Consider the following 57,671-nt stretch of genomic DNA (forward strand, 5'->3'; position numbering starts at 1 on the left):
ACCTGCAGATGTGAAGGCGGTGAACAGGTTCATTAATTCACGCCGGGCGGTGGTGGAGCGGGTGATTGCTCAGGTGAAGGCCTGGCGTATTTTGCACACGGGTTTCCGGCGACCGTTGGGCTCGTATTCGCGGGTGTTTTCGGTGGTGCGGGGGTTGGTGTTTTTGGCTGCTGGTCACCCCTTATGAATAATCCTCAATATTTATTCTTCATATTTCTCACACCCTCTCGCAGATGACCACGTTTTTCTCGACAGTGACCACAGAACTCTCATAGTGGCCAGGAAACTCTCTCATTCACCCCGGTTCTGCATCGTTTGTGAGAGTTTTCTGGTCACATCGAAATAAAACTGGTAACAGCTGGGGTCTTAGTCGTTTTTACTACAGAGTGAGACAACAGGACGCGGGCCGTTTCAGCCAGGTGCGCCCGGTTCGCAGCGTCCGCGTTATACATCAGAGCCGCCTACAAAGTTACGTATCAGAACCGCCCACGGACCCGGACTCGTTTTACCGACTACCCTTTTATCTGAACGCAAGCCGCCGAGATCCTGATTAATCGACGAAATCCTGTTATAAATCAGGATTTCGTCGATTAATCAGGATCTCGGCACAGTGAAGTGCGGCGTTACCCCGCCGCCGCCCAGGCAAACCCCACCATCAGCATCCGGTTAAACAAAAAATCAGCCCCACATGGGACTAATTACTTTGTGCGCGATACTGGGATCGAACCAGTGACCTCCACCGTGTCAAGGTGGCGCGCTACCGCTGCGCCAATCGCGCATACACTTGGCTTTTTCAAGAAGTGTTGCGAGCGGTTGACGAGACTTGAACTCGCGACATCCACCTTGGCAAGGTGGTGCTCTACCAACTGAGCTACAACCGCATATCAGTGACTCGAAGAAGTTTTTCACTTCGTCGGGCTGACAGGTAAATACTATACACAGGTTTACAGGCATTGCCAAATCGACGCCAATGACCTGTTTTTCCTTGTAAGTTCAGGGTTTCAAGCAGAGAACGGAGCTTTTCGAGGAATAAAATTTTTTAGATCTTTTGATAGATGTGGGTCACGATTTCTCTGGCGCGACCCACATCAGTTGGCTCGGCTGTTCGCCGGGGCTACTCGCCAAGTCCTTCGCGTGCGAGCGCGGTGAGGCGAGAGACCGCTCGGAAGTATTTCTTTTGGTACCCGCCTGCCATCATCTCTTCGGTGAAGACCTGATCGAAGGGTACGCCGGAGGAAATAATAGGTAGATCTTTGTCGTAAAGACGGTCTGCAAGCACCACAAAACGCAGGGCAACAGACTGTTCGGTAATGGTGGTGACGTCTTTCCACGCGATGGCGTCAAGGCCCTGCACTAGCTGACGGTAACGAGATGGATGCACCTGTGAGAGGTGGTTGATGAGGTCTGAGAAATTATCAACTGAGACAGTGCCTAAACCGCCGAAGCGGGATTCAACAGCGGCCTCAAGTTGAGCATTATCTACGGGAGCCGGTGCAGCGGGTAGTCCGCGGTGACGGAAGTCCTCACCGTCGACGCGAAGTACTTCAAACTGGTCTGCAAGTACCTGGATTTCTCGTTTGAAGTCTGCTGCAGCAAAGCGCCCCTCACCGAGCGAGCCGGGCAAGGTGTTTGATGTTGCGGCTAGCTTGACGCCGGCGTCCGATAGCTCACGCATCAGACGCGACATGAGGACGGTATCACCGGGGTCATCTAGTTCGAATTCGTCGATGCACACCAGCTTGTAGGAGCTAAGAGCCTCGACTGTTTTATGGAAGCTCATGGCGCCCACGAAATTGGTGTATTCCACGAAGGTTCCAAAGGCTTTGGGACCTTCTACCATGTGCCACAGGGATGCGAGCAAGTGGGTTTTGCCCACGCCAAAGCCCCCGTCGAGGTAGATGCCGTTCTTTACAGCTGGAGCTGACGCTCCCCCGCCAAAGAGTTTGGAAAAGAACCCGCCACCTGAGCTGCGTCCTGAGCCGCTATTGATAGCGGTACCGAAATTTTTGAGAGCATCTACAGCCTGCTGCTGTGAAGGCTGTGAGGGGTCTGGGCGGTAAGTATCGAATGACACCTCGCCAAAGCGCTCGGAGGGGCGGAAACCCGCCAGTAACTCATCCGCTGAAACGTTGGGACGTCGATCAACTAAGTGTTCGTAGGCAACCAAAGGTCTGTATTCTTTCGCTGGTGTGCTTCGCCGTTGAAGCGTAATCCACGGCGATTATTTCTTATCCAGTTTATCCCGTGAGTAACTTGACAGCGAATATGAAGCAGGGGTGAGAACCCGTCATAGTGTAAAGATGACCAGAATGCTTTTGGCAATCTCACAGCCGCATAGACTCGCTATGCGTGTACAAGTTTTTTAGTCTTGAACAGAGAATACACGCTACTTCAAGGAGTTTTTCGTGGGTAAAAAGAAGAAGGCAACAGCGTCTACAGCAGCTATCGCTTTGCTGACTGAAAAAGGGGTTCCTTTTGAAGTTCTCGAGTATGAGCATGAAGAAGGCAATAAGAATTTTGGTGTAGAAGCGGCTGAAAAGTTGGGTCGCAGTCCTGAGCAGGTGTATAAGACTCTCATGGTGAACCACGAAAAAGATTATGCGGTGGCGATTGTGCCGGTGGGCGGAAAGCTCAATGTGAAGGCTGCGGCAGCGGCTCTTGGCTGGAAGTCCGCTAAGCTCGCTGACCCTGCGGTAGCTCAAAAGCGCACCGGTTACGTCGTTGGTGGAATCTCGCCGCTGGGTCAAAAGACAGCACACCCCACGCTTTTAGATGCAGGTGCTCAGAATTTTGACACCGTGTTAGTTTCTGGCGGTAAGCGCGGATGCGACGTTGAACTTTCGCCCAATGATTTGCTTGCTCTAACCAACGGTAGCTACGCAGATATAGCTGCTGAGGCTTAGTAAGATTTCCCCTTGTGTGCAAAGTGCCGGTGAGCTGGTCAGTTCACCGGCACTTTGCAGTTTAAGCGGACTTTACGTTGCGGAGGTTTCAGCGTGAAATTGCTGAAGTTTTCCGGGCAACCATTCCGTGACAGCTGAATGCCATTTGTCGCTGTCGACGTTCCACTCTTTAGTGTGCGCACCGTCAGCGAATGTCACGATATCAACGGTGTTGCTCTTACGAGCAAGTTCTAGGGCGGGGGCAACAGGCACAAAATCATCTTTCACGCTGTGAAGGATTAAGGTGGGCACCTGCATCTCGTCCACTCGACGCGTCCATGACAAGCTTTCAAGTTCGATCGGTTCATCAAGGCCGGTAAATAGCCCCAGTGACGCCGATGAGATCATGTGGATACCCAGCTTACCGATGCCTAACGGCAACTTATTGAGCTCGGTGTGATATTCAATGAGCTTCAGCCAATCAACAGCCGGACCGTCCAGCACGAGGGCTGCAATAGCGTCCTTGTTGCGCGCTTTATCGGCGGCCTGCAAGCAAATTGAACCGCCCATTGACCATCCGAAAAGCACTACTTTCCGAGCACCGTGTTGTAGCGCGTAGTCGATTGCGGTTTCGACATCTTTCCACTCCGTAAAACCTAAGCCGTATCTGCCGTCGCTGGACGGTGGTGCCTCTTTGTCGTTGCGGTAGCTAATGTGCAAACTCGTGAGGTTAAGCTCTTGAGTGGTGGCTAAGGCTCGTAGGGTTTCGCTTCTTTGTACACCCATTCCGTGCACCATCACTGCCCAGGTATCTGAGTGGTCTTCATAGATGGTTTCTGGATTTTGGGGTCGCACAATCCATGCTGGGGCATCGCCCACTGTAAGCGGCAGGGTGATGTGTTCGGCTTTGTACCCTGCGTCTTCGGGGCTAGTTGCGATGACACCGCTCCAATGGCCTCGGTCTGCCCGCGACAAATCACCGTTATGGATTTCTAGAACTTCGCGGATAACGCTCTGGTCCACCGGTGTGAAGGCGATGATGTCTCCAATGACCGCGTGCGACTTTCCTCCGTTAAAAAATAATCCGTAGGTTCCTGGGACGCTGGTTTGCTCGGTGGCCGGTAGCGTAATGGAATTGGGTTCATCACCCGATGCGGGGTTAAAGGATGGGTATCCAACGCCTAAGATTTTGAGTTCTTCGACCATGTGTTTGGGCGGTACAACCATTTGACGCACAAAATAGGTTGCCACAGCGGCTGTTCCTACAGCCACTGTAGTGACCATACCTGCCCCAGCCACGGCGCCGGTTGCTAGTCCTTTGCGCCAATCTTTTGCGGTTGTTATCGGCAGTTTAATGCTCATCTTTTTGTTCCTCCCCACGACTTCTACCAAATGTTACTACTCAGTAAATAAATTATCAGCATTCTTTATTCCCCATTTAGGGTCACATTCGCCACGACCAGGCGTACAGTGAGAACATGAAATCGATGCTGGTTGCTACAGAGCAAATTCTTAACGAACAAGATATTCGCAATATTCAACACGTCGCGCAGTTCTCTACGCCACCCGTTGAAGCCATCCACCTGCTGATTCCCACAGAAGTTCATGAACCGCTACTTCTCAAAGTGCTGGATCAGCTAGCTCTTTTAGATTTCAATGCTGCCTCTCGAACAGCTTTCTCGGCAGAAAAAGGTGCGCTCACGCATCGGCAAGAAGCTCAGGAAATTTCACGCACCTCGCACCTGCTCCTCAAAGACGCTGGTTTTCAGGTGGAGATCACTATTGCCAACGGAGACCCTGTCGCAGTAATGCGCTCTATCGTTGAGGCCGACGATTCCGTGCAGGCAATCATCATCACGAACCCGCACCCGGTTCAAGATTCACTCAATCTCAACTGGACCAATAAAGCCCAGGATTCTTTGGGGATACCGGTTCTCCATCTGTTATCGGGCACAGAGCGAATTGAAGATTAAAACCGGAATCAAGGAATAACAGACACCATTACTAAGTTCTAGTTAGTATCCTAGTTCTACGCCCCAAACACAATGAAAGGTTTATCTATGAGCGACTTCAAACCCGGTGTGGGCAAAATCGTGAAAAAGTGGGAGGACGTCCTTTCTCCCGAAGAGTTCCATGTCCTCCGAAAAGGTGGCACCGAGCGTCCTCACGTTGGAGAATATACCAACACCACCACCGAGGGTGTGTATTCATGTCGTGCCTGTGGAACAGAGCTGTTCCGTTCGGACGAAAAATTTGATTCACATTGCGGTTGGCCATCGTTCTTCGCGCCGTTAGCAGAAGATTCAGTGCGCTACATTCAGGATCGCTCACTGGGCATGGTTCGCACCGAAGTCCGTTGCGCAGCGTGCGACTCGCATCTTGGACACGTTTTCGAAGGTGAGGGCTACTCAACGCCCACTGATTTACGTTATTGCATTAACTCAATCAGCCTTCGACTGGAAGAAAAAGAACAGTAATCACGTAGCTGCCTGTTGCCTCATCATCGCAACAGGCGCTTTTTATGTACCTCATCAATCCTGTGATGTTTTGCGGGACTCTTACATCGCAGACTACATACTCTCAACGCCCGCTACACTACGGACGCAACGAAGTGAACAACAGCCACTTGTGCATAGATTGCTCATAATCACCCTCTTAACCTTGCTGATATTCCCTACCGCGCCAGCATCAAAGCGTAATATTAAATGTTTGTGTGCGCTTTTATCTCAAAATGCACACGGGTCGGAGCACGAGAGAAGGTTTTACGAGTGACGGCACACGGTACTTCACCAGCTGAAACACCGCGCGATACAGTCGGCACGCAAAGTGCCGATTTTGGTCTGCCAGCACATCTCGCGATCCCTGAACTAGTGACACTGAACGAGCCATTTGAGGGGCTTCCCTCCATCATCACCACTGAAGGCGGGCTCAAACGAGCCGCTCAGAAAATCTCTGCCGCTCACGGTCCTGCCGCAATAGATACAGAACGCGCGTCCGGCATCAGATACGGTCAACGAGCATTTCTCGTGCAAATCAAACGCGGAGATACCGGAATTATTCTGATTGACCCCGAATGCTTTGACGATTTATCCATTATCAACTCTGCGCTTGCTGGCGTTGAATGGGTGCTTCACGCTTCAACCCAAGATTTACCTGCCTTGGTAGAGCTCGGGATGCGACCAGATTTCCTTTTCGACACCGAACTAGCCGCTCGCCTAGCTGGGTTAGAACGCGTCGGGTTAGGTCCAGTCGTCGAACAGCTGCTCGGCTACAAACTTGCTAAAGAACATTCAGCAGCTGATTGGTCAAAACGCCCGCTTCCCGCTGAATGGTTGAACTACGCAGCTTTGGACGTTGAAATACTCGTAGACTTGCGAGATGCGCTAGAAGATTTACTCGAGTCTCAGAACAAGCTGGAGTATGCTCGTCAAGAATTCGCCTATATTGTTGCGAACCCTACCCGCGAACCTAAAAAAGATCCTTGGCGTAAGACAAAAGGGATTCAGACGCTACGCAACCGCCGCCAGCTCACCGCTTTACGCAATCTATGGACTGAACGCGATCATTTAGCGCGCGCTAAAGACGTTGCTCCTAAAAGACTGCTACCCGATGCGTCACTGATCCAAGCAGCCTCCTCGATGCCTCGCAGCGTACCTGCCATTTTGCAGGTACCAGGTTTTCAGACGCGTGCGCTCAAGCGCGAAGCTCCACGCTGGGTTCGCGCTATTTCAGCTGCTCGCAACGAAGAGCATCCCGTTCCCTACACCACTCCGGCAGAGGGCCCTCCTCCGCTCAAAGCTTGGGAAAATAAGCGTCCCCAGTCGGCTGCGCTCATCGGTCCCTGCCGTGAAGCGGTTAACGCCCTCGGCGCTGAAATGAATATTCCCGCAGAGAATCTGATGGTGCCTGATACCTTGCGCAAGCTCTGCTGGGAGCCGCCGGCTGAGGCAGATGCAGAAACAATCGCTGATGCCTTGCGCCAACTAGGTGCGCGGCAATGGCAGATTGAAGCTGTTGTGCCGGTAATTCTCCCTATTTTCGAGGATATTCTGGGATAAACGTCCTTCGATAGCGGGTTGAGGGTTACAGTTGACAGTACGTGAAAGGAAGAAACTATGTCCGATATTTCTGAGTCCCCGATGACTCGCCGCGTTGCCCTTGGCGTAACGGGAGCAGCCTCAGCAGCCGTCATGAGCGGATGCGGCTCTTCTGAAGCGGGTGCCGGTGGCAACGTCAAGCAACCCGAAATCTCTAGCCCCATCGATATGGCAGCAACACAAGATGTACCTGTCGGTGGTGTTATCAAGGCTAACTCTGGCGATGTAACGGTGATGATTTCTCAGCCAGCCGAAGGTACTTTCAAAGCATTTTCTTCAGCGTGCACGCATCAAGGATGCACCGTTAACGCGCAGAACAATAACATCGTGTGCCCCTGCCACTCTTCTAATTTCACTATTGAGGACGGTAGTGTGACCGGCGGCCCTGCCGAAGAACCGCTCCCCCAATACCCGGTGAAGGTTGACGGCGGACGCATCATCGTGGGCTAACTCTACGAGTTCTAAGACAAAGGCTCCCCACCACATCTTGTGGTGGGGAGCCTTCATCTTTTTATGGATTAGATTCTTCTAAGGCTTTGAGGTCTTCTACTCCGTAGGCCTCTGAATCACCAAAGACGGGTGAAATTCCGAACTGGAATTTGATGTGTACACCTTGAAGTCTCTCTAGCTGATCAATCAGGGTGAACATGTCTTTGTTCGGCACGTACTTCTCTTTCATCGTGAAGTTGCCACATTCCGGGGATTCAAAGTGAAGCTCGTTATCTTCTTCATCCGCCCACACGTCAGTGATTTCACAGTACTTTTCATGGTGATAACGGGCGCCAACGTATGAACTGATAGCTACTGTCGAAGCTACCAGTAGTGCCATCAGCGCCGCGATGCCTTTGAGGAATCGCCCAAAATGTTTGGGGAGTTCTACTCGATAACCGGGGGTTGATGCCGGAGGAATGCCCGCACCCTTTACGATACCCCAATACTCGACGCGCAAAGGCTCAGCGTAAAGGCCTTTTTCAGGTGAAACCCCGGGAATCTGCGACAAGCCAAACACAAGACGTGCCGGATACTGCTCGATGCGCTCCACAAATTCTGCGGGCATCGATAAATCCGCCACAGCCCAGTTACGAATGCGCAGAAAATACGAGGTAGCGCCGCTCAGATTGTGAGGTTGGGTGGCTTGAGTTGGCTGCAGATACTGCTCTGCTCCTAACGCATCCTGCGGTACATACCCGATGTTTTGTTCAGTGACGTTGACCTTCAGTACGGTTCGCTCCGAAGCGAGAATCCATAAAAGCAAGAGCAATACACCGCATAAAAACGGGGTCATGAAGATGATGGTCGCAATATCTGTGGGCACTTTCCACACGAACAATAAAAGATTGACCGCGAAAGAAACCACGATAATCATTTCAAGCACAAATTTTGCAGCCGCGTATTGACTAGGAAACCTTCGAGGTTCCTTTTCAATGACGCAGTCTGCCCGGTCAATAATTTTTGGGGCTAGCTGAGGCATAGAATCGCTTTGGGTGTAAATGGTGTGTGTAAATGATGCCGGCGCGCATCATGATTGCGCACCGGCATGTGACGTGTTTACTGAGCCTCGGGATTAGAGTTTCGAGTCTGCTTTGGCTTTTCACCCTTGCCACGAGCATAGGGAACTTTCCGGCCTGAGAGCTGCGCCAGCAGATCTTCAGTAATGCGCTCTGCAGTAAGACCTACCTCTTCGAGGATTTCGTTGCGTGAGGCGTGCTTGATAAATTCTGCGGGCAAGCCAAGCTCGTTCAAGGCAGTGTCTACACCTGAGGCGCGCATTTCCTGGCGGATGCGAGAGCCCACGCCACCTGCACGTACGCCGTCTTCGAGGGACACCACGATGCGGTGCTGGGCTGCACTATCTACGATGCTGCTGGGTACCGGCATCACCCACCGGGGATCAACGACTGTGACGCTAACGTCTTCGCGTTCTAATCGAGCAGCTACGTCAAGTCCAAGCTGGGCAAAAGCACCGACAGTAACAATCAGCACATCGCGTTGACCTGACTCCGGATTGGGTTCCCCGGTCTGCGCGAGTACGTCCACGCCGTCGGCGTAGCGGGTCAGTGCAGGAATTTCCTCTCCTACGGAGCCTTTGGGGTAACGAACCACGGTGGGCGCGTCATTGATAGCAACGGCTTCGCGAAGTTCCTCACGCAAAGTTTTAGCGTCGCGAGGGGCTGCCATATGCAAGCCGGGGATGAACTGCAAGAGCGCTAAATCCCACATACCGTGGTGTGAAGCGCCATCGGGACCAGTCACGCCTGAGCGATCCAGCACAATGGTTACTCCCGCTTTGTGCAGAGCAACGTCCATCAGCAGCTGATCAAAGCCACGGTTCAAAAAGGTTGCATACAGCGCAACAACGGGATGCTGACCACCATAAGCTAGACCAGCGCTCATTGCGATGGCGTGCTGTTCTGCAATGCCCACGTCAATCACGCGTTCAGGGTGAGCCTCTGCCATGGGCTTAAGACCAACGGGGATCAGCATAGCTCCCGTGATACCCACGATGTCTTGGCGCTCATCAGAAATTTTCTTAATCTCATCGGCAAATACAGACGTCCACGACGTGGATGTAGACGTTGAAACGCCCTTACCGGTCTCGGGGTCAATCACGCCCACCGCGTGGAACATATCATCAGCATCGGCAACAGCCGGTGCGTATCCATGGCCCTTTTCAGTAATCGCATGGACGATCACAGGGCCAGCAAAATTCTTGGCGGCTGTCAGCGCAGACTCCACTGCCTCTTGATCGTGACCATCAATGGGGCCTACGTACTTCATACCTAAGTCTTCAAACAGGCCGTGCGGTACCATGACATCTTTGATACCGACCTTCATGCCGTGCAAACCGCGATAGAACGCATTGCCAGCCTTGCCGCCGGACTGCAGGCGTCGACGAATCGCGTCTAATGCCTTGTCGTAGCGGCGATCAAGACGAACCTTATCCAGCTGGTTCTGCAAATCGACTTTGAGATCAGCGAGGTGGTTAGCGAAACCACCAATCGTCGGCGCGTAGGAACGACCATTATCGTTGACGACAATCACCACGCGTCGGTTTTTATCAGCTGCAATATTGTTGAGCGCCTCCCAGGTCATGCCACCGGTCAAAGCGCCGTCGCCAATAACAACAACGGTGTAGCGATCGCCTTCACCGTTGATTTGGTGAGCACGAGAAATACCGTCAGCCCATGACAGAGATGAGGACGCGTGCGACGACTCCACGATATCGTGTTCAGATTCAGCGCGCTCCGGGTAGCCTGAGAGTCCACCGCGCTGGCGCAAAGAGTCAAAATTACGGCGCCCAGTGAGCAGCTTATGCACATAGGACTGATGCCCGGTGTCAAAAATAACGGAATCTCGCGGCGAATCAAACACCCGATGGATTCCCAGAGTCAGCTCGACAACACCAAGGTTAGGCCCAAGGTGACCACCGGTTTTAGCGACGTTACTGACGAGAAATTCACGAATTTCACGAGCCAGCTCTTCAAGCTGATTAGCAGTCAGATGGGCGAGATCGTTTGGTTGATTGATGCTTTCTAGAAGCCCCACTGTGCTTTTCCCTTCGATGATCTTGTCATTGCGATAAACCGGCGTTCGTTCTCAGAGTTGACGGTAAGACGACGCTGACTTAGACAACTATTGCAGTTAACTAACCTTACCGGTTTTGCGCTTGTTTTCACGTTTTAACGTTGTGATGATTCAACATCTTTTCTGACTTTTCAGAAGGTTCCATTTTTCTCTTCTTCACGATGCGCTCCAGTGAGATGGCTCTGCCCTCACGGTGAGGCAAATTAGTCGGGAAATATGCGCGGCGGTGGCAGCTATACAGATATTTTTCTTGATCGAGTGGCCCCGCCTACTATTTCGAAAAGCGTACCGTCACACCAAGTATGCGGGTGCGTTCAAAATCTATGCATCGCTCTTTGCCTTCGCCACCGTAGCAGCCTGCGGTTTCTTCCTTCCAGGTGTACAGGCTAACGGTATTGCAAGCGGTCTGCGGGGCGCATGGCCAGCGGTCCACCCGTGGGCAGCCGCTACGGGCGTCACCATTTTGCTTGCTTTCATTGTGGTCGGTGGCGTCAAGCGCATCGCTAACTTTGCATCGGTAGTAGTTCCCGTGATGACAATCGTTTATATTTTGGGCGCCATCGTTGTTGGCTTTGTCAATGCTGATCAGTTCTTCGATGTCCTTTCGCTGATTTTCTCCTCAGCCTTTGGTCTGAACGCCACCTTTGGTGCCATCGTTGGAACAGCGGTGGAATGGGGTGTTAAGCGCGGTATCTATTCGACCGAAGCCGGTAGGGCACAGGCCCGCACGCAGCTACAGCTGCCGAGGTCAAGCATCCTGCATCGCAGGGTTTTGTTCAGGCAATGGCGGTTTACATCGATACACTCTTTGTCTGCACTGCAACAGCATTTTTGATTCTTTCAACCGGCATGTACCGCGTCTATCAGGACGGCAGTGAAAGCAGCCCTGTGCTTGCCGAAGGGCCGGGAGGCCTACCGGCTGACGCTACCGTAGGACCTGTCTATACGCAGTCAGGATTCGATACTGTCTTCACCGGCTGAGGCACCGCCTTCATCGCAATTTCGCTGACTTTCTTCGCTTTTACCACCATCGTTGCCTACTACTACATGGCAGAAACCAATCTGCGTTATCTCACCCGCAATGTACGTAATCTCCTAGTAGTGAGCGGTTCATTGCGAGCTCTGCAGTTACTTATTTTGATTGCGACCGTCATGGGTTGCGTTAGCTCGGCAGGTGCAGCATGGACACTCGGTGATATCGGTGTGGGACTCATGGCTTGGTTGAACATCGTAGGTATTCTGGTCATCCAAAAACCTGCACTCAAAGCACTGAAAGACTACGAACGCCAGCAAAAGCAGGGTATTGACCCCACGTTCAATCCTCGCGAGCTAGGTATTGAAAACGCGGATTACTGACAGGTGCGTCATGATACTGGCGTCATGAGCCGGGTACCGCCTGCTCAACGCCACGAATAATTACGCGTAGCTGAAATAAGGACGCTGTTACTTCAGGTAGAGGTGACAGCGTCCTTTTTGTTCCACATTCACATTGTGGTGACGGTGTTAGTGTTAAGAACATGAGCACTAAGCATCCTTCCCCTTTTGGAGATTCCCGCCCCACCCGTGAAGATCTCAGCGACTTTATCAACGGGACTATTGATGACCGGCTACCAAGCCCCGGCACTCCCCTACGAATGCTGATCGTCGGCATCAACCCGGGACTTTGGACCGCAGCGGTCAATGCACCGTTTGCCTTTCCCGGCAACCGTTTTTGGCCCTCACTTGACCGAGCCGGCATTGTCTCGCCCAAGGTGGATGCTTCGCGCGGGCTAAGCGATGAGGTCGAAGAACAGTTGGAGAACCTGGGCATTGGCATCACTAATCTAGTGGACCGCGCCACCGCCCGTGCTGACGAGCTCAGCGCCGAAGAGCTCAAGAACAGCGTCCCGAGAATTATTGAGCTAACCCATATTTACCAGCCACAGGCAGTGGCTATCGCCGGAATTACGGCCTACCGCACAGCGTTTGGCGATAAAAAAGCTAAGCTTGGCCAACAAGACACCTCAGACATTGAAGACTGGAACCCAGCAACATCGCTCTGGGTTGTCCCGCAGCCCAGCGGGCTCAATGCACACGAAAACATAGATACGTTGGCAGATAAGTGGTTGGCTGTATGGAATACAACAAGCCCAGTGCATCAGCAATAACAAACATAAAAAAGCCGTGGCGTCCAACATTTCGTTGAATGCCACGGCTTTTCGCTAACTAGCTAGCTCATATATCGCAATTATGAACCGCGAACCAGGTTTCGCAGAACGTACTGCAGAATACCACCGTTACGGTAGTAGTCAGCTTCACCAGGTGTATCGATGCGCAGAACCGCGTCGAACTCGGTAACCTTGCCATCCTCTGAGGTTGCAGTAACCTTCAGAGTCTTGGGGGTAGTACCGTTATTCAGCTCGGTCACGCCCTTGATGTCAAAGGTTTCGGTGCCGGTCAGCTTCAACGAATCACGTGATTCGCCTGCGGGGAACTGCAAGGGCAGAACACCCATACCGATCAGGTTTGAACGGTGAATACGCTCGAATGACTCAGCGATAACTGCCTTAACACCCAGCAAAGTGGTGCCCTTAGCCGCCCAGTCACGTGATGAACCTGAACCATATTCCTTACCGCCCAGCACAACCAGCGGAACGCCAGCTGCCTTGTAGTTCTGAGCCGCATCGTATACGGTTGCCTGCTCGCCACCGTTGGTGAAGTCACGAGTAAAGCCACCCTCAACACCGTCAAGAAGCTCGTTCTTGATGCGGATGTTAGCGAAGGTACCGCGGATCATAACCTCGTGGTTACCACGACGTGAGCCGTAGGAGTTGAAGTCCTTGCGCTCTACACCGTTAGCAATCAGGTACTTACCGGCAGGGGTATCTGACTTGAATGAACCAGCGGGTGAAATGTGGTCGGTGGTGATTGAATCGCCCAGCTTGAGCAGTACGCGTGCGCCCTGGATATCCTCAACAGGAGTAATATCCATGGTCATGCCCTCGAAGTACGGGGGCTTGCGTACGTAGGTTGATTCTGAATCCCACTCGAAGGTTTCACCGGTGGGGGTATCAAGTGAACGCCAGCGCTCGTCACCATCGAAGATGGAGCCGTATTCCTTGTCGTACATTGCGGTATCGACAGCGGTATCGATGATGTTCTGAACTTCAGCGGGATCAGGCCAGATGTCCTTCAGGTAGACGTCGTTGCCGTCTGCATCCTGACCCAGCGCGTCCTTCTCGAAGTCGAAGTCCATGGTGCCCGCCAGTGAGTAGGCAATAACCAAGGGCGGTGAAGCCAAGTAGTTCATCTTGACGTCGGGTGAAATACGACCCTCGAAGTTACGGTTACCTGAGAGAACAGCGGTAACAGACAAATCGTTGTCCTGAATTGCCTCTGAAATCTCTTCTTCAAGCGGACCTGAGTTACCGATGCAGGTTGCGCAACCGTAACCCACCACGTAGAAACCGAGCTTCTCGAGATCGGGCAGCAGTCCTGCCTTCTCGTAGTAGTCAGTAACTACCTTTGAACCCGGCGCGATTGAGGTCTTAACCCAAGGCTTAGCGGTGAGACCCTTAGCCGCTGCGTTACGTGCGAGGACGCCAGCTGCGAGCATTACTGAGGGGTTTGAGGTATTGGTGCATGAGGTGATTGATGCGATTGAAACCGCACCGTTCTTGAGTTCAAACTCGCGTCCATCAGCCATTGAAACGTGTGCTGACTTGTCGTCTTCACCCTTAGCTGCGTAGTTCTTGATGTCCGAGCTGAACTGCTTCTTTGCATCGGTAAGCTCAATGCGGTCCTGAGGACGCTTGGGGCCAGCGATTGAAGGCACAACGGTTGAGAGATCGAGTTCGAGGTACTCTGAGTACTTAACTTCCTTCGAAGGATCGTGCCACAGGCCCTGTTCCTTGGTGTAAGCCTCAACCAGTGCAACCTGCTCTTCTGAACGACCGGTCAGGCGCAGGTATTCAAGGGTCTTCTCGTCAATCGGGAAGATTGCGGCGGTGGAACCGAACTCGGGGCTCATGTTACCAATGGTTGCACGGTTAGCCAGGGGAACCTCACCAACACCTTCGCCGTAGAACTCAACGAACTTGCCAACCACGCCCTGCTTACGCAGCATCTCGGTGATGGTCAGAACAACGTCGGTTGCGGTAGCGCCTGCGGGAATTGAGCCGGTGAGCTTGAAGCCGACAACCTTAGGAATCAGCATTGAGACGGGCTGGCCGAGCATTGCTGCCTCTGCCTCAATACCGCCGACGCCCCAGCCGAGAACGCCAAGACCGTTCACCATGGTGGTGTGTGAGTCAGTACCAACAACGGTATCGGGGTAAGCACGCAGTACGCCGTCTACCTCACGCGCCATAATGGTACGTGCCAAGTACTCAATGTTGACCTGGTGCACGATACCCATGCCCGGGGGGACAACCTTGAAGTCGTTGAATGCGGTCTGACCCCAACGCAGGAACTTGTAGCGTTCACCGTTGCGCTGGTATTCGATATCCATATTGCGAGCAATCGCATCTGAAGTACCGAAAGCATCAATCTGAACAGAGTGGTCAATAACCAGCTCAGCCGGTGCCAAGGGGTTAATCTTTGAAGGATCGCCACCGAGTTCCTTCACAGCCTCACGCATGGTTGCCAAGTCAACAACACAGGGAACGCCGGTGAAGTCCTGCATGATAACGCGTGCAGGGGTGAACTGAATTTCAGTGCTGGGTTCAGCTTTGGGATCCCAGCTTGCAAGAGCATTAATGTGCTCTTCGGTAATGTTCGCGCCATCTTCGGTGCGAAGCAGGTTCTCCAGAAGAACCTTCAGTGAGTAAGGAAGCTTGTCGTAGCCCTTAACTGACTTAAGTCGGTAAATTTCATATTCGGTACCGTTGACGTCCAAGACGCCCTTTGAACCGAAGCTGTCCACAGTGCTCATTTGCGTGGGACTCCTCTCGACACTGTTATTTGCCAAGCAGTGCCCGGTGTTCTCATGGGGACGCCGTGCGTTTTATACGGACACAGCGGTGTGATGCTAAATCCTACTTAGAGACACCCTGACACTAAGCTTTCCTATCCAGTGTACTCTGAGTCACCACAAGAAAGCATTCTTGAATGTTTGATGCGTGAAACAAAGCGTCTTAATTGACGCGTCTCTTCCTCATATCAAACAACCCGATGCTGCACCTGATAGTCGATACGGCATCGGGTTATTCGTAACATTCTTTAGACAGCGCCAACAACGGGATGCGGTACGTACAGCTCCTGCAGATACTGGATATCTTCTTCGGTGAGGGAAACGTTTAGCGCGGCAACCGCGTCATCAAAGTATTTAGCTTTAGTTGCACCAATAATCGGCGAAGTAACTCCGACAGCCCACTGCCAGGCCAGTGCAATTTGTGACATTGAAACACCGTATTTAGTCGCAAGCTCATGCACTCGAGCGACCACCTTTGAATCAGCCTCTTGGGTGCTGTCGTACTTTGCTTGCGCGACCTTATCGGTCTTGCTCCGCAAAGTATCAGTGCTCCATTCAAGGCGGCTCAAGCGTCCGGCTGTCAAAGGACTATAAGGCATCAATGAGACATCAAACTACTGGCACACGGGAATGAGATCGCGTTCATCTTCTCTATTGGGCAGATTGTAGTGATTCTCCATGGCGCTAAACGCAGTCCAACCGTTATCACGAGCCGCAATCTGCATATTGTGGAACTGATAGCCGTACATGGCGGACGCACCCAAAGCACGAACCTTGCCCGCCTTGACCAGACCGTCCAAGGCTTCCATGGTCTCTTCAACGGGCGTGTTGTAATCAAAACGGTGAATGATATATAAATCCAGGTAGTCAGTTCCCAGACGATTCAAGGTTCCCTCAATCTCACGATTGATAGCTTTCTTGCTCAGCCCACCTTCGTTGAAATACACCTTGAACGCAATCACGAGATCCTCACGTCTAGCATGCTTTTCAGCGAGCGCCCTAGGTACTCCTCGCTCGTTCCGGCTGAGTACACGTTTGCGGTATCAAAGAAATTGATACCCAAATCTAAGGCGTACTTTATCAGCTCATCACTGGCTGACTCATCCAGCGTCCAATCGTGCATTGTTCCGGCTTCACCGAAACTCATGCACCCTACACAGAGTTTTGAGACTTCAAGTTCACTCGTTCCCAGTTTTGCGTATTTCATGGCAGTTCTTTCGCGTGTAGTTATAGGATCCGCCAGAAATGTATCGCTGTGAAACACTACATGACGCTCTAGGACCTAAGTTACTCCGGGTGAGCGAAGAGTGCCACCGTTTCAACATGGTGGGTGTTGGGGTACATGTCGAAGGCTTGGACATCTTTGAGCTCCCAGCCGTGTTCGCGCAAATAACCGGTATCGCGTCCCAAAGCTGCGGGGTCACACGCAACGTACACTATGCGCTTCGGTGCTAACGCGGTAAGACTTTCGATAACTTTCTTACCTACACCCTCGCGGGAAGGATCCATAATGACGGCATCCGGGGCAGGGGACTTTCCCGCTTGCACCTGAGATACTAGCTTGTGAAGATGCGCGCCAACATCAGATTTCACAACATCGATAACCGTATCTTTGCTATCAGCTAGGCGGGCGCGTCCGGACACAAAATTATCGCGAGCATTCGCACTGGTCAAAGGTGAGCCTTCTACCGATAGTACGCGTCCTTTACCGCCAACCTCAGCAGCCGCAACAGCCGTGAACAATCCAGTACCAGCGTAGAGATCGTACACGGTCTCCCCCGCGTTGAGATCAGCCATCTCAGCGACAGCTGCTGTCAGCGCTTCCGGTGCTGAACGGTGGATCTGCCAAAAACCGCCGGCAGAAACGTTCCATTCCAGACTCTCATCGCCCACAGAAAGTTCTTCGGTGAGTTCGGTAAACCCAGCACCGCGAACCGCAGATTCAGGGCGTTCTCCACGACGGCGCCCGCCCTTACGTTCGGCAGCAAAAACCAGCGAAATATTCTGCTTTTTCAGGTTGCCCCACAACTGTTCGCATTGCTTTTCAACATCATCAGCAACCTGACGCGGTGTAGCAGGTGCAACAACAGCAAAGCTCACCAGCACCTGCCCGGTAGACGATACCGCCACATCTACACGCTTGATGTTTTCAAGGTTGAGACGGTGAAGCTGCAAGCTATTAATGCGGGAATCAGCAAGAGGAAAATCCTGAACCTGTACGCGCTCCGACGAAGAATGACGGAACATACTAATTTTTCCATCGGCAACATTGAAGTAAACCCGAGTACGCCAGCCAAGATCCGAAGGCTCTAGCGCTTCAACGCGAAGCAACTTGAGCAAAGCTGAGTTTTCAGAGACTTTACCCAAGCGAACCAGCTGTTCCCGGATAACCTGTGCTTTAAGCTCCCGCTGATACTGAGGGGTGAGGTGGCCAAATTCCATACCGCCCACCGGATTTTCGTGCAGACCAGCATCCGCTAACGGCCACGGATGCTCTCGACGGTGTTCACTCGGGGTTTTTACCCCGATAGCATCTGCAAAAAAGAAACGTTTCTTAGGTCCGGTACCGGTGATTTTAGCTAAAACAGTCTCACCAATTGCCGTATGACGGACAAAAAATACTCGCCCACCGGCTCGAGCCACAAACGATCCACCGTGCGCGACCGCATCCGGTGTTAGCTCGAGGGTATCGCCCACCTCAAACTCGGTTACTTCGTGAGTTTCAGTCATTTCAACAATCCTTAGTGTTCAGCGGTGTACGTAGAAGTTTCAACGTGTGCCTCAACGGTGTGCTGACCCGGCGCACTGGTTCCTTCAAGTTGCCAGGGAACCGAGGCAATGACGATACCCTGTTCATAGCGGAGCTTGGCTTTCAGTCGATGCACAATACGACGGTGCAACAGTCTCTCCCACCAGTGCGGTACAACATACTCGGGCAGGTAAACCACGATTACATCGCGTGGAGTTTCTTCCCGTCGACGCTGAACATACTCGATAAACGGTTGAACAGCATCGCGAAATGGAGCATCCAGCACTACAAGCGGTACCGGAATCTCCAATGAACGCCACTGCTTCTGAGCTTCTTTAGCGCGCTTGGGATCCTGGTTAATGAGCACAGCTTCAATGGTCGAAGGACGCGTGGCTCGCGCATACGAAATAGCGCGCATCAGCGGCTTTCGAACGCGCGGCACGTAAACCACCGCGTGGACGCGAGAGGGCAAAGCACGTTGCTGTGCAAGCTCCGGCGCGTTGGCAGAAAGCTCAAGTTCCCGGTTGATGTCGTTGTAATGTTTACGCACTGCAAGCATTCCCTTCGAAAGCACCGCAATCACAATGAGTGTAATCCACGCACCGTGCGTGAGCTTGGTCAGTAGAACCACCCAAAACACGATGAACGTTGCAACAAAGCCCACTAAAGTGATGGCGAGTTGCCTAATGAGCGGGCGTCGTTTGTAGCGGTCGACGGTGAATTTAAAATCTCGCCAACGATACTTGATAATCGCTGCCTGTGTGAGCGTCATCGAGAGAAACACACCCACAATGTACAGCTGAATCAGCGTGTTCAGGTCTGCACCTAAAAGCGCCACCAACACCATCGAGCTGACACCGAGTATCAGGACGCTGTTGGCATGAAGGTGCGGTGATGTTTTAGTACGCAGGTGAACCGGCAGGTATCCTTTTTCGGCAATAGCGTTGGTGAGCTGTGGAAAGCCTGTAAAAGCGGTGATGATAGCAACCAAAAGCATAGCTACGGTGACAGCCACTAAAATCACCGGCATGACTGCTGAGGCGTAAACAGCCTCAGCCATCTGAATAAGAACAGGTACCTGGTAGAGACCGTCGCCCACGCTCATACCGTGAATTCTCAATTGAGAGGTATCGAGTACCGCCACCGCACCTGTAGCACGCACCATATACAGCACGCCGATGAGGAGTAACGCTGAGATACCGCCCATCATCATCATGGTGGCAGCAGCATTAGAAGCTTTAGGTTTTTTGAAAAAACGAACAGAATTACTCACGGTACTCACACCGGTCAGCGCTACTGCACCCGAGGAAAAAGTACGCATCATCAGAACAAACAGCGCAATACCATTCATCGCTGAACTAACGCCATCAGCCGGCACGACCTCCCACGAGCTAGTCGCCGCTTTTTCAAGTGTTCCGTTCAAATCCTGAAAATATCCGTACACCAGCGTGATGCTGATGATCAGCAAAAACGCATAGAGCGGCACAAAAGCAATGCGCCCTAAAAACCGTAAGCCGCGCAAACACAGAAGCATCATGACAGCAATCATTGCGATGGTCAGCGCACGCTCATGCCCGCGTAAATCGGGCACCACCGAGAGCACATAGCCCGATGCCGCCGATGCTGATACCGCCACGGTGAGCATAAAATCGACCATCAACGACGCGCCAGTTGCAACACCGGCAACTTTCCCCAATCGCTGCTGCACCAGCTCATAGTCACCGCCGGTAGCAATGGTTTTCAGGTTGTAACGGTAGGTTCCAACAACAATCAGAAGCACCAACGCGATAGCGAACCCCACCCACGGAGATGTCACCAGCGATGCACTGCCCGCAACAGCAAGCGTCATCACAATTTCATCGGGGGCATAAGATACCGATGAAACCCCGTCAGACCCGAAGAGCGGCAGGGCACGACGTTTGGGTAGCGCAACGGAAGCCACCTGACGATTGTCTACAGGGGTGCCCAGAAAAACCCGTCTTAAACGCTCTTGAACTCGTGCCACAGATACAAAGGTAGCCGGTTTTCAGAAAGTTGGCTAAGACCACGCCGACTCAATGCTCAGCGGTGATGAAACTAGCACGCTCAGGAACACGCATCGCCTTCCACCGGGTAGCAATCGCCTCAGATATACCAGCACGGTCTCAAGGACGGCGTTAAGGTAAGTACACTAGGTACTGCACAGAACATTTTCGTTTGCAAGGGGATACCGTTTTGCCACACTTCGTGATCATGGGCGCCGGACGCGTGGGCGTCATGCTTGCACACACGCTAGAAGATTCCGGACACACCGTCGCTATCATTGACCGCGACGAACGCGCTTTTCGACGTCTGCGAAGCGATTTCAGCGGCAAGAAGGTAACAGGCATCGGGTTTGACCGTGAAACCCTCAAAAGAGCCGGCATCGAAGACGCCTACGCTTTTGCAGCGGTTTCTTCTGGAGACAACTCAAACATTCTGTCCTCACGTGTAGCCCGCGAAACCTTCCGGGTGCCCCACGTTGTTGCCCGTATCTACGACCCCAACCGCGCGGAGTTCTTTCAACGACTCGGCATTCCCACCGTGGCAGCAGTGCGTTGGAGTACCGACCAAGTACTGCGACGCATCCTCCCCGAACAGGCAATGACAGGCGACTTCCGCGAAGCATCCGGACGCCTCATGCTAGCGGAGCTACAGTTACACGAAGACTGGACTGGCCACGCGCTGACCGATATCGAAGAAGCTGCGGGCGTCCGCATCGCCTATATCACCAGATTCGGCGAAGGTATTTTGCCCACCTCAGATACCAGCTACCAGCAGGGCGATATCATCCACGCAATGCTCCGCACCGACGATGTCAATGAAGTCTCTCGCATCCTAGCAACCGCGCCGGATGACGAAGAAGAAAACGTACGATAGGAGCTTTATCCATGCAGGTTATTATTATCGGCTCTGGCTCCGTTGGCTCTTCTATCGCCCGCGAATTACTGTCGCACGGACACCAGGTCACTATTATCGATGAAAAGCCCGAGGTCATTGGGCGCTCCCCCGATATTAAAAATGCTCACTGGCTGATTGGCGATGCGTGCGAGCTTTCAGTGCTCAAACAGTCACACCCAGAAACCTGTGACGTTATTGTTGCTGCGACCGGTGATGACAAATCAAACCTTGTGGTTTCTCTGATGGCGCGCAGCGAGTTCGGTGTTCCTCGCACCGTAGCGCGCGTCAATAACCCCAAGAATGAGTGGTTATTTGATGACTCGTGGGGTGTTGATGTTGCGGTATCTACCCCGCGACTTATGACAGCCCTAGTCGAAGAAGCTGTTGAAGTGGGCGATGTGGTTCGCCTTCTCACCCTGCAGACCGGCGGTGCCATGCTGGTGGAGTACACCGTTCCCATGGATCACCCGATTATTGGACACACCGTTGATAACGTTCAGTGGCCGGCAGAAACCACACTCACCGCGATTTTGCGTGATGGTACTCCCATCACTCCCACTGGCGATGACGTGATTGAAGGAGAGGACGAGCTCTTCTTCATCACAACCCCGGAGGGCGAAGAAGATATCAGGTTGCTCTTTAGCTAATGAATAACGACAAGACCCCGTGAGGACTTCAAACCTTCACGGGGTCTTGTTGTGGGCGGCTGCTTTTTACCGCTTACTCTTGGGGGAAGTCATAACCCACGTCAGCCATAGCACCGCAGCGTAAAGTGGCGTGCCCATCACCAAACGCGCAGCACCGAGAGCACCCACATGATCTGCCCAGTACAGCGGAACCTGTACCAGCAAACGGGCAACAAACATTGCGATGAGAACGAGAGTTGCTAGGGTATACGCTTTAACGCGCGCTGGGTTAGAACGCCAGGTGTCCTGCTCACCACGGATAAAGCTGTAAACATACCCAACGACGGGTAGTTTGAAAAGCAAAAGCAGAATCAGGCCAACAGCGTAGGCGAGGTTAATCCACAGTCCGGTGACGTAAAAGTCGGCCGCCTCGCCGCTGCGCAAAGCAACAAAAGCACAAATTGCCACACCCAGCAGACCGGAAACCGACTGCATGAGCGAGCCTTTCTGCATCAATCTCACCACAGAAAAGACCAATGCAACAGCACCCGCGATAAGCACCGACAGCATCAAATCTTTGGAGATCAAAAATGCCGATAGAAACAGCAGTCCCGGTGCAATAGCCTCAACGATGCCGCGCACGCCTCCTACCGCGTACAGAACATCCACGTCGCCGCTTTGTGTACGACGAATGTTGGAGGGGGCCTTGAAACTGGGCTTCTCGGTTTCACTCATCTAGCGAATTCACTTTCTCGTTTATCGACGCGAGGGAATAATCTCATACCGCGGGTTGTACATAGTGGCGGGACGCATACGGGTGGAGAGCAGGCCATTACACCTAATCTCTGTGCCAGCAGCAATACCGGGAACACTGCGTTGACCATGCCAAATCAGCAATAACCTGCTTCCCTGCTTTAAGGGAGAGTACTCAGGAAGTTTGAGGGCGGACTTGGAAGACTCAGGATGCGGCGCACGCTCGTGAGCTACAGCAGTTTGGTCTTCATCGGCATCCGGTTCTTCCGAGAAATCACCGCTGGTCTCAATCGCGGGAAGCCCCGTCATGAGGGTACGAGTTTTAGACAGCGAGACAGGACGCGACTTTGTCACGATAAGCTCGGCTTCATACCTCAGCGGTTCTCCCGGCGCTGAAAATCGTACCTGGCTAACGCGTCCGGCAACGCGAGCGCGAAAACGTTCAGGGTATTTATCCAGCGCCTGAGGCTGTGTATGAACCATTATTTAGCGTACTTCAGCAATCTCGGGGCCGCGCTCGGGCATCTCTAAATCAGCGTTCTGAGGCGTTGCAGCTTCTGGTTGCGCTTGGGCAGGCATGGACAGTGGCAACAAATCTCGCGGGGGCATGGGATCTTCACCGCGGTGTACCACCATGGTCTTGAAAATCTTTTCCATCTCGGCGCGCGCTGATGTATCGGTGTGGGCGGTACCGGTGAAAACACCGCGTAGGAACCATCGGGGGCCATCAACGCCGACAAAGGTTGCCACACGTGCGCCCTTACGGCCATCCGGAGTGGTTACTGGAATCTGAGACTTCAGTTCTTTGCCCAAGGAACCGTCAACTTCTTCGATGTTGCCGCCCTGCGCACGAACAGATTCTGCAATTTCCGAACGAATCTCATCCCAAATGCCGCGGCTCTTGGGAGCTGCAAAAGCCTGCACCTGCAAAACAGCTTTATCCTTTTGCAAAGTTACTGCAATAACATTTTGGGTTTTATCTTCAACTTCCAATCGCAAAGCGACTTCAGGATGCGGCTTAATGAGCAAAGATCCAAGGTCAAGGTAACTATCGGTGCCCGACTTTTCATCGGTATCGTACGGGCCATTGGCACGGTCAAATTCGGTGCGCTCTTCAGCTACAGCTGTAGGGGCGGCAGTATCATCAGCGCGCATATCGGGATCATCGTTGATCTGCGCCTGTGCTTGCTCTACTGCAGTTTCTTGAACCTCAGCGTCCTCGTTTTTCTTCTTGCGTCCAAACCCAAACATACAACTCCTAAAGGGTCGGTCAGAGACTTTATCTTTATTCTGGCTCTAAGCTACACCGGTTGAGCCAAAACCGGTGGCTCCTCGCGGTGTTTCATCAAGTTCATCTACCGGCTCAAAAAGCACATATTCATATTTTTGAACCACGAGCTGAGCGATGCGGTCGCCTCGTTTAACCTCGAAAGGTTCGGTGAGGTCAGTATTCAAGAGAGTCACCATCAACTCGCCGCGGTAACCACTATCAACTGTTCCGGGTGCATTGACGATGGTAATGCCGTGCTTTGCAGCAAGCCCCGAACGCGGGTGCACCAACCCCACGTATCCCTCAGGCAGAGCAATAGCGACACCGGTGGGAATCAAGGCTCGTTCGCCGGGCTTGAGGGTAATATCCACGCGGGATCGTAAGTCAGCGCCCGCATCCCCGTGCTGTGCGTAGGCAGGTGCTGCCAACTCGGGGTCTAACATTTTGATGTGTACTGTCAGCTGTTTATTCACACCAGCCACTGTACTAAACGTTCATGAAGAAACACCATGTGTTAGTAGTGAACCTGAGGAATGAGGCACCAACCACAGCCATACTCGCATCTTTTTATCAGTCTCAGCGGTGCTATGTTCAACAGGTTAGAATTGAACTACACGCTCAAGATGCCGACTGAAGGCACATTCTGTAAGTTTCAAGTAATGATTGGTGTAGTACATGAGCACTTCGACGTCATCGGTTCTTTACCAAGAACGCCTCACGCCCAGCACAGGGCTATGGGTAGGTGTTCTCGGAGCTGGAGTCGCGAGCTTTTTAGTAGGTGCACCCATCAACATTATGGCCGGCGTCATCGCTGGTGTGATTGTAGCTGTACTGCTCGGGTTTATTCTCTATAGTTCCTCCCCCACCATCACCATTACCGATGATATTTTGCGGGTAGGACGCGCCGCTATTGAACGCGAGCACGTGGGTGTTGCCGAGGGCTTCCGCGGTGAAGCTTCTCGAGTTATCTCAGGCCCTGAACTCGATGGCCGCGCATTTATGTGTTTCCGCGGATGGATTGAGCCCAAAGTGAGGATCCAAATTACCGATAAGGCCGACCCCACGCCCTACTGGATTGCATCAACCCGCCATCCCGAACGCATCGTTGAAATTCTCAATGAGAACATCGGCAACAGCGAGCTAGAGCGGTATCAGCAAGAGATGCAACGCGAGCACGAACAGCGCATGCTACTCACCCACGAAGCTCGCTCGCAGGCTCAAGAATCATAATTATTAAAAAATAAATGCCGGTAGCTAACTACCGGCATTTTTTATATCTCAGGCTATCAATTAGCCCTCACACTCAACGCAGTACTTCAGTGCGCCTTCTTCACGTGCAATCTGTGAACGGTGGCGTACAAGGAAGCAAGACGCGCAAGTGAACTCATCTTCCTGAGCAGGAAGAACAACGACGTTCAGCTCTTCGTTAGAGAGATCTGCACCCGGAAGCTCAAAGCTTTCTGCCGCTGCGTTTTCGTCTTCATCAACCGCGCCGGACTGCATTTCTGAGCGGTGCGCATTCAGTTCTTCGATGGACTCTTCACTGTTTTCGTCCTGCTTACGAGGCGCATCGTAATCTGTTGCCAAGGTGTTTCACGCTTTCTTCAGTGTGAGGCCTGAATGTGCCAACCGGCAAATTCCAGGGCGGATCTTTGTAATCTGTGCGATGCCCCTTTTCAGCGGTGCAAACCACTGAAAAGTGTTGGGGTAACGCGTAGCATTTTTCACTATTAAATTAGTTTTGTCTAGTTGAGATTCTTGTTGATCTGATTGTTTCTTCACACAGCGAACATTGCGTGTTGAGACTGAGGTTCTTGGGCTCGTAGACGGATTGTCCGCCCGCCTACTAAGCATGGGTTACTTTTATGTTTTTTCTCTCCTACAGACTAGGGACTCCCTCACAAACAGTGGCGGGTCGGGGATTCCGGGTGTCGACATGGCTCAGGATGCGGTGGAACTAAGAACAGCGCAAGAGAGCAATATAAATGCACGCGCCGGTGCCCCTTAGTCAAATCTTTGAACCTTCACTTCAGATTTATTATTTTGAGGGCTTCAACGAAAGATTTAACATTAATGTTTGGCTGAACTATGCGCCGTACAAATAAAAGTACCCTTGCCCCCGGTAATCTTTTGTAAAGATATATCTCGCGACCACAAACACTTCAAAGGAGTCTTCATGCTCAACCTGCGCCTGGTGGGAATCCACGATGACGGAGAAAGTCTTGTTCTTGAAGCACAAGACGGCACTTCATATCGCCTACCCATCGACCAAAACCTGCGCACCAGCATCACCAAGGCTCGTCGCGCTCAGCCCGCACGCGCACTGGGTTCCAACGGAGTTTTTGGTCCGCGCGATATTCAGATTCGTTTTCGACAGGGTGCTTCGGTCGAAGAAATCGTTGCAGAATCAGGTTGGGAAGCCAACCGCGTCCGCCGCTATGAGTGGCCCATTCTTGCGGAGCGCTCCAACATCATCCAGTCTGCTCAGAACGTGGTAATTTCGGCAGCCACTGCCGGACGTCGATCAGCCGATCACACCGCTCGTCCCTTGCGCGAACACATTGCCCACGTAGCTGAAAACTATGGTTTCTCCCCGGACGACGCGCAGTGGACCACCTGGCAGCAGGAATCAGGTCAGTGGACTGTCAGTGTCGATTTTGAGTTTGCCTCAGAGGTTCGCGACGCTCTACCGCGCAACGCAGAATTCCCTGCCCGTTGGACGTACAACCCCGCCAACCAGAGTATCTACGCCTCCAACGAAGCAGCGTACTTCCTCATGGGACGCGACAACACCGGCGATGGCCCTCTGCCCGGCATTGGCGCACATGATGACAAGGACGCTCCGGTTCAGGTCGACGAGCCAAAAATTTCAGAGGTGCGAGTACCTCACAACCCCGCCCACAATGAGCTGTTGGACGAGCTAGCTGCCCGACGCGGCACTCCTCACGCTAACACCGTCGCTCGCCCGAATACCGACGAGTCAGAGACTCAGAAAACCTCCTCCACCTTCTTCTCGTCATCTTCACCTAAGCGCGGCACCCCCAACGAACGTAAATTGGCTGAGCTGCTCGAACGCGCCCGCCATTCCTCAACACGCACCGCACCTGCTCAAGCAGAGTCCGCACCTCACCACGAGATTCAGCCTGTTCCCGCGGTACTTAACCAGAACAAGAACGCTTCAGCAACTGACGATGCCGCCTTGTCCTCAAGCGATGAACAGGGGGAAAACCAGTCAGCACCTGCAGAAGAACAGGCCCTCAGTACTGAATCGGTGGATGTAGAACACCTTGACACTTCTCATGACGCGGCCAGTGAAGCTACAGACAAGAGCGAATCAACAGAAGAGTCATCACAGAATCAGCAATCAGAAACTTCAGCACCCGCTGCGGAAGAAGAAACCTCTGGTCAGAACACTAATACCCACAATTCATTAGACTCTTCTGTTACCGACTCGTTTACTTCACATGATTCAGATGATGCCGAAAGCACTGATTCCGGCGCAAACACTGAGGAATCTGAGGCAACAAATTCATTAGGTGACGCATCACAGAACAGTGTCGAAGAAACAAAAAAGGACGTAGACTTGGTAAATAAGTCTGCCGAAGAAGAGGCAGAGCCGAAGCTCAGCGCGCGTCCAAACCGCTCAAAGCGTACCTCAGTACCGAGCTGGGACGACATTATTTTCGGCAACCAGCGCCGCTAACATACGGCGCTTACAACAGTTTCATACACAGTCAGGCACACTAACTCTATGAATTCTTCACGCAACGCTACATCGGGTGATCACCACTTCGATGAACCTGCTGACCCCACGGTTCCTTTCGAATCACCGGCAGCAGGTCTTGAGGATTCTGAAGCAACTCAGCCCCTTGCCCCGCTGGCAGATGGCTACGAGTATGTTTCGGAGGACGGCACCGCTGAAGAAGCTGATTTTGCAACCGCCGAGGATGCGTCGTTAGGAATGGCGTTGCTGGCGCGCGGTGAGACGTATGAAAAACGCTCACTCCGCGAGAAGTTAGCCGATCAGGTAGAGGCTCGAGCCGCTGCCCAAGAAGCCAAGGAGCGAGATAAAGAAGAACGGAAGCGACGGGCTGCTATTGCTGCACCCGCAGCACCTGTCGCCGCGTCCTCGGTGGCTGCCTCGCGTCCTGCTCCTGGTTTGCCGCAGGGACCTTCATCCAGTGAGTATGAGAGCTCTCGCTCCAATAGAAAATATGCTCTGCTGGGAGCTCTCGGTGTTCTTGTAGTAGGTGCCGGTGCGGCTATAGGCATGATGCTGTCGCAAGATTCCAATGATCGCTCCGTGGCGGCACCTGCTTCGAGCAACTCAGCATCGCCCTCGCAAAAGTCTTCGCCCACGCGAACACCTCAGCCCGCATCAACCAGTAGCTTTGTGCCTGAGGTGACTGAGACGTATGTACCTCCGGTTGTTGAGGAACCCGTAGCGCCCGTTGAAGAGCAACCGGCTCCAGTGCAGGGAGCTCCCGTAGAACAAGCTCCTGTTCAACAGACACCTGCCCCGGTACAAACGGTTGCTCCGGCACCGACAACCGCCGCGCCGGTGCCTACCACCGAAGCTCCGGCTGAATCCTCAGCTCCCGCTTCTGCAGAACCCAGTGAGGCACCTGCACCCGCCACCACACAGGCGCCAGCGCCCACCACTGCTGAAGCTCCGGCTCAGACTCAGCCTGCCCAACAAGCCCCCAGCGCTCCTGCAGCAACTCAGCAAGAAGCACCCGCGGCTACCCAGAACGCGCCTGCCGCTGCTACTCAGGCAGTTCAAACTCCCGCTCAATAAGAGCATAAAAAATAGCCTTGAAAAGCTATCTCGCTTTTCAAGGCTATTTTTTTATGCCCCAGTCGGCAACACCAATAGGGGAACCTGCGTTTCGTTCTCGGTGAGTGATCCGTGTTGGCCCACCATTTTCAAAGCGTGCGGTTTGAAATGTCGCATATCGTACAGAGCGTAATCTTCACGGCAAGCGATGAGAATATCGCCGATGCGAGCGCGCGCCTGATCGCTCAGGTGCTCTCCGAAGAGACCTTCACGGTAGGCGTCCTCAGTATCGATGACCCACGCGATATCGCCGTAGGCGGCGTCCCATGCTTTAAGCGTTGCTTGTTTCGCTTGGGTTGATGAGTCTTTGAGGTAAAGCTGAACCATTCGAGGTTCACCTGCCGTGAGCTCAACGTTTTCCAACAGTTCGGTGCGATCTGAGTAGTCAATACGTTGCGGTTCTGGGATATCAACCATGCCGTGGTCTGCGGTCAACACCAGCAAGACGTGGGCTGGTAAGCGTTCTGCAAGCCGGCGCATATGCAGGTTGAGTTCTTCAACCTGTTCGATCCATTCCTGAGAGTCCACACCGTATCGGTGGCCAGCTTGGTCAATTTCACCCCAGTACATGTATACAAGCGAGGGCTTGCGGGCTGAAAGAATACTGTGTGCCATAGTGACGCGTGCACTGGCTGTTTGTGCATGGATAAAGCGTCCGCCGCGCAGTCCGGCTTCGCTCAAACCTGTCCCCTGATATTTTGAAAGCGATACGGTGGCGACGTCGCACTGATTTTCATAGCGCTCAAAAACTGTTGGGTAGGGTTGCCAGCTGTGCGGGTCAACGTTTTTATCCCAGCCAGAGAGCTGGTTCATGACCTGGTTATTATCCGGGTTGCGAACCTCATAGCCTGCAACGCCATGAGTTCCCGGCGCGAGTGAGGTGCCGAAGGAGGTTAAGGACGCTGCAGTGGTTGAAGGGATTGCTGAATGAAGCGGGCCTAACGAGGGAACTTTCTTCAGGTAGGGTGCATAAGATCCGTAGCGTCTGAGCAGGTTTTCGCCAAAACCGTCGACCATCACAACGCATACGCTTCGATAAGAATCCGGGTTCAGCCCTGCATCCTTCAAGCGCTGGTAAAGCTCGAGGGTATCGTGCTGACCTGCACCGAGAGTTGGGTGGTCTTGCGGGGTCAGGGAGCGCTGGGCAACGAGTGTTGCGGCAGATTCAAAGAGGTCAGCCACATTATTAGCTGCGTAATGCGGCGCAGTAGGGACGGGAGTTCCGCGAAAGTCTGTGAGCGTCATTATTTTGTTGCTTTCATGTGAGCTTTGCGAAGGGCGGAGGCGAATTTCTGGGCGCTTATAATTGCTGCGGCGCCGTCTGCACTGGCAGAAACACGCACCATGATGTCTTCTCTGACGGCTGATCCGGTGTACCCGTGTTCTGCAGCGCAGTGTGGGTCTGGGCAATCAGCTGGACCAGCATCGATGCGTTGGGAGCCTGTCCATGCAATCGAAAGTTGTAGCTCGCTGGCGCGCATACCGGGTGCGTAGTGCTGAGGTTGCAGGTAGGTCAGGTTTGAGGTGACGGTACCCAGTCGACGCAAGGGAACGATTTCTGAGTTGATATGGGCAGCTACGATAGAGCCCTCTTCATCCAGTTGCTGATCATCGAGATGCGCCACCAAAAGATGGGTATCGGTGAGAACTAAAACAGTGATGTGGCGGTGAACTTCTTCCCTGTCAATGTGGGTTTCAAGCTGCACCAGATGCGAGATGATTTCATCTGGCTCGAATACTGTAGCCACCTCGTCCAGCACCAATTCTGGGTAGAATCCAGCTCGCTTGATATCTTGTACCAGTTCTCGGATGGGCGGAACATTCTGACTCATCGGTCTCTTTCAGTTGCTGATGACGTGGTAATCTCACCTTATTTTACGCGGTGGCGCAAGCACCTGCCGTTTTGGGTTAGCTGCTCATTGTACGTCGGGCTGAATCGGTGCGCTGTTGCGGGTTTCCTAGTTTCATGTGGCACGCGACAACGGTGAGTTCTTCTGCGGCAACCATAATGGGGTTGAGTTCGAGGTGAGCGATTTCAGGGTGATTATCTTTGAGGGATGCTACCTTGGCGATGAGGTCTTGAAGTTTATCGACTCGCACGGCAGGTACTCCGCTGCTCCCCCACAGTTTGATGGCCGCCTTGGGGGTGCGCATCATGGTGTCGATGTCGTTAGACGTCAGTGGCGGAATACCGTGTGCCCAGTCATCCAGAAGGACGGTCGCATCCCCTGCCATGCCGAAGGAAACAACGGGACCCAGCAGAGGGTCTTCGAGTGCTCTCAGCACCGCAGTTTGACCGCCGGGTGCCTGTCGTTGCACCATCAAATCGAAGGTGCCAAAAGGGCTGAGCGAGCGATGCATCTGCTCAATTTCGCGCTCAAGCTCTTGGTCTGATTCGATGCCCAGACGTACGCCTCCGAGGTCGATGCGCCGCGCCATTTCAATATCTGTTGTTTTGAGGACGACGGGGTAACCTCCGAGCTCTTGCACGGCCAGCTGAGCTTCTTCAACAGTTTCAAATGCGATAGACCTTAGCAGGCTTATTCCGTAGCTTTCAAGGATGCGGGCAGTAGCTTCTTGGTCAATGTCGAGAAGTTCTTCACCAGCTACGGACGGCATTAGCTCATTGATGAGTCGTTGAGCGGTTGCGGGCGATGCACCGTCGGGAAGCTCTGGAGTTCCTGATTCGCTGGTGCGCCATTGGACGTAGTTCATGACCGATGCCATAGCGTGAACAGCCTGCCCTGCGGATTCGAAACAGGGCAACCCTAGGATACTCGTTGTATCGTTAGCTGTATTGTCAGGGTCTTCTTCATTATCTGCAACTAATTCATCGGTGTCAGTTGCAACAGATGCGTCCTTAAAGATTCCGCGTAGCACCTTGTGTTGCTCAGCGATTCCAGGGAACGAAGCCACCACAGGTTTGCCGCTGTCTTGAGAGCATTTGAGCAAAACCGTTGCAATCTCCTCGGCTGATACGGTGTGAGAGGGCATAAATGCCGCGAAAGCCGCGTCGATATCTGCGCCTTCTAGCGAACTCATAACAATGTCATACAGCACGTCCAAACCATCGTGTGCCAGGTCAATTTTTGCTTCCGAATTCTTGACTTCCACCCCGTAACGGGTAGCGCGCTCTGCAATGAGTTGTCCCAACGCATGAGCGTTAGACACCACAGCGACTCGGTTACCTTGAGGTAATGGCTGAGTCACAAGAATCTGACAGATATCAAGCATCTGGTCTACGGTGTCAGCGCGTATAACACCGGATTGCGCGAACATAGAGTCCAGCGCTTTTGCAGGAGCAATAGAAGTACGACCTGAATGCCCCGGTGGCAGCTGGCTACCTGTCACCTCATTAGTCGCAACCACTACTGGTTTAATGCGTGCAAGCCTGCGGGCAATTCGGCTAAATTTACGTGGGTTACCTATAGATTCTAGATAAAGTCCGCAGACCTCGGTAGCGTTATCGTCCTCCCAATACTGCATCAGATCGTTGCCCGAAACATCTGCACGGTTACCAGCAGATACCAGAGTAGACACACCAATGCCACGACGCACCGCCGAGTTAGACAGCAAGAGCCCCAGGGCTGACGACTGGGTGAAAATTCCGAGACTACCGGATACCGGGTCATGCTCGGTAAGCGTCAGGTCAAGTTTAATGTCGGTCGCCGTATTGATAACACCAAACGACGCCGGGCCAATCAGCCGCATCCCATAGGTACGCGCTACACGGACCAGTGTTTTTTGGCGAGTACGTCCGCGCGCACCATCGTCGGCGTAACCTGTAGTCATCACGACGGCACCGCGCACCCCGGCGCGTCCGCACTGTTCAACTAGACCTTGAACCCGGTCAATCGGCGCATCGATGACAGCGATATCCACGGTATCTTCTATAGTTTCGAAGGACGCGTGTACCGGATATTTCTGTTCTCTAATATCTCCCGGGCACACCGCAAATAGATCACCGGTAAAACCTTCGCTCGCGATGTTGTCCATCAGTTTCCCGGCCCCGGACTCCCACGTGCTGGGATCCCCCATAACCACTACCGTTTGCGGTGCCAATAGCTCAGCAATGGAGCGAGCCTCAGCACGGTGTTCACGAGCCTCCATCACCTGTCGAGACCTCTCCGTAGGATCAATTTCAAACTGAACGTTGACAAACCCGTCATCGAGCTCACGTTTAACCTCGTACCCGGCGTCTTTGAACACGTTGAGCATCTTACGGTTTTGAGGCAAAACTTCAGCTGAGAAACGGACAATCCCCCGTTCCTTAGCAGCCGCCGCTAAGTGCTCCAACAAAATTGATCCGATCCCGCGCCCCTGATGCGCATCGGAAATCATGAAGGCTACCTCAGCTTCCTCTGGCACATGACTGCGATCGTATCTTCCAATACCAATCATTTCGTCGCCTAGAAAAAGCACGAATGCCACACGGTCATTGTGGTCAACCGTCGTAAAACGGGTAAGTTCTTTATCGCTGAGTTTCGGCTTGTACCCAAAGAAACGCAGGTAAATCGTTTTCTCAGACTGCCCGGCATACATGGTTTCTAGCGCCTCGCGGTCTGTGGGCACCACCGGGCGCAAATGAGCCGTGGCGCCATCGCGCAAAACTACATCAGCTTCCCAATGCGCTGGGTAAATGAAAGGAATCTCTGCCGTTGTTGGGTTCTTGGGGCTCGAGGGCTTAGAGGTGCTCACGTTAGGACCTTTACTCAGGCTAATAGTAATAACCACCATCCTAGCAAGCTGTGGCGCATACCACATACTTTTTGCCGCTCGAGCCCCGGAATACGAAAGAGCCCCCTCTCGAATTCGAGAAGGGGCTCTGAAAATCCTAAAAATTAGGAGTTACGACGGCGACGTGAAGCCGCTACCGCGATCGCGCCGAGAGCAAGGATGCCAACGCCAGCTACAGCAACCTGAGTTGAGCTAAAGCCGGTGTAAGCAAGTGCACCGCGTGATGAAGTTGCAGGTGCCTGAGCCGCACTGTTTGAGGTGTGGCCCTGAACTGAGTAACCGGTGCTTGAGCCGTTACCGGTGTTACCGCCATCAGTGACAACCATGGAGGTTGCAGGTGAGGTGGTCTCTGCCACGGGTGCCTCAGGAGTTTCTTCAACAGAGGTCACAGTCGCGGGAGTCTCTGAGGGCGCAGGGGTCTGTGCCGGAGTCTCAACTGAAGTCTCTGAAGGAGTCTCAGAAGGCTTGGGGCTCTCAACTGCGGTTACAGTTGCGGGAGTCTCTGAAGGGGTTGCCGAAGGAGTATCGGAGGGTTCAGGAGTTTCTACCGGGGTCTCAGAAGGAGTCTCTGAGGGCGCAGGGGTCTGTGCCGGAGTCTCAACTGAAGTCTCTGAAGGAGTCTCAGAAGGCTTGGGGCTCTCAACTGCGGTTACAGTTGCGGGAGTCTCTGAAGGGGTTGCCGAAGGAGTATCGGAGGGTTCAGGAGTTTCTACCGGGGTCTCAGAAGGAGTCTCTGAGGGCGCAGGAGTTTCCAAAGGAGTAGGAGGCTCTACCGGAGTCTCAGAAGGAGTAGGAGTTTCTACCGGGGTCTCTGAAGGCACAGGAGTTTCTGAAGGGGTAGGCGGAGTCACTGAGGAATCAGTAGGAGACTCTGAAGGCACGGGAGGAAGAGCCTCGCCGTCGCCGGTGCCACTACCCTGGTAGGTCTTCACAGCTGCAGTGCCGCCGGTGATGCCTTCAAGTGAAGTCAGTGACCAGTCGTTGAGCGCCTCCGCGACACCCGCATTAGGGGTTGAGTCGATTTCAACGTGTACCAGCTGACCCGCGGGAACGTTACCCAGGTTTACAACTAGCTGACCGGTGGTGCAGTCGGTTGATACGGGTGAGAAAGGCTGCCATGACTTGGGGTAGCCGTTTTCCTGTGAACCGATGCGAATGTTCAGGGTATCGCACTTGAGGGCAACATTTTCGGGAGTATCGGTGAGAACAGCGTTGTTCTTTTCACCGGGAACTTCAATAGCCCACTTTGCAGAACCGGTAGCGGTGTTCCAGCCGTACTTTTCGGACTGAGTCTTTGCACCAACAACGGTGCCTGCACTGGGGGTGATCGCGGTTGCCTGACCGGTCCAGTTGAGAATGATGGGCTGACCGGGGGTTGCTGCCTGTGAAACACGTGCCTGAAGAGTCAGGGTGCCGTGAATGTTAACAGGGTGGGTAGCAACAAAATCTGAAAGGGTGACAACGATTTGACCGTTTGCAACGTTTGCTACAGCAACGACGTCGCCGGTTTCGTTGTAAAGGTTGAAGGTGGTTGCCATGGGGATCAGCTCGGCAGGCAAATCGAGGGTGAAGGTATCGCCAGGCTGTGAGTTATCGGGTACATGCCAGGTTGCGTCCAAGGTAAGGACGTCGCCAACCTTAATGTTCTGACCCTGAACGTTCACGTTCAGTACGGCGTTGGTGATTTCTTCTGCTCCAGCGGGCATTCCTACGAATGCTACGCCACCGAGTGCTGTGGTTGCTGCAATGAGGGCAGCTGTCTGCTTACGCATGTCTCTCCTTGTTGTATGTTCGCGGTGCGAATTCGGATTAACATCGGGGCATGTAGATCCTTGAATCTAACCGTCAGCGTTTTCTTCCAGGTGTTACTGACGATGAAATTTTCCCTTTTAATCCGCGACAGGTTGTCATCGCGTGATGTGGGGGATATATGCGGGGGACATTTTGAGCTTTCTTCCCAAAACTCAAACAGCACATTTAAAAGAATACATTTATATCTACCGCAAAATAAAGAAAACCACAGAAGTGTTTATTGGATTGTTTAAAAATGCGATTTATTACTAAAAATCCGCGAGATAACAAGGATTTTTGAGGGTTTTTTAGGGGACATTTGTAGACCTGTTGGCAATTCTTGTCCCCTTTCGCCACCTATAATTTAAATCAGCAACCTCTCCAAAAACCAATATTTCATACTCTTTTTCCTCCACTAGTTACGCACCGGTAAATATATTTCTAGACCACCTACAGCGACCAAACACTTCAATGGGACTTTATTTTTCATACTCGACGATAAAGGTGGCTTTCGTGCCATTTTTTAAAAAACTAATGCCTCACTAGGTCATATATCTCATGTATGGCATTCCACTCACGCAAGCACAGCTAGTCACCTCTACCCTGTAAACTAGAATCAAGCGTTCTCTACCCATAAGAGCACTTTTTCTATCCATGTTTTCTATCCACGCAAGCTGAAGGACGTTCATGGCACGGCGCTCATCTAAAAACGTTGTTGACAATTACCCCGAGGACATCGTTGAGAACATCGTTGATATCGACGTTTCAACCGAGATGGAATCCAGCTTCCTGGAGTACTCCTACTCGGTGATTTACTCGCGCGCACTGCCCGATGCCCGCGACGGCCTCAAACCCGTGCAGCGTCGCATCCTATATATGATGCAGCAGATGGGTTTGCGCCCCGATAAAGGCCATGTGAAATCTGCTCGCGTGGTGGGCGAGGTCATGGGTAAACTGCACCCGCACGGTGATGCCGCTATTTACGATGCGATGGTGCGCCTGGCGCAGCCCTTTGCGATGCGTCTGCCTCTCGTCGATGGTCATGGCAACTTTGGTTCGTTGGATGACGGCCCGGCGGCATCGCGCTACACCGAAGCTCGCATGGATTCCGCAGCTCTTGCGCTCACCAACAACTTGGACGAGAACGTCGTAGATTTTGTGCCCAACTACGACAACCAGTTCATGCAGCCCGCTGTTCTGCCCGCCGCGTTCCCTAATCTTTTGGTCAACGGTGCAACCGGTATTGCGGTTGGTATGGCTACTAATATGGCACCGCATAACCTGCGCGAGGTTATTGCTGGCACGCGTCATTTGCTGGAAAATCCCGAGGCAACTCTGCCTGAGATTATGAAGTTTATTCCCGGCCCTGATTTACCGTCGGGCGGCGTCATTGTGGGCACCAAGGGTATTAAGGATGCGTATGCCTCCGGACGCGGTATTTTCAAGACGCGCGCGAAGGTCAGCATTGAACAAGTGACCGCTCGCAAGCGTGGCATTGTGGTGACCGAATTGCCGTACATGGTTGGCCCTGAAAAGGTCATCGAGAAGATTAAAGACGGCGTTAATAATAAGAAGCTCGTGGGTATCTCTGATGTTCAGGATTTCACGGATCGCAAGCACGGGTTGCGCCTTGTTATTGAGGTAAAGAACGGTTTTGATCCCCACGCGGTGCTGGCTTCTTTGTATAAGTACACTCCGCTTGAAGATTCTTTCGGCATCAATAATGTGGCGCTGGTCGATGGTCAGCCGCAGACACTTGGCTTGCTGGATTTGTTGCGCGTCTACGCGAACCACCGCATTGAGGTAGTGCGTCGCCGTACTGAGCACCGTCTGGGCAAGCGCAAAGATCGCCTGCACCTGGTGAAAGGCTTGCTGGTGGCTATCGTCGATATCGACGAGGTTATTCAGATTATTCGCACTTCTGATGAAACTGCACAGGCTCGCGAGCGCCTGATGCAGATTTATGATCTGACCGAGGTACAGGCTAACCATATTCTTGAGTTGCGTTTGCGTCAGCTCACCAAGTATTCGCGCATTGAGCTTGAGGCTGAGCGTGATGAGCTGCAGGCTGATATTGCTGAGCTCGAGTCAATTCTTGCTTCAGAAACTAAGCTACGTGATCTGGTGTCTTCTGAGTTGCAGGACGTCGCTGATCTCTACGGTACGGATCGTCGCACCAAGATCACGAATAAGGACGATTTGGCTGAGGTTGCTGCGGCTGCCGGTGCTGAGCCTTCTAAGAAGAAGGGCTTGGGGCTGGCGCTTGAAATCGCTGACGATCCGAGCTGGGTTCTGCTGTCTACTTCAGGTTTGATTGGTCGTACCGTCGCGTCCAAGGGTGAGCTGACTCCGTTGAAGGAACCGGGCAAGCGCATTAAGCACGATGCGCTGGTGTCTGCTGTTGCAACGACGGCGCGCGGTGAGATTGGTGCCGTGACATCTGCCGGTCGCATGATTCGTGTCAACGTTATGGATTTGGCTCAGCTTGAAGATTCAGCGGGCACGCCCCTGCTCTCTTCCGGCGTAAAGGCTGCCGAGGTTGTTTCGCTGGCTAAGGGTGAGACTCTGATTGGCTTAGCACCCATCAATAAGGTTCTGGCACTGGCGACTGAGCGCGGTGTAGTAAAGCGCGTCAACCCCGAGTACCCGCTCAACCGTGATGATTGGGAAGTGATTAAGCTGAAGAAGGGCGACCGTGTGATCGGTGTTGCCGTGGCTGACGCTGGCGATGAGAACCTGACATTCGTGACTGAGCAGGCAAAACTGCTGACTTTCGATGCGTCTAAGGTTCGTCCGCAAGGACGCGCTGGTGGCGGCATGGCTGGTATTAAGGTTGCCGATGATGACAGGGTGATTGCCTTTGGTGTGACGGCTCCCGGTACTGACGCTCAGGTGGTCACAATTACCGATTCGAGTAGTGATTTTGATCCTTCGGCTAAGGTCACCGAGTTGTCTGAGTTCCCCGCGAAGGGACGCGCGACAGCTGGCGTGCGCGCCCATCGTTTTGTCACTGGCGAAAGCAAGTTAGAGCTTGCCTGGGTTGGTGTGGGTCCTGCCAAGGCAGTCTCTCCTGCCGGTGTTTCGCGTAAGCTGCCCAGTGAGTTCGGCGCACGCGATGGTTCCGGTGTTCCCCTGACTCAGGCTGTTGCGGCGATCGGTCCTGCCTATGCGGTCACTGAACCGCGCGTAGCCCCGGCTGCTGCGGCGGCGGCTTCATCAACCGTTGAGGACGCGGCGGGTCCCGCATCCGGCTCGGCTGAGGTTGAGACGCCCGTTGCTCTTGAACCCAGCGAGGACGCTCTCTTCTAATTTCGGTTCGTGAAGAACCGGGGACACACAGTGGATGTGCCCCGGTTCTTTTATTTAAATCGCGCCAAGGTGGTGCACTCGTAATCGCCAATAGGAATGAAACCGAGTGATGTGTAGAAGTCGATGACGTGCTGGTTGGCGGAGAAAGCATCGGTGGTGAGGTATGTTTGGCGTATTTTAGCGTTTTCGATAACTACGAGGAGTCGGCGCATCAACTCGCTGGCGATGCCTTGACGTTGATGGCTAGGCAGTACGAGTAGGTCTTGAATATAGGCAATCGTCAGTCCGTCGCTCACAACGCGCACCATCCCTACCAGTTGAGTTCCGTCGAGAGCAGCACATACATACCAACTGTTAGCCACCATGGGTGCAAGGTTTTCTGGTCTCTGAGTATAGGCAGTCCACCCCACGGCGTCGTAGAGAGAAAGCAACTTTTCACAATCTAGCTCCTGGACGACACTATACGTAATAGCCATGCGGTCTCCTTGAAGTGCTGCTTTGATGAGTATTCACAAGATACTACGGCTCGCTGGTTTCGAAGCACTGCTTTCTATGGGGTGCGCGCAGAAGTTTTCAATGTTGCTACGGCGTGTTCAGGATTTGGCGTAGAAACCGCGGTTCTAGCGCCATCGCGTGTTTCGATAACCACGTTGGGACCACCCGTTAGATAGCCGGTGGTGTTATTACCCATGATGCGTAACCCTGCACCGGTGCCAAGACGGGTGGGTTTGCCCACCCACGCGTCCTGAATATCTTCACGATTAATGGTTGTGGAGAAGATCCCGAAAGTTTTTACTGCGACATGATCCTCGGTAATGGTTAGTCTCGTGGTGGCGGCAAGGATGGAGAAGCACATCAGCAGAATCAGACCGGGCACTATCAGAGATAGCAAAACGCCGCCGTCATCGGCACCAGGAAATAAACGAACTAAAACCGCGATGCCAATTTGCATGATGACAATGCCGCCCATCAGAAACTGAAAAGGTCGAGCTAGTCTTGCGGTGGAGCTAAAAATCGGGGTACTCACCGGTTCTCCTACGATTGGTTCCATTTCATAGTGATTATATGGAATGCGTCACAAAAAGCCTAGGGGTATCATTCGTTGCCTTTGCTAGTGCGTCATCTATGTCTTCTTTTGAACTGACCGGGTGAAACTTCACTCAGCGACATACGAATTCACCTAGACTTGTAGTGTGTCTGCGCACGCCGGCATGTAGAGGTTTCTGAAGGGATTTTGTGTCTTCTTTGAATTATTCGCAGTTCATTTGGTCTGCTGCCGATATTTTGCGCGGTACCTATAAGCAGCATCAGTATGGTGAAGTGATTTTGCCGCTGACGGTGCTCTTCCGTTTGGACGCGACGCTAGCGCCTACTAAGCAGGAAGTTTTGAAAGCTGCTGAAGGCTTTGAGTTGGATGAGATTCCGACTGCAATGTTGCGAGCTAAAGCGGGCCATGAGTACAGCTTTTATAACCTGTCGCACCACACGCTGAGCACAATGCTGGGTGACCCGGATACCCTCGAGCAGAATCTGCGAAGTTATATCAACCGTTTCTCTGAGAACGTGCGCGATATTTTTGAGAAGTATAAGTTCGAAGACACGATTGCTGACCTCGCCTCGCAGAATCTGCTCTTTCAGGTAATGCAGCACTTCAATAAGGTGAATTTGCACCCTGATAACGTCAGCAACGAGCAGATGGGCAATATCTTTGAGGAGCTGATCCGTAAGTTTGCGGAGGCTTCTAATGAGACTGCCGGTGAGCACTTTACGCCGCGTGAGGTGATTGAGCTAATGGTGAGTCTGCTACTAGCTGATGACGAAGATTTGAACACCAAGCATATTGTGCGTGAGGTTTATGATCCGACGGCGGGCACCGGCGGCATGCTCTCTGTGGCTGATGAGAAGATCAAGAACCTGAACCCTACGATTGATGTAAACCTGCTGGGTCAAGAACTGAACCCCGAGTCGTATGCGATTTGTAAGGCTGACATGGTGGTGAAGGGGCAGGATGTTGAGAATATTGCTCTGGGCAATACCCTAACTAACCCGGCTTTTGAGAACCGCACTTTCCACTATGGTTTGAGCAATCCACCCTTTGGGGTTGATTGGAAGGGAGCCAAAGCGGTTGTCGAAGCTGAACACAAGAACCAGGGCTTCAACGGGCGATTTGGTGCGGGTCTACCCCGTGTTTCAGACGGCTCGCTACTCTTTTTGCAGCACTTGATTTCTAAGTTGCGTGAGCCCGGTGTTTCTCATGACGGTGTGGCTCAGGTGGGTGGCCGTGGCGCTATTGTTCTCAATGGTTCTCCCCTGTTTACCGGTGGTGCGGGTTCGGGTGAGTCCAATATTCGTAAGTGGGTACTGGACAACGATTATCTTGAGGCAATCATTGGTTTGCCGACTGACATGTTCTATAACACCGGCATTTCAACCTATGTGTGGGTGTTGAACAAGCAGAAGAAGTCGGAGCGCCGTGGCAAAGTTCAGTTGATTGATGCGACTGAGATGTTTGAGAAGATGCGCAAGTCGGTGGGTTCTAAGCGTAAACGTTTGAGCGCTGAGCATATTGCTGAGATTGTGCGTCTGTTTGAGGCATTTGATGAGGCGGATGATAAGCGGTCGAAAGTGTTTAAGCGTGAGGATTTTTTGTATCGCACGATTACTGTGGAGCGCCCGTTGCGTTTGACCTGGGGTTTTACGGCTGAGCGTGTTGAGCGGCTCTTGACTTCTAAGGAGTTTGGCAAGCTGAAGCTCTCTGATGAGCAAGTTGCGGCTGTTCGTGCTGGTTTAGATGCTTTGGTTGAAGCTAAGGCTGGTGTGCTGTCTACTTCTGCGGCTGAGCCTAAGGCTGATTTGTTGAAGGTTTTTGCGGACGCCGGTGTTGCGGTGAAGCCTGTAGCTTTGACCAAGTTGGTGGATGAGTTGGCTGAGCGTGATGAGTCTGCACCGGTTGTCGAGAAGAATAAGAAGCCGGTGGCTGACGCTACGTTGCGTGATACCGAGAATGTTCCGTGGGACGCGGATATTCATGAGTATATGGAGCGCGAGGTGAAGCCGTTTGTGCCGGATGCTTGGGTGGATGAGTCCAAGACCAAGGAGGGTGCAGAAATTCCTTTCACCCGTCATTTTTATGAGTATGTGCCGCCCCGCCCGCTAGAGGAGATTGACCGCGACCTGAACGAAGTACTGGGCCGCATCAAGAAGAGGCTGGAAGAGGGGATGGGGTAATGAGCGCGCCATTAGTAAAACTAAAGTATCTAGCTGATTTCAATCCTCCTGTTCCCGATTCTGTGAAGTTTTCGAAGGAAAAATTTCCTATCTATCCGATGGACAAAATTATTTCCTTCGGAGTTCTCAATAAAGATGTGGAGTTTAGAAATGCATCTGAGCTCACCACTGGATATACCTATCTTGAACCTACAGATGTTGCGTATGCGAAGGTAACTCCATGCTTCGAAAATGGTAAGGGAATTTTAGGTTCTTCACTCGATGGCCCCAGTTTCGCAACTACGGAGCTGACCGTTCTTCGACCTAAGCCAGGCGTAGATCAAAGATACTTGTCCTATCTGCTACGAACACCCGAATTTATGCAACCCGCTATTTCTTCGATGACTGGTGCAGGAGGTTTGAAGAGAGTTTCAGAGGAATATGTCAAGAACCTCAGGTTCCCTCTCCCAGAACTCAATGAGCAGGTTCGTATTGCGGACGAGTTGGATCGTGAGTTGGCGGAGATTGATGAGTTTATTGATGACCAGACCCGCTTGCTTGAGCTGACAACTGAAAAATTTAACGCCGAACTACGAAATTTGACCTATCCCCCCGGCGTTGAAACTGTACCGTTGAAACGTTTTGCTGATATTACGCTGGGCAAGATGATTACTCCTGCTGATAGGGGTGGGATGAAGCTTGCACCTTATATCCGGGCAGCTAATGTTCAACCGGGTGGAGTATTAACTTATGAAACAGATAAGAAAGAGATGTGGTTCTCGTCTTCTGAGCTGTCATATCTAGAACTTCGCAAGGATGATGTCTTGGTAGTTGAGGGTGGCGCTGGTTTTGGCCGGAGTGCTGTGCTCGAAGAGGACTTACCGGGCTGGGGTTTTCAGAACTCGATTAACAGAGTACGGGTGCGCCCAGGTCTAGCAGACCCGCATTTTATAGATTTCTGCATCAGATCGCAGTTGCTGTTTGGCGACCTCAATAATCTGACGAATCAGTCAACGATTCCCCACTTAACGACAGAAAAGCTCGAGATAACTAGAATCCCGTTACTCGAGGCCAGTCAACAAAAAAATATTTCGGATTTCATCCTTAATTCCAATCAATTATGGCAGAGCATCAAAATTGAAATTGATAAATCCATATTCCTTTTGAAAGAATTAAAATTTAACATGCAAATTTCAAGATTCCATGATTTATTAAATTGAAGTAATAATATTTAATAACAAAATAAAAAACAACAGACAAAGAGAAGAAATGACTGATATAATAACAGGAACCATATCTGGGTTAATAAGTTCTATAATTATGCTTTTCATAGATAAGCAGACAATTATTGGACTATTCAAAGATTCAAAAAATATAGAAAAAATTCAGAAAAGCGGCGTCCAACCAGCACCCTATTCTTATTTTCAATCCTCATATTCCTACTCCTCAAAAATTGAAATAACCAAAAAAAGTTCTTACACCAGCCCCACATCGAACGACGACGCACTTGCATATGTATTCCTACTACTCTTTCCCATAATTGCATTCATCGTTCTTTATGTCTCCTTCATTGGTAGCATAATAACCATCTTGTACTGGATTATCGGCACATCCATTTTCCTTACACTGTTTACCATAATAAGGTATATGAGGACCAAGAAAAATTTCTCAAATTACAGTATGGGATTTACATTTTTTTCGTTTATAATATCTGCAGTTTTGCCGGTTTTTTCTTTAGTTTATTTCTTAGCAGAATTCAAGTCCGTCAGCAAGAATGGCGTAACCATCCTCGACATCTCTAAAGAAGTAAACGAAAATACCGAATGGAATTTTACATCCTTTTCAGTAACTCTAAACACCTTTGTTGATAAATTTAATTTCCTAAGGGATAACTATATAGAATTTACCCCCATCTTCACCATCACCTTAGTTAGCATGCTGTTTGCCATTTTGCCAGTACCGATAGCTGCTCGTAATATACGTTCAATCAATTCCCTAATTTCAGCAAGTTTAAAATTAAATCCTAGCCAAAAAACTATCGACAATGCCGCTTTAGCCACTCCAAGGATATTTTGGATTGACACCCTGATAACGTCTATATCTATTGCAACCTCCTACCTTTTAATCTCCGGATTTGCGGAAAAGTTTTTTAATATCATAATAAATTGGGCAACTAACTAGATTATTTTCAATAATTAATATATGAATATATATCGAAATTTTTAAATATGGCGATATAGTTTTTTATTTGCCACATTTGCAAGATTTTCGGAAAATATATAAATTACTATCAGTAGTATAAGGAATATAAATCACATTATTCAAAACGCTCGCCCTTACTCGCGCTATATTTACGAGTACCCAAAAATAGGTGGAACCTTAGGCATAAATAACCAACTCGCCCCGTTATATCCTTAAGACAAAAATGGCCGGGATGTCGTCACGGTAGACGGGAATGGCTCACAAGCCACCGCCAATAGAAGTACGCTCTAAAGTCAATATAAAGCATGCATGAAATCACTAATCACCGTTTACTATTGTGCCACACCCCGTATGACTAAGATTCGAATACGGTGGCTTGGATTCTTTCACTGCATGGATCTAAACCGATTAGCGCCATAGCCGTCGATGACGAAAGACCCGCAACCGTTATATTACAGACCACCCATTTATATGAGCAGTACCAGAAGAGCGACCGTATTACATTGGCTTTGGAAATCGGTGACGTTCTACCCTTTGAGGATAGCTGTAGATCGATGAGGTAAGTTTTTGCCTTGCGCAAACTCACTACTACTTGCGGCAGATTACTGTGATGGTGATTCATTGCCCCAAGGAAGAACTCTAAGCTTGCTAACTACAGCATCAATGCAACCGTATGCACTCTATAAGGGATTGAGCCACCCTGTTGTTCTTCTGCTTCAAGGCTCTTCGAGTTTGTCGAACCACGACGGAGTTAGTTGGGTTAGAGTCGGTGAGATTTCTACAGCCTCGGGTCAAACGAGCAATACCGAGGGCTTAGTTTGCATCCAAAATTCACGAATCGTACGAGATATTCGAATATCATTAACTCAATCAATTAATTTTCTTGACAGGAGCCGCATCCAACGCCTTAATAAGGCTTGCTGAGTCCAAGATTAGTCCTTGCATTCCCAGCATGTGTCGGCTGAGATAGTTATTGAGGCTTATTCAAAAGTATGCACACACCTCACACCCACCAACTAGACAACGGCCCCACCATAGCGGCAACCTTGAGGATAAATAACCACAAATATTCTCAAACCGCACCAGGAAGAACCGTTGCACCACCAGCGTACAACCGGCCTTACCGCCACGCAATTTGCCACTCTACTGACAGCCCTGACCAACCAACTCATCTGGGGTAAACCAGGAGGAAGACCACCAGCCCTCACTCCAGCTCAGGCACTCAAAACCACTCTGCTCTACCACCGACACAATCTCACCGAAGAGCTACTTGCTGAAATCTTCACCGTCTCGCAACCTACCATCTCACGGACCATCAACACTATCGAAAAGGCGCTTGCAAAGGTCTTCAAACCTCTAGAACAGCCTTTGAAAATGAGCCTGGATGTACCAGGTTCTTTGGTTGTCGATGGAACTCTTGTACCCACCTGGAACTGGCGTTCAGTAGGAAAAACAAATTTTTCGGGCAAACATAAACGAACCGGTTTCAACCACCAAGTTATCTGCACCCTCGATGGCAGGCTCCTAGTCATCACTGACCCGCTACCCGGGGCAAGGCATGATGCTCATGCTTTCACAGCTCACGGGCTAGATCAGCTACTGGATTCCTCGACTCTGGCCGATAAGGGCTATATAGGCCTGGGGTTAGCAACCCCGACCAGGCGTAAGCCTGGTGTGAAAGTGCCTCAGGGTGTCAAGGATAATAATCGCATTATCAATAGATTACGGGCTGTGGTGGAGCGGGTTATCGCTCAAGTGAAGACCTGGCGGGTTCTTTATTCGGGGTTTAGGCGGCCGTTGAGTTTGTATCGGCGGGTGTTTTCTTCTGGTGCGGGGTTTGGTGTTTTATGCGGCTGGGAGGACTTTTGAATAAGCCTCATTACCTTCATCGCGGATTCTAGGGTCACGAGCGCGGCAAAATTTAGGTCGAAGCCTTTCTGGCAATGATTGAGACAGCTCATCCCAGAGATTTTGGGCTGTTTCTTCATACGGGTTGGTCATGAGAGGTCGCTTCCGGATTGTTTCCAGAACATCTTGTTGCGATTGTGGCTTGCGCGTTTCAGCGGCGTCTAGTTCTCTCTCTATTTTCTTTGATAAGGAGGAAGTATCTGGTAGCAGGGGTATTGTTATTCGTTGGACACTTGCGATAGCTTCTTTTCCAATTGCCAAAGAAATGCTACCTTCATCTTCAAATTGGTTGATATAGCGGTATATTCCCTCTGGCGTTAGGCCAAGTTCCGGAAGGGTCATATCACCCAAAATGCTCTTGGGCTCCTGGTTAACACCCGGAGTAACGATGCTGGTTTGATGTAAATTTACACGGTAAAGATAGTACTGTGTTTCCACTTGTCTTTGAGTATCTAGCTGTCGAAGCATATTCTCAATGGCTGCTTCGTAAGTACCAATGTGAAGTGCCTTGGATTTTTGTTTTGCTACCCAATTCTCGACGGCGTTAGGGTTACCGCTTTTTCTCATACCCTCTTTAGCCACAGTGCTCAGGCCAGCTTCTGGATCAAAATTTGGGTTAGGCCATACGGAGTGTGTTGTTGTGTGGTACCAATTCAGTTTTAAAACAGTCTGATCATCTGAGACAAGGTCCGAAAAGTCCCAGTCATAGACAGCACTTTCTGGGTTGTCCGATGTAATTCCACATTGGGGGCAACCCTCTTTACCCTGTTTCCAGCGTTCAATCCAGGTATGCTTAAATGTAGCCCTGTGTCCGCAACATCTGCATCGGAGTACCCGAGGCTTCGAGAAGTCAATTGGTCGTTCAATACCCATACACCAGATTATGCCAGCATTGTTTAAGGATGAAGCCAAGGTACACCGCTAGTTGTACATCACTCATGATTTCTGCTGAGAATTCACAGGCCAAAGATATTGCACATAAGTCAGATACAGATTCCTTAGTTGCCCCACAATTTTTAGTGGGTCAATTCAATGCTCACCCTCAATGCCCTACTAACGGCCGCAAATATCTCGCCCCGCGACGTCCTGGCCATTCGGCATACCTTCGTCGAACTCCACGACGACGGTAACCCCGGTCTGTCTCCGCACTCCACCGATGAAGACATTCTGAACTACACTGCAGGCCAGTCCTCAGACGCCCAGAAGTTTCCGCGCAACCTGCTCCGCTTCTGGGCAGTCTTCATCAAAAACTAAGGCAGAGCAGCCCGCTTTCATGCGATCTACCAAAGCCACGCCGTCCTCATCGATAATGGAGCCCTGCGCCACTTCAGCCTACACCCACCGAACTACTCGCCGACTACAAAAACCGGCTCGTCATTGACTGGGCAGCGCCCAACCGCTGGAATATCTCAGGTGAAAAGGCCTCAGAATACCGCATACTGGAAATCACTAAACAACAGCAACCAGCCTTCCAAGGCCTCTTCAACAGGGCTTTGCCCGCTGGCTTAGTTACTTTGTTTCGTTCGGGTGCCGGGTAAAAACCTGAGTTAGATACACCCGCTTTTGCTTCTCATCAACGCAAAACCAAATCCTCTCTGCTTGCTCATGCAATCGGTCGTTCCAAAGCTAGGCCATCTTCATCCACAACATACTCACCAGCTGCATAACCAGCAGCAACAGCCTCTGCTGTGTCTCGCCAAGCATTGATAGTGCCAACAATGAGGTTTGGCTGTCCAAGAGAAAAAACGGCCCGTGCATCGTTAATAATCTCATGCGCACAGCTCACCTGGTATTCTTCGGTCAATGCCAGCATCCACGAAAAATGACGGGTCATCTCAGCTACAAGCTCAGAATCATGAGCAGTAAACGTTGAAACCGCAACGATCTGCGCGGCGACGCCCAGCAAAGTTTGCTGTCGGTTCAGTTCTTCCTCAGTCATCAGAACCAAATTTTCACCATCTCGGCGGGTAATGCGCACAGGCTCATTAGTAGCCGCAGCAAAAACTTTCGACGCAGAACGGCTAAGGTCAGATGATGCGAATTGTGTTGAAAGAACAGTCATAACCTAATAGCAGTTCTGAATATATTCAGAAGTAAAGATGTTTTGGTCTACACCCCATCATTCCAAATCTCGTCTTCCCACAATACATAGACCTGTTTCAGGACATTTTCCCCGTTCTCACCATTAAACCGGGCTTCGCAAACTTACATTCTCTTTCTAGGTCTCACTAGACTTGACTGTAAGACCCATAGCCCATACCCCCGCAGGAGCTTCTCTTATGTCCCGTAGCCACCTTGAACGTCCCCTCCAGCAGGACATTTGCGTCTACCTTGTCGAACACGGGTGGCAACACTCCCCCAACGACGCCAGTTACGACCGTGCCCGTTCGCTCTACCCAGAAGATATCTTCACTTGGCTAGAAACTATAGACCCCGCCAACTACCGCTCACTCGTTACCCCAGACGCATCCGCGTCCACCCAAGCGGCTGCCAAAGAGCGTCTGCTCAACCGCATTGCCAGCAGACTCGACACTGAAGAAGGCAACGGTGGCGGCACCCTCAACCTGCTCCGCAAAGGTTTCAGCATTCCCGGTGCACGACGCACCTTCCCCATGCTCGCCTACCCACCCCAAGACAACCGCAACCCAGACCTCACAGCCCTCTATCAGAGCAACATTCTGCGCGTCGTCGAAGAAGTCCACTTTGACACCAAAGACCACAAACTACGCCTAGACCTCGTACTCTTTCTCAACGGCATACCCGTAGCCACCGTTGAACTCAAAAGCGAATACTCCCAGACGCTACAAGACGCAATCCGCCAATACCGCAACGAACGCAACCCCAAAACCTCGCCGCTACTACGGGAACACCGCGGTGCTCTCGTCCACTTTGCAATGACGCAAGACGAAATCGCCATGACCACCAAACTCGGCGGCAAAAGTACTGTTTTCCTCCCCTTCAACAAAGGCGCCAACGGTAGTGCAGGCAACCCGGTCATCGAAGGCAAACTAGCCACCAGCTACTTCTGGGAAGAAATCCTAAACCCTGACACCTTCATCACTATTCTCACCAAATTCATCTACACCAACCACCAAAAGAGCGTTGACCCGCTCACCGGCAAAACCAAACACATAGCGCAGGTACGTTTTCCGCGCTACCACCAGTGGCGCGCCGTCACCAAACTTGTAGAAGCAGCAAGAACAGAGGGCGCTGGGAACAAGTACCTTATTCAGCATTCAGCGGGCTCCGGTAAAACTGACTCCATTGCCTGGACTGCCCACTGCCTCTCCAACCTTCATACTCCCGCTGGCGAACGCGTTTTTGATTCCGTGATTGTTATTGCAGACCGCCAGGTGCTTGATAAGCAGTTGCAGGACGCGATTGAGCAGCTGGTTGATACCGCTGGGGTGTTCCAGCCCATTACCCGCGGGGCAAACGATTCTAAAGCGGCTCAGCTGGTAGAGGCACTGGCAACGGGTGTACCTATTATTGGTGTGACGCTGCAGACCTTCCCCTACGCGTTAGAGAAAATGACCAAAGAGGGCGGTGTGCTTGCCGGTAAGAATTTTGCGATTATTGCTGATGAGGCACACTCCTCTCAATCTGGTAAGGCAACGGATTCTATTAAGGCAATGTTGTCTTCTGACGTTGATGCAAACATCGAAGACGGTGATTCTGACGCTGATCAAGAAGCCTTGGTGCGTATGGCCCAGCGCGTCGTCGGCGCCGGTAACCATGTGAGCTTCTTTGCTTTCACCGCAACGCCTAAAGAAAAGACGCTACAGATATTCGGGCGACGCCCTGAAGCCGGTGGCGCGCCGCAACCTTTCGACCTTTACCCCATGAAGCAAGCCATCGAAGAGGGCTTCATTCTCGATGTGCTGAAGAACTACACCACCTATGAACTCGCCGCTAAAATTGCTGAGCGCAACCAAGATTCCGGTGAAGAAACCGAAATCGACGTTCGTAAAGGTACCCGCGCTTTCATTGATTTCGTGGAGCTGCACCCCACCAACGTGGCTTCTAAAGTCGGTGTTATCCTTGAGCACTTCGACGGCAAGGTCAAGCACGAGCTCGGCGGTAAGGCAAAAGCTATGGTAGTCACCAGCTCACGTGCAGCCGCCGTGCGCTACCAGCGTGCCTTCGAAAAAGCCATTGCAGAGCGCCAACTACCGCTGAAAACACTGGTGGCTTTCTCGGGGGAAGTACCCGACCCAGACGTCACGGCACTACCGGGTGCCGACGTCCCCACCGTCACCGAAGCGTCCATGAACCCCGGTATCAGAGGCCAAAACCTTGCAGATGCGTTTGCCCAAGATGGACAGCACCTCTTGATTGTCGCCAATAAGTACCAAACCGGTTTTGACCAGCCGCTACTTGTTGCTATGTACGTCGATAAAAAGCTCTCTGGTATCACCGCGGTGCAGACTCTCTCGCGTCTTAACCGACGTGCAGAAGGCAAAGAGAACACCTATGTTCTAGACTTCGTCAACGACCCCCAGACTATTCTGGATGCCTTCAGTACCTACTACGAAGACGCGCACATTGAAACAGAATCAGATCTAGATTTGGTAACCAAACAGGTCGATAAACTCGATGGCTCACGCATCTATAATCATGCCGATGTAGAACAGTTCTGGGAAAAGTGGAGTGCGCCCAACGCGCGACAAGCATCCTACGACTCTCTGCTCAGCATTCCCGTGGAGCGTTTCAAGAACCGCTGGTACGCAGCCCAAGAAGATGATAACGTTGCAGAGATTGAAGCCCTTCTCGAGTTCCGCTCCACCCTGGCGCAGTACGTGAAGTCATACGCGTTCTTCTCTCAAATCTTCAATTTTGGTAATCCCTACTATGAGAAGCTCTCATCATTTGCAGACCTATTGGGTCGCAAACTGCGTAAATTCACCAAAGATGAAGCAAACCCCGAGGTAGTAGATACCGATGACATCGTGCTCACCCACTACCGCCTGAAAAAGCTACAGGACGAAGAAAACCTGGCGCTGGCATCCGCGGAAACCGCAGGTCTGCGCGGCATGACAGAAGCCGGTATGGCAAGCATTCAGGAGCGCGAGCGCAAAGCTAGGTCACTACTTGTTGAGAAGGTCAACGAGTATTTTCACAGTCTGAACCTTTCAGATGAGTACCAAGTGGGTTTCGCAACAACGTTTGTTGCCGAAGCCGCCAAGGACGAGAGACTACGCAATACTGCACAAGCCAACTCTAAGGTTGATTTCGCCTACTCGCGTGCCGCACGCAATGGTCTAGCGACGATGATTTGGAACTATAACTCTGATACCAACGAGCTGCTGGACTTTGTACGGCGCATGCCCGATGACAAGTTCATGGAGTTCATGCTGGATATGGGACTTTACGAACGTCTGCGCGGAGAAACCGGTGATGAGAACCCCGGCGGTCTGACGGTAGTTCAGTAATCCGCACCCGGTTGCCCATTGACCTCAAAAGAACGGAGCAAAATTATGCTTACATTTGGCGATGTCCTTCGTGCAGAAGGTATTGACCCAAGCGAAATCCTAGCTATTCGACATACGTTTGTGGAGCTCCATGCGGATGGGCATGCCGGTTTGAACCGCAACTCTACCAACGCAGAGATTTTAGATTACACCGCCGAACAGTCTTCTCAGGCTCAGCTTTTCCCCCGCAATCCCCCTCGTTATTGGGTTGTGTTTATCAAAGATGGAGGCTCCAACGCTCGCTTGCATACCGTGTATGAGAATCACGGAGTTCTATCAGATGACGGCAACCGACGGCATTTTGATCTTCGCCCGGTGGAATTATTGGCCGAGTATAAAGACAAATTAGTTATTTCTTGGGCTGCGCCTATTAGGTGGCAAGTATCCGGAGCCAGCGTCGTAAAATACCGTATCCAAGAAATTGCCCAACAACGCCAGGTTGCATTCCCCGGGTTTTATAACTGTGTTTTAGATTTTCCGATGTTGCAAGCCGTAGTGAGCGAGCCACGCTATGAGCAATGGCGCACTGCACTGAGCGCTATCAGGGCTATTTACCTGATTGCCGATACTCGCGACGGGAAACTTTACGTAGGCAAAGCTGATGGAGGTGAAGGTCTGTTGCAACGTTGGGCGTCCTATGCTCCCACAGGTCACGGTGGAAACGTCGAGCTGCGACGCCGAAACCCTGCCACTTTCAGGTTTTCAATCTTGCAGGTTTTTGACCCCACAACCCCGCAATATCTCATCAATGAGGCTGAGACTCACTACAAAGCAGGCACTTCTGACACAGAAGTTCGGGCTGAACAGAAACTGATATTTCTGTGATCGGTAAGCTTCCCGGCAGTGCCCACAACTTTCCGTGGATTTGCGCTGTAAAACGCCGAAACTACAGCTTAAATCCAGGGAAAGTGGGAGGGCTACAGTTTTATCACCGCGTCGCATCGGGCGATGTCCTCGGCACGGTGAGAGACCACCACAACCGCCGGCGCGGTTTCGTCCCGATGAGATGCGCCCCGCGTACCCGCAGAAACCTCGTCCATGAGCGCCGTGGCGGACGGAGCATCCAAGTGAGCGGTCGGCTCATCCAACAGAAGTAGGGGCGAGCGCACTAGCAGAGTCCGGGCAATCGCAAGACGCTGACGTTGCCCGCCTGACAGGTAGCCACCGCTGGCACCCACCTGCGTCGCCAAACCCTCAGGCAAGGACGCGACGAACTCCCCCAAACCGACGCGGGTGAGGGCGCGCCTCATCTCGGCTTCGGTAGGTGCTTCATCTTTTGAACGCGCTAGGGCCAGGTTGCCGGCAATCGTTGACTCAAAGATGTGCGCTTCTTGCGGGCACCATGCCGCGTATCCACGTAGATCTGCAGAAAAAGCGGGGGTGCCGTTGATGCGAATAGCACCGGATTCCACCGGCAAAAATCCTAGAAGCGTGGCAAGAGCCGTCGTCTTGCCGGCACCGGATTCACCCGTAATGCCCAACCACTGTCCTGATTGCACGCGTCCGCTGACGTTCTCGAATACAGGCTGGTGCATCCCCTGCCAGCGGGTAGAAATCTGATCAATCTCAAGGTCCACCGGGCCGGATGCGGGAAGCTCTGCTGTCGCGGGAGATTCCAGCAGCTCGGAGGCAGAGTACGTTGCTCCGGTTGCTTTCAGCGCCGCAACGGTGGTGGCGAACCCACGCCATCCGCGGGCAGCCTCAACGTGCGCATTAGAAACTTCTATCATGGCGGTACACATCAAAATCACGATGGCAGCAATGGGTGTACGCAGCTCACCGGCGCGAACAGGCTCCCAGACCAGCGCGGTCACAGCCACCGCGCTGCCCCACCAGATGGCAGTGTTCAGGGCCGCGCCAAGTCCGGATGCTAAAGCGCCGCGTCCGGCAAGAGTGCTGGCACGTGCGTCTAACTCCGCTTGCGTTTTTACTGCGGTAGAGCTCAGCGCATTAGCCTTGAGATCGGTAGCAGCCAGGATGGCAGATACTCCGAAACGCAGCATCCGGGCTGTTGTCTGGCGTTCAGCTGATTCAGCGCGAGCATCAGCCGTCACCACTACCCACGGAACAAGCAAGGTAGAGCACACCGCAGCCACTGCGACAACCCACCATACGCCAGGTGTCAGCACCGCCGTAGTTGTTACTGCCAGAACCATGACAACCACCTGAGTTGCAACAGGCAACAGGACGCGCGGGGCGGCATCGCGTAGTTCGTCGGCATCTGTAATCAGCGAGTCGATGACCTTTTCACCGCGTAACAGCGAACGAGCGCTCAGGGCTACGGTGCTCAGTGCCCGCCAGGTTTTAGAGCGGACATTTACCGAGGCATCGAGCACCAGCCTGTGTGTTACCAAGCGTTCAAGGTAACGCCAGGTAGCGCGTCCTATGCCAAAGAAGCGCACACCCACTACGGCAAGGGTTAGGTACATCATCGCTGGCTGCTCGGCAGCGCGCACGATTAGCCAACCCGACAGCGCGGTCAAGGCGATACCAAAAATTGCAGTCAGAACAGAGAGGAGCACCGAAAGAGCAGCTCTGCCGGTGTGAAGTTCTGCCAGCGATAAAAAGTCGCGCAGGCTCTGTCGCATAGAGAACCGCTGCGCGCTGTCGGGAGACGGACTTTTATCCGCTTTTATCGGTGTCTGCTCAGCTACCGAGTTTTTCCTATCCGCCAGCATGAACGCTGGCTCTTCTGCACGGTTACGTACTCCCTGATTTTCAGTGAACATCCACTGGGCGGAGCTCACAGCGTTCAAACACCCATCGGCTCGTTGGGCCAGGTTTTCATCGTGAGTAACCATTATCAGGCACACCTGTGGCTGTGCGAGATGGCTCAAGGCGGCATCCATCAGCAGGGCTGCTTCAGCATCGAGATGGGCGGTGGGCTCGTCCACTAAAACCGTTGCAGGTTGTCCGCCCGCGGCATTCAGCCGGGCTAGAGCACGCGCGATAGCTAGACGTCGCTGTTGGCCCATGCTCAATGATTCGGGGGCAAGATGCGCCACATCGGTTAGCCCCACCGCGTCCAAAAACTGTGTAAAGGGTCGGTAATCAAGGTCGGCGTCATCCAACAAAGCATCAGCACCAGCACCTCCATAGAGAGCGACCTCGCCGATAGCGGTGGATGCGACAAAGCGCGGATTCTGAGGAACCCATACAATCTCCCCGACGCCGGTAATAGTTCCAGTCACCTGGACGGGGTGATGAGACCCTGTCGAAACCAAGCCGTCTGGGAGTAGTCCTGCAATCGCAGCGAGAATAGTTGATTTACCGCATCCTGACTCGCCGGTGACGGAAAGGGTAGAACCGCGTGACACTTTAAAGTTGACCGGCCCAATGGATGCTGAACGTCCCGGATACCTCACAGTGAGATCAGAAATTGTCAGCGCAGAACCCGGGGCACCGGAAATTTTCTGTTTATCAGCCTCAGAGGACGCTACGGGCAACGGTGCATCAATAATTTCTTGAGCGCTCCTCAGCGCCGCAATGCCGTCTTCGCTTTGATGGTAAGCCGAACCAACATCCCGCAGTGGTTGATAGCATTCCGGTGCCAGCAACAAAATCATCAGCGCGACGTCGAGTCCCATCTCACCGCGCACCAGACGCAAACCGATAAAAACTGCGACAATCGCCACTGAAATAGTGGTAATCAGTTCCAGCGCCAGCGATGACATAAAAGCGCTACGCAACGTCTGCATGGTTTTATCGCGATACCGAACGCCAAGGTCAGTCAGTGCCTTGCGCTGAGCCTCTGCCCTACCCAAACCGATGAGAACAGGTAGTCCCTTTGCCAGCTCAACAATATGGTCAGACAGCCGGTGTAAATCCCGTTGGGCATCGGCGGTGTCACGCTTGGTGGTTTTACCGATAAGCACCATAAACAGCGGAATCAGCGGAAGGGTGAGTGCAATAATCAGCGCTGAAAGGCGGTCGTACACCAGCACCACTAGCCAGACCGTCACAGGAATAACCGCCGTAGACACCACAGCAGTCAGCGTCTTGGTGTAGTAGCTATCCAGCGCACCTAGCCCCCTAGCGAGCAGCACGCCGGTTGCACCGGCACCAGCCGGTGTGTCGCGTCCGCCGGTGATCAGGATGCGTTCTAACAGTTGTGAGCGCAAGGTAGCTTTCGCGCCGACCGCCGCCCGCGCGGCGAACGCGGTAGTGGCCCAGTCGACGAGCGCTCGCATCAACACCGCCACTATACCGATAGCAAGCAAGATCCCGGGGGTTGTCAGGTTCTCAGCACCGGGTACGATCCCGGAGATCTGAGCCTGACCGAACCCCGCGAACTCTGCTTGTTGCCGCTCGTACTCAGTGGCGTACGTGGTGCCTTCAAAAAAGTGCGAGTAGGTAAACCGCGCCAGGTGAGCAACAGCCGTGCCGAGTGCTCCAGCGAATATCACGGTCGCAGCAACTTTTACACAGGCGATGACGCCCAAAATTGGCAGATTGCGACGTGCAGCTGGCCCTAGCGGCGGGCGGTTGCTCACGGCGACTCCTTGAACTGAGATGTTGAGCGGATGTTTGATTAGCGCGCGTTAGGTAATGTTGCCAGGTCAGCCGCGTCGTGCGCTTCGGGAATGCTATGCACGCTCAGACGCTTGCGGAAGACCCAGTAGGTCCAGCTCTGATAAATCAACAGAACCGGGATGCCGAAGCACGCAACGACGCTCATCAGACCCAGGGTGTAGGGTGAGCTGGACGCGTTAGCGACAGTCAGGTTGTTGGCCGCATCAAGCGTTGAGGGCAGCACGTTCGGGAACAGTGCTAAAAAGATGCTCAGCATGCCGAAGATGATGAACACCATCATGGATGCGAATGTCTTGCCTTCGCGGGCTGCTCGAGCAAACACCCAGGCAACTACGACTGCGACAACCGAGATAACGCTAGCCACCAGCGAGAGCACGGACGCACTTGTTATCTGCATGTAGATAATGGCAACGAGCAAGGGCAGAACACCAACAGGCAACAGACGCACCAGCGCCTTGCGAGCGCGCACGCGAATTTCACCGTCAGTTTTTAGCGCCACGAATGCCAGTGCATGAACGATTGCAAAACCTACGAACGCTAAACCACCGATGATGGCAGGAAGCGAAAGCCAGGAGAAGGCACCACCCACGCGGTCGCCGTTTGCGTTCAGCGGCAGGCCAGTGGCTGTAATCGCCAAGGCAGCGCCAATGAAAAAGGCAATCAAGAACGAGCCAATATTCATGGCAAGCGTCCACCCTTTGACCCAGCGCTCAGTATTTTTCTTGCCGCGGTATTCAATGGCAACAGCACGAAAGATCAGTGCTAACAAGGTGAACACCAAAGGCAGGTAGATGCCGGAGAACAGTCCCGCGTACCACATCGGGAATGCTGCAAACATTGACGCGCCGGCAGTCACCAGCCAGACTTCATTACCGTCCCAGACCGGGCCGATGGTGTTGAGCAGAAGCCTGCGCTCTTTTTCGTTACGCGCAAAGAGGCCACTCATGAGCATACCGACGCCTAAGTCAAAGCCGTCGAGAGCAATGTAGCCAATCCAGAAGAAACCAACCACCACAAACCAGACGGTGGGTAAGGTCGGTGCAGAACCAAAAAATTCCATGTCTCTTACCCCTTAGTAGGCGAACGCGAGAACGTCGCGGTCAGTGTGGTCTTCATCGTGGGTATGATTGTGCGGGTTCTCCACGAGTTCAGCCATTGCAGCCGGCACACCAGCCTTGACATATTTAGCCAGCAGATAGAGTTCTGCCACCATGAGCACGCCGTACACAGCAGTAAGCGCAATCAGTGAAAACAGGATTTCCCCGCCGCTCACACCTGGTGAAACAGCTGCCGCGGTGAACATCTTGATAGCGGGATTACCGTCGGGGTTCGGTGCAACAACGAATGGCTGACGTCCCATTTCGGTAAATACCCAGCCTGCAACGTTAGCGCCAAAGGGAGCAAGGATTCCCACAATCGCCAAGTTAGACAGCCATTTAATCTCAGGAACGGTCCCCTGTCCCTTCTTACGGGTCACCCACAGCACGTAGAAGTACGACAGCATAGCGATACCGCCCAGCGTAAACATTCCGCGGAATCCGTAGTAAGTTACTTCCATCAGCGGCAGGTAGTTAATTTCTTGACCGGCACGCTCACCGTACATGGGGTCATCGGGCAGATGTGTTCCGTACTGTTCCTGGTACTGCGGCATCAGACTGACAATACCGGGGACGTCCGTAGTGAAGTTATCGTGCGCCAAGAATGAAAGCAGACCGGGAATCTCTACGACAGCCTGTACATCATCACAGTTTTGTGCACCGGGATTCGAAATAGAGAACAGCGAAAAGGCAGTGCCATCGTGGCAGGCTGCTTCTGCTGCCGCCATTTTCATGGGCTGTTGCTGG

The 57,671-nt window shown here is 52.3% G+C and carries 43 protein-coding genes, 2 tRNA genes and 2 pseudogenes (1 of these 47 running past the window's edge); 21 read left to right on the forward strand and 26 right to left on the reverse strand.

The features are described from left to right. On the forward strand, positions 1 to 187 hold a 187-nt coding region (locus HF984_RS11360), incomplete at its 5' end, for a hypothetical protein (RefSeq protein WP_210729632.1). A 519-nt stretch (positions 188 to 706) separates the two neighbouring features. On the opposite strand, the gene HF984_RS07115 is transcribed toward HF984_RS11360, so the two are convergent. The 3 genes from HF984_RS07115 to zapE all read right to left on the reverse strand — a co-directional run bounded on the left by HF984_RS07115 (position 707) and on the right by zapE (position 2,167). Then, positions 707 to 778, reverse strand: a tRNA-Val gene (locus HF984_RS07115). Positions 779 to 808: 30 nt separating this feature from the next. Next, a tRNA-Gly gene (locus HF984_RS07120) sits at positions 809 to 881 on the reverse strand. A 233-nt stretch (positions 882 to 1,114) separates the two neighbouring features. Continuing rightward, positions 1,115 to 2,167 carry a cell division protein ZapE gene (zapE, locus tag HF984_RS07125; protein WP_168614993.1) on the reverse strand — a complete coding sequence of 351 codons (1,053 nt, stop codon included), beginning with the start codon at positions 2,165 to 2,167 and terminating at the stop codon, positions 1,115 to 1,117. Between the two features lie 238 nt (positions 2,168 to 2,405). Between zapE and ybaK the strand changes: the two genes are divergently transcribed. Beyond that, positions 2,406 to 2,903: a Cys-tRNA(Pro) deacylase gene (gene ybaK / locus HF984_RS07130; protein ID WP_168614994.1), complete on the forward strand. Its 498-nt coding sequence runs from the start codon at positions 2,406 to 2,408 to the stop codon at positions 2,901 to 2,903. Positions 2,904 to 2,975: 72 nt separating this feature from the next. Here the strand turns inward: ybaK and HF984_RS07135 are convergent, their stop codons facing one another. Next, entirely contained in the window at positions 2,976 to 4,244 is a 1,269-nt protein-coding gene (locus HF984_RS07135) for an alpha/beta hydrolase family protein (RefSeq protein ID WP_168614995.1), read from the reverse strand. A gap of 116 nt (positions 4,245 to 4,360) precedes the next feature. On the opposite strand from HF984_RS07135, the gene HF984_RS07140 reads away from it, so the two are divergent. The 4 genes from HF984_RS07140 (at position 4,361) to HF984_RS07155 (ending at position 7,429) form a co-directional block, all read left to right on the forward strand. Continuing rightward, a complete protein-coding gene (locus tag HF984_RS07140) occupies positions 4,361 to 4,855 on the forward strand; it encodes a hypothetical protein (RefSeq protein WP_168614996.1) in 495 nt (164 codons plus the stop codon). Between the two features lie 87 nt (positions 4,856 to 4,942). After that, a complete protein-coding gene (msrB, locus tag HF984_RS07145; protein WP_168614997.1) occupies positions 4,943 to 5,359 on the forward strand; it encodes a peptide-methionine (R)-S-oxide reductase MsrB in 417 nt (138 codons plus the stop codon). 291 nt (positions 5,360 to 5,650) lie between these two features. Continuing rightward, a complete protein-coding gene (locus tag HF984_RS07150) occupies positions 5,651 to 6,940 on the forward strand; it encodes an HRDC domain-containing protein (RefSeq protein ID WP_343947372.1) in 1,290 nt (429 codons plus the stop codon). A 57-nt stretch (positions 6,941 to 6,997) separates the two neighbouring features. Further along, positions 6,998 to 7,429, forward strand: a complete 432-nt coding sequence (locus HF984_RS07155; RefSeq protein WP_210729633.1) for a Rieske (2Fe-2S) protein — start codon at positions 6,998 to 7,000, stop codon at positions 7,427 to 7,429. A 61-nt stretch (positions 7,430 to 7,490) separates the two neighbouring features. Here HF984_RS07155 and HF984_RS07160 read toward each other — a convergent pair whose 3' ends face one another. Continuing rightward, a complete protein-coding gene (locus tag HF984_RS07160; protein WP_168614999.1) occupies positions 7,491 to 8,450 on the reverse strand; it encodes a hypothetical protein in 960 nt (319 codons plus the stop codon). 77 nt (positions 8,451 to 8,527) lie between these two features. Then, positions 8,528 to 10,525: a 1-deoxy-D-xylulose-5-phosphate synthase gene (dxs, locus tag HF984_RS07165; RefSeq protein ID WP_168615000.1), complete on the reverse strand. Its 1,998-nt coding sequence runs from the start codon at positions 10,523 to 10,525 to the stop codon at positions 8,528 to 8,530. Positions 10,526 to 10,824: 299 nt separating this feature from the next. On the opposite strand from dxs, the pseudogene HF984_RS07170 reads away from it, so the two are divergent. Both HF984_RS07170 and HF984_RS07175 read left to right on the forward strand, forming a co-directional pair. After that, a pseudogene (locus HF984_RS07170) lies at positions 10,825 to 11,920 on the forward strand (alanine/glycine:cation symporter family protein); the annotation flags it as partial. 161 nt (positions 11,921 to 12,081) lie between these two features. Continuing rightward, positions 12,082 to 12,711: a mismatch-specific DNA-glycosylase gene (locus HF984_RS07175; protein ID WP_168615001.1), complete on the forward strand. Its 630-nt coding sequence runs from the start codon at positions 12,082 to 12,084 to the stop codon at positions 12,709 to 12,711. A gap of 80 nt (positions 12,712 to 12,791) precedes the next feature. Here HF984_RS07175 and acnA read toward each other — a convergent pair whose 3' ends face one another. The 4 genes and pseudogenes from acnA to HF984_RS07195 all read right to left on the reverse strand — a co-directional run bounded on the left by acnA (position 12,792) and on the right by HF984_RS07195 (position 20,206). Beyond that, complete coding sequence (gene acnA, locus HF984_RS07180) at positions 12,792 to 15,476, reverse strand: aconitate hydratase AcnA (RefSeq protein WP_168615002.1); 2,685 nt, start codon at positions 15,474 to 15,476, stop codon at positions 12,792 to 12,794. A gap of 287 nt (positions 15,477 to 15,763) precedes the next feature. Beyond that, a pseudogene (locus HF984_RS07185) lies at positions 15,764 to 16,722 on the reverse strand (aldo/keto reductase). 80 nt (positions 16,723 to 16,802) lie between these two features. Next, positions 16,803 to 18,245: a class I SAM-dependent RNA methyltransferase gene (locus HF984_RS07190; protein ID WP_168615003.1), complete on the reverse strand. Its 1,443-nt coding sequence runs from the start codon at positions 18,243 to 18,245 to the stop codon at positions 16,803 to 16,805. An 11-nt stretch (positions 18,246 to 18,256) separates the two neighbouring features. Next, positions 18,257 to 20,206, reverse strand: a complete 1,950-nt coding sequence (locus HF984_RS07195) for an amino acid permease (protein WP_168615004.1) — start codon at positions 20,204 to 20,206, stop codon at positions 18,257 to 18,259. A 272-nt stretch (positions 20,207 to 20,478) separates the two neighbouring features. Between HF984_RS07195 and HF984_RS07200 the strand changes: the two genes are divergently transcribed. After that, positions 20,479 to 21,162, forward strand: a complete 684-nt coding sequence (locus tag HF984_RS07200; protein ID WP_168615005.1) for a potassium channel family protein — start codon at positions 20,479 to 20,481, stop codon at positions 21,160 to 21,162. Between the two features lie 11 nt (positions 21,163 to 21,173). Further along, positions 21,174 to 21,830 (forward strand): potassium channel family protein, encoded by a 657-nt coding sequence (locus tag HF984_RS07205; protein ID WP_168615006.1) that lies wholly within the window; start codon positions 21,174 to 21,176, stop codon positions 21,828 to 21,830. A gap of 66 nt (positions 21,831 to 21,896) precedes the next feature. On the opposite strand, the gene HF984_RS07210 is transcribed toward HF984_RS07205, so the two are convergent. From HF984_RS07210 to dut, 4 genes are read right to left on the reverse strand one after another with little or no spacing between them, the layout of a single operon-like run. Further along, on the reverse strand, positions 21,897 to 22,544 hold the full coding sequence (locus HF984_RS07210; protein WP_168615007.1) for a DUF3159 domain-containing protein: 648 nt from the start codon (positions 22,542 to 22,544) through the stop codon (positions 21,897 to 21,899). Between the two features lie 21 nt (positions 22,545 to 22,565). After that, positions 22,566 to 23,045, reverse strand: a complete 480-nt coding sequence (locus HF984_RS07215; RefSeq protein WP_168615008.1) for an asparaginase — start codon at positions 23,043 to 23,045, stop codon at positions 22,566 to 22,568. A 3-nt stretch (positions 23,046 to 23,048) separates the two neighbouring features. Beyond that, positions 23,049 to 23,813: a DUF3710 domain-containing protein gene (locus HF984_RS07220; protein ID WP_168615009.1), complete on the reverse strand. Its 765-nt coding sequence runs from the start codon at positions 23,811 to 23,813 to the stop codon at positions 23,049 to 23,051. Positions 23,814 to 23,858: 45 nt separating this feature from the next. After that, a complete protein-coding gene (gene dut, locus HF984_RS07225; protein WP_228008037.1) occupies positions 23,859 to 24,305 on the reverse strand; it encodes a dUTP diphosphatase in 447 nt (148 codons plus the stop codon). A gap of 202 nt (positions 24,306 to 24,507) precedes the next feature. On the opposite strand from dut, the gene HF984_RS07230 reads away from it, so the two are divergent. Beyond that, a complete protein-coding gene (locus tag HF984_RS07230) occupies positions 24,508 to 25,062 on the forward strand; it encodes a DUF3093 domain-containing protein (protein ID WP_168615010.1) in 555 nt (184 codons plus the stop codon). Positions 25,063 to 25,122: 60 nt separating this feature from the next. On the opposite strand, the gene HF984_RS07235 is transcribed toward HF984_RS07230, so the two are convergent. After that, a complete protein-coding gene (locus tag HF984_RS07235; protein WP_168615011.1) occupies positions 25,123 to 25,419 on the reverse strand; it encodes a DUF4193 domain-containing protein in 297 nt (98 codons plus the stop codon). Positions 25,420 to 26,008: 589 nt separating this feature from the next. Between HF984_RS07235 and sepH the strand changes: the two genes are divergently transcribed. Then, on the forward strand, positions 26,009 to 27,535 hold the full coding sequence (gene sepH / locus HF984_RS07240; RefSeq protein ID WP_168615012.1) for a septation protein SepH: 1,527 nt from the start codon (positions 26,009 to 26,011) through the stop codon (positions 27,533 to 27,535). A gap of 48 nt (positions 27,536 to 27,583) precedes the next feature. Beyond that, complete coding sequence (locus HF984_RS07245) at positions 27,584 to 28,630, forward strand: hypothetical protein (RefSeq protein WP_168615013.1); 1,047 nt, start codon at positions 27,584 to 27,586, stop codon at positions 28,628 to 28,630. 51 nt (positions 28,631 to 28,681) lie between these two features. Here HF984_RS07245 and HF984_RS07250 read toward each other — a convergent pair whose 3' ends face one another. The 4 genes from HF984_RS07250 to HF984_RS07265 form a co-directional block, all read right to left on the reverse strand. Next, positions 28,682 to 29,914: an alkaline phosphatase family protein gene (locus tag HF984_RS07250; RefSeq protein ID WP_168615014.1), complete on the reverse strand. Its 1,233-nt coding sequence runs from the start codon at positions 29,912 to 29,914 to the stop codon at positions 28,682 to 28,684. After that, positions 29,914 to 30,501, reverse strand: coding sequence for a DUF5998 family protein (locus HF984_RS07255; protein ID WP_168615015.1), 588 nt, complete (start codon positions 30,499 to 30,501; stop codon positions 29,914 to 29,916). Before HF984_RS07255 ends, HF984_RS07250 begins: the two co-directional genes overlap by 1 nt. 76 nt (positions 30,502 to 30,577) lie before the next feature. Continuing rightward, positions 30,578 to 33,367, reverse strand: a complete 2,790-nt coding sequence (locus HF984_RS07260; protein WP_343947371.1) for a bifunctional acetate--CoA ligase family protein/GNAT family N-acetyltransferase — start codon at positions 33,365 to 33,367, stop codon at positions 30,578 to 30,580. Positions 33,368 to 33,510: 143 nt separating this feature from the next. Beyond that, on the reverse strand, positions 33,511 to 35,178 hold the full coding sequence (locus HF984_RS07265) for an Ig-like domain-containing protein (protein ID WP_168615017.1): 1,668 nt from the start codon (positions 35,176 to 35,178) through the stop codon (positions 33,511 to 33,513). A 706-nt stretch (positions 35,179 to 35,884) separates the two neighbouring features. On the opposite strand from HF984_RS07265, the gene HF984_RS07270 reads away from it, so the two are divergent. Further along, positions 35,885 to 38,506, forward strand: coding sequence for a DNA gyrase/topoisomerase IV subunit A (locus HF984_RS07270; RefSeq protein WP_168615018.1), 2,622 nt, complete (start codon positions 35,885 to 35,887; stop codon positions 38,504 to 38,506). Between the two features lie 50 nt (positions 38,507 to 38,556). Here the strand turns inward: HF984_RS07270 and HF984_RS07275 are convergent, their stop codons facing one another. Both HF984_RS07275 and HF984_RS07280 read right to left on the reverse strand, forming a co-directional pair. Continuing rightward, positions 38,557 to 38,982 carry a GNAT family N-acetyltransferase gene (locus HF984_RS07275; RefSeq protein ID WP_168615019.1) on the reverse strand — a complete coding sequence of 142 codons (426 nt, stop codon included), beginning with the start codon at positions 38,980 to 38,982 and terminating at the stop codon, positions 38,557 to 38,559. Positions 38,983 to 39,056: 74 nt separating this feature from the next. Next, complete coding sequence (locus HF984_RS07280; protein WP_168615020.1) at positions 39,057 to 39,533, reverse strand: YdbT family protein; 477 nt, start codon at positions 39,531 to 39,533, stop codon at positions 39,057 to 39,059. A 209-nt stretch (positions 39,534 to 39,742) separates the two neighbouring features. Between HF984_RS07280 and HF984_RS07285 the strand changes: the two genes are divergently transcribed. The 4 genes from HF984_RS07285 to HF984_RS07300 all read left to right on the forward strand — a co-directional run bounded on the left by HF984_RS07285 (position 39,743) and on the right by HF984_RS07300 (position 45,784). Then, positions 39,743 to 41,734 (forward strand): N-6 DNA methylase, encoded by a 1,992-nt coding sequence (locus tag HF984_RS07285; RefSeq protein WP_168615021.1) that lies wholly within the window; start codon positions 39,743 to 39,745, stop codon positions 41,732 to 41,734. Next, a complete protein-coding gene (locus HF984_RS07290; RefSeq protein ID WP_168615022.1) occupies positions 41,734 to 42,933 on the forward strand; it encodes a restriction endonuclease subunit S in 1,200 nt (399 codons plus the stop codon). The genes HF984_RS07285 and HF984_RS07290 overlap by 1 nt, the downstream gene beginning before the upstream one ends. Before the next feature lie 49 nt (positions 42,934 to 42,982). Continuing rightward, entirely contained in the window at positions 42,983 to 43,894 is a 912-nt protein-coding gene (locus tag HF984_RS07295) for a hypothetical protein (protein ID WP_168615023.1), read from the forward strand. Positions 43,895 to 45,010: 1,116 nt separating this feature from the next. Then, on the forward strand, positions 45,011 to 45,784 hold the full coding sequence (locus tag HF984_RS07300; protein WP_168615024.1) for a transposase family protein: 774 nt from the start codon (positions 45,011 to 45,013) through the stop codon (positions 45,782 to 45,784). Here HF984_RS07300 and HF984_RS07305 read toward each other — a convergent pair. Beyond that, positions 45,761 to 46,405: a hypothetical protein gene (locus HF984_RS07305; protein ID WP_168615025.1), complete on the reverse strand. Its 645-nt coding sequence runs from the start codon at positions 46,403 to 46,405 to the stop codon at positions 45,761 to 45,763. The two genes, HF984_RS07300 and HF984_RS07305, sit on opposite strands and share 24 nt — an antisense overlap. Before the next feature lie 450 nt (positions 46,406 to 46,855). On the opposite strand from HF984_RS07305, the gene HF984_RS07310 reads away from it, so the two are divergent. Continuing rightward, entirely contained in the window at positions 46,856 to 47,077 is a 222-nt protein-coding gene (locus tag HF984_RS07310; RefSeq protein WP_168615026.1) for a hypothetical protein, read from the forward strand. 349 nt (positions 47,078 to 47,426) lie between these two features. Here the strand turns inward: HF984_RS07310 and HF984_RS07315 are convergent, their stop codons facing one another. After that, entirely contained in the window at positions 47,427 to 47,885 is a 459-nt protein-coding gene (locus HF984_RS07315; protein WP_210729634.1) for a prevent-host-death protein, read from the reverse strand. Between the two features lie 217 nt (positions 47,886 to 48,102). On the opposite strand from HF984_RS07315, the gene HF984_RS07320 reads away from it, so the two are divergent. Both HF984_RS07320 and HF984_RS07325 read left to right on the forward strand, forming a co-directional pair. Beyond that, positions 48,103 to 51,255 (forward strand): type I restriction endonuclease subunit R, encoded by a 3,153-nt coding sequence (locus HF984_RS07320; RefSeq protein WP_168615027.1) that lies wholly within the window; start codon positions 48,103 to 48,105, stop codon positions 51,253 to 51,255. Positions 51,256 to 51,300: 45 nt separating this feature from the next. Next, positions 51,301 to 52,119 (forward strand): GIY-YIG nuclease family protein, encoded by an 819-nt coding sequence (locus HF984_RS07325; RefSeq protein WP_210729635.1) that lies wholly within the window; start codon positions 51,301 to 51,303, stop codon positions 52,117 to 52,119. Positions 52,120 to 52,211: 92 nt separating this feature from the next. Here the strand turns inward: HF984_RS07325 and cydC are convergent, their stop codons facing one another. The 3 genes in view from cydC to HF984_RS07340 are tightly spaced (at most 38 nt apart) and all read right to left on the reverse strand, a layout consistent with a single transcriptional unit that may run on beyond the window. After that, the gene (gene cydC / locus HF984_RS07330; RefSeq protein WP_343947445.1) at positions 52,212 to 55,787 is read right to left on the reverse strand and encodes a thiol reductant ABC exporter subunit CydC; all 3,576 of its coding nucleotides are present in this window, start codon (positions 55,785 to 55,787) and stop codon (positions 52,212 to 52,214) included. A gap of 38 nt (positions 55,788 to 55,825) precedes the next feature. Then, positions 55,826 to 56,887: a cytochrome d ubiquinol oxidase subunit II gene (cydB, locus tag HF984_RS07335; protein ID WP_168615028.1), complete on the reverse strand. Its 1,062-nt coding sequence runs from the start codon at positions 56,885 to 56,887 to the stop codon at positions 55,826 to 55,828. Positions 56,888 to 56,899: 12 nt separating this feature from the next. Then, a protein-coding gene (locus tag HF984_RS07340) for a cytochrome ubiquinol oxidase subunit I (RefSeq protein WP_168615029.1) crosses the window boundary here: on the reverse strand, positions 56,900 to 57,671 show its 3' end. Its footprint extends 806 nt past the window's final position; the window shows 772 of its 1,578 coding nt (coding positions 807-1,578); the start codon falls outside the window, past its right edge; it ends in the stop codon at positions 56,900 to 56,902.

The sequence above is a fragment of the Rothia terrae genome (assembly GCF_012396615.1).
Classification (GTDB): Bacteria; Actinomycetota; Actinomycetes; order Actinomycetales; family Micrococcaceae; genus Rothia; species Rothia terrae.

What these genes read in the sequence shown, in the direction of transcription:
- HF984_RS07220 (WP_168615009.1), bottom strand. Translation starts at nt 23,813, where the DNA reads ATGTTTGGGTTTGGACGCAAGAAGAAAAACGAGGACGCTGAGGTTCAA.
- HF984_RS07155 (WP_210729633.1), top strand. Translation starts at nt 6,998, where the DNA reads ATGTCCGATATTTCTGAGTCCCCGATGACTCGCCGCGTTGCCCTTGGC.
- HF984_RS07310 (WP_168615026.1), top strand. Translation starts at nt 46,856, where the DNA reads ATGCTCACCCTCAATGCCCTACTAACGGCCGCAAATATCTCGCCCCGC.
- HF984_RS07175 (WP_168615001.1), top strand. Translation starts at nt 12,082, where the DNA reads ATGAGCACTAAGCATCCTTCCCCTTTTGGAGATTCCCGCCCCACCCGT.
- HF984_RS07250 (WP_168615014.1), bottom strand. Translation starts at nt 29,914, where the DNA reads ATGACGCTCACAGACTTTCGCGGAACTCCCGTCCCTACTGCGCCGCAT.
- HF984_RS07320 (WP_168615027.1), top strand. Translation starts at nt 48,103, where the DNA reads ATGTCCCGTAGCCACCTTGAACGTCCCCTCCAGCAGGACATTTGCGTC.
- HF984_RS07325 (WP_210729635.1), top strand. Translation starts at nt 51,301, where the DNA reads ATGCTTACATTTGGCGATGTCCTTCGTGCAGAAGGTATTGACCCAAGC.
- HF984_RS07295 (WP_168615023.1), top strand. Translation starts at nt 42,983, where the DNA reads ATGACTGATATAATAACAGGAACCATATCTGGGTTAATAAGTTCTATA.
- HF984_RS07140 (WP_168614996.1), top strand. Translation starts at nt 4,361, where the DNA reads ATGAAATCGATGCTGGTTGCTACAGAGCAAATTCTTAACGAACAAGAT.
- HF984_RS07255 (WP_168615015.1), bottom strand. Translation starts at nt 30,501, where the DNA reads ATGAGTCAGAATGTTCCGCCCATCCGAGAACTGGTACAAGATATCAAG.
- HF984_RS07290 (WP_168615022.1), top strand. Translation starts at nt 41,734, where the DNA reads ATGAGCGCGCCATTAGTAAAACTAAAGTATCTAGCTGATTTCAATCCT.
- HF984_RS07315 (WP_210729634.1), bottom strand. Translation starts at nt 47,885, where the DNA reads ATGACTGTTCTTTCAACACAATTCGCATCATCTGACCTTAGCCGTTCT.
- HF984_RS07275 (WP_168615019.1), bottom strand. Translation starts at nt 38,982, where the DNA reads ATGGCTATTACGTATAGTGTCGTCCAGGAGCTAGATTGTGAAAAGTTG.
- HF984_RS07205 (WP_168615006.1), top strand. Translation starts at nt 21,174, where the DNA reads ATGCAGGTTATTATTATCGGCTCTGGCTCCGTTGGCTCTTCTATCGCC.
- acnA (WP_168615002.1), bottom strand. Translation starts at nt 15,476, where the DNA reads ATGAGCACTGTGGACAGCTTCGGTTCAAAGGGCGTCTTGGACGTCAAC.
- HF984_RS07190 (WP_168615003.1), bottom strand. Translation starts at nt 18,245, where the DNA reads ATGACTGAAACTCACGAAGTAACCGAGTTTGAGGTGGGCGATACCCTC.
- HF984_RS07135 (WP_168614995.1), bottom strand. Translation starts at nt 4,244, where the DNA reads ATGAGCATTAAACTGCCGATAACAACCGCAAAAGATTGGCGCAAAGGA.
- HF984_RS07215 (WP_168615008.1), bottom strand. Translation starts at nt 23,045, where the DNA reads ATGGTTCATACACAGCCTCAGGCGCTGGATAAATACCCTGAACGTTTT.
- HF984_RS07270 (WP_168615018.1), top strand. Translation starts at nt 35,885, where the DNA reads ATGGCACGGCGCTCATCTAAAAACGTTGTTGACAATTACCCCGAGGAC.
- sepH (WP_168615012.1), top strand. Translation starts at nt 26,009, where the DNA reads ATGCTCAACCTGCGCCTGGTGGGAATCCACGATGACGGAGAAAGTCTT.
- HF984_RS07210 (WP_168615007.1), bottom strand. Translation starts at nt 22,544, where the DNA reads ATGAGTGAAACCGAGAAGCCCAGTTTCAAGGCCCCCTCCAACATTCGT.
- msrB (WP_168614997.1), top strand. Translation starts at nt 4,943, where the DNA reads ATGAGCGACTTCAAACCCGGTGTGGGCAAAATCGTGAAAAAGTGGGAG.
- HF984_RS07160 (WP_168614999.1), bottom strand. Translation starts at nt 8,450, where the DNA reads ATGCCTCAGCTAGCCCCAAAAATTATTGACCGGGCAGACTGCGTCATT.
- HF984_RS07230 (WP_168615010.1), top strand. Translation starts at nt 24,508, where the DNA reads ATGAGCACTTCGACGTCATCGGTTCTTTACCAAGAACGCCTCACGCCC.
- HF984_RS07245 (WP_168615013.1), top strand. Translation starts at nt 27,584, where the DNA reads ATGAATTCTTCACGCAACGCTACATCGGGTGATCACCACTTCGATGAA.
- HF984_RS07265 (WP_168615017.1), bottom strand. Translation starts at nt 35,178, where the DNA reads ATGCGTAAGCAGACAGCTGCCCTCATTGCAGCAACCACAGCACTCGGT.
- cydB (WP_168615028.1), bottom strand. Translation starts at nt 56,887, where the DNA reads ATGGAATTTTTTGGTTCTGCACCGACCTTACCCACCGTCTGGTTTGTG.